General features: G+C 61.9%; 53 protein-coding genes and 1 pseudogene (1 of these 54 cut by a window edge). 37 read left to right on the forward strand and 17 right to left on the reverse strand.

The window, feature by feature from the left end:
- A protein-coding gene (locus ASILVAE211_RS19685; RefSeq protein ID WP_227323067.1) for a LysR substrate-binding domain-containing protein crosses the window boundary here: on the reverse strand, positions 1–481 show its start. 491 nt of this gene lie to the left of the window's left edge; the window shows 481 of its 972 coding nt (coding positions 1–481); it begins with the start codon at positions 479–481; its stop codon lies off the left edge, out of view.
- Positions 482–1,344: 863 nt separating this feature from the next.
- Between ASILVAE211_RS19685 and ASILVAE211_RS19690 the strand changes: the two genes are divergently transcribed.
- The 4 genes from ASILVAE211_RS19690 to ASILVAE211_RS19705 are packed head-to-tail and all read left to right on the forward strand — an operon-like array spanning position 1,345 to position 4,075.
- Positions 1,345–1,905 (forward strand): hypothetical protein, encoded by a 561-nt coding sequence (locus tag ASILVAE211_RS19690; RefSeq protein WP_227323068.1) that lies wholly within the window; start codon positions 1,345–1,347, stop codon positions 1,903–1,905.
- Positions 1,906–1,964: 59 nt separating this feature from the next.
- Positions 1,965–3,026 (forward strand): hypothetical protein, encoded by a 1,062-nt coding sequence (locus tag ASILVAE211_RS19695; protein WP_227323069.1) that lies wholly within the window; start codon positions 1,965–1,967, stop codon positions 3,024–3,026.
- 3 nt (positions 3,027–3,029) lie between these two features.
- On the forward strand, positions 3,030–3,623 hold the full coding sequence (locus tag ASILVAE211_RS19700; protein WP_227323070.1) for a hypothetical protein: 594 nt from the start codon (positions 3,030–3,032) through the stop codon (positions 3,621–3,623).
- Positions 3,620–4,075: a hypothetical protein gene (locus tag ASILVAE211_RS19705; RefSeq protein ID WP_227323071.1), complete on the forward strand. Its 456-nt coding sequence runs from the start codon at positions 3,620–3,622 to the stop codon at positions 4,073–4,075. The genes ASILVAE211_RS19700 and ASILVAE211_RS19705 overlap by 4 nt, the downstream gene beginning before the upstream one ends.
- Before the next feature lie 151 nt (positions 4,076–4,226).
- Here the strand turns inward: ASILVAE211_RS19705 and ASILVAE211_RS19710 are convergent, their stop codons facing one another.
- The 10 genes from ASILVAE211_RS19710 to ASILVAE211_RS19755 form a co-directional block, all read right to left on the reverse strand.
- A complete protein-coding gene (locus ASILVAE211_RS19710) occupies positions 4,227–4,532 on the reverse strand; it encodes a hypothetical protein (RefSeq protein WP_227323072.1) in 306 nt (101 codons plus the stop codon).
- Positions 4,533–4,560: 28 nt separating this feature from the next.
- On the reverse strand, positions 4,561–5,628 hold the full coding sequence (locus tag ASILVAE211_RS19715) for a M50 family metallopeptidase (RefSeq protein WP_227323073.1): 1,068 nt from the start codon (positions 5,626–5,628) through the stop codon (positions 4,561–4,563).
- 63 nt (positions 5,629–5,691) lie between these two features.
- Positions 5,692–6,000: a hypothetical protein gene (locus ASILVAE211_RS19720; RefSeq protein WP_227323074.1), complete on the reverse strand. Its 309-nt coding sequence runs from the start codon at positions 5,998–6,000 to the stop codon at positions 5,692–5,694.
- A gap of 73 nt (positions 6,001–6,073) precedes the next feature.
- Positions 6,074–6,451, reverse strand: coding sequence for a hypothetical protein (locus ASILVAE211_RS19725; RefSeq protein WP_227323075.1), 378 nt, complete (start codon positions 6,449–6,451; stop codon positions 6,074–6,076).
- Positions 6,441–8,858 carry a DotA/TraY family protein gene (locus ASILVAE211_RS19730; protein WP_227323076.1) on the reverse strand — a complete coding sequence of 806 codons (2,418 nt, stop codon included), beginning with the start codon at positions 8,856–8,858 and terminating at the stop codon, positions 6,441–6,443. The genes ASILVAE211_RS19725 and ASILVAE211_RS19730 overlap by 11 nt, the downstream gene beginning before the upstream one ends.
- A gap of 65 nt (positions 8,859–8,923) precedes the next feature.
- A complete protein-coding gene (locus tag ASILVAE211_RS19735; RefSeq protein WP_227323077.1) occupies positions 8,924–10,285 on the reverse strand; it encodes a hypothetical protein in 1,362 nt (453 codons plus the stop codon).
- Between the two features lie 17 nt (positions 10,286–10,302).
- Positions 10,303–11,508 (reverse strand): hypothetical protein, encoded by a 1,206-nt coding sequence (locus ASILVAE211_RS19740; RefSeq protein ID WP_227323078.1) that lies wholly within the window; start codon positions 11,506–11,508, stop codon positions 10,303–10,305.
- A gap of 9 nt (positions 11,509–11,517) precedes the next feature.
- Positions 11,518–12,069 carry a hypothetical protein gene (locus ASILVAE211_RS19745; protein ID WP_227323079.1) on the reverse strand — a complete coding sequence of 184 codons (552 nt, stop codon included), beginning with the start codon at positions 12,067–12,069 and terminating at the stop codon, positions 11,518–11,520.
- On the reverse strand, positions 12,062–12,535 hold the full coding sequence (locus tag ASILVAE211_RS19750) for a hypothetical protein (protein WP_227323080.1): 474 nt from the start codon (positions 12,533–12,535) through the stop codon (positions 12,062–12,064). The genes ASILVAE211_RS19745 and ASILVAE211_RS19750 overlap by 8 nt, the downstream gene beginning before the upstream one ends.
- Positions 12,536–12,591: 56 nt before the next feature.
- Complete coding sequence (locus tag ASILVAE211_RS19755; protein WP_227323081.1) at positions 12,592–13,020, reverse strand: hypothetical protein; 429 nt, start codon at positions 13,018–13,020, stop codon at positions 12,592–12,594.
- 180 nt (positions 13,021–13,200) lie between these two features.
- Here ASILVAE211_RS19755 and ASILVAE211_RS19760 point away from each other — a divergent pair, with 180 nt between their 5' ends.
- The 25 genes from ASILVAE211_RS19760 (at position 13,201) to mobF (ending at position 38,013) form a co-directional block, all read left to right on the forward strand.
- The gene (locus ASILVAE211_RS19760) at positions 13,201–13,632 is read left to right on the forward strand and encodes a helix-turn-helix domain-containing protein (RefSeq protein ID WP_227323082.1); all 432 of its coding nucleotides are present in this window, start codon (positions 13,201–13,203) and stop codon (positions 13,630–13,632) included.
- 154 nt (positions 13,633–13,786) lie between these two features.
- Positions 13,787–14,980: a hypothetical protein gene (locus ASILVAE211_RS19765; protein ID WP_227323083.1), complete on the forward strand. Its 1,194-nt coding sequence runs from the start codon at positions 13,787–13,789 to the stop codon at positions 14,978–14,980.
- 21 nt (positions 14,981–15,001) lie between these two features.
- Positions 15,002–15,631, forward strand: coding sequence for a DotI/IcmL/TraM family protein (locus tag ASILVAE211_RS19770; RefSeq protein ID WP_227309696.1), 630 nt, complete (start codon positions 15,002–15,004; stop codon positions 15,629–15,631).
- Positions 15,632–15,651: 20 nt separating this feature from the next.
- A complete protein-coding gene (locus ASILVAE211_RS19775) occupies positions 15,652–16,635 on the forward strand; it encodes a DotH/IcmK family type IV secretion protein (RefSeq protein ID WP_227323084.1) in 984 nt (327 codons plus the stop codon).
- Positions 16,635–17,915, forward strand: coding sequence for a DotG/IcmE/VirB10 family protein (locus ASILVAE211_RS19780; RefSeq protein WP_227323085.1), 1,281 nt, complete (start codon positions 16,635–16,637; stop codon positions 17,913–17,915). The genes ASILVAE211_RS19775 and ASILVAE211_RS19780 overlap by 1 nt, the downstream gene beginning before the upstream one ends.
- Before the next feature lie 87 nt (positions 17,916–18,002).
- Positions 18,003–19,457, forward strand: coding sequence for a hypothetical protein (locus ASILVAE211_RS19785; protein WP_227323086.1), 1,455 nt, complete (start codon positions 18,003–18,005; stop codon positions 19,455–19,457).
- Between the two features lie 20 nt (positions 19,458–19,477).
- Complete coding sequence (locus ASILVAE211_RS19790; RefSeq protein WP_227323087.1) at positions 19,478–20,029, forward strand: hypothetical protein; 552 nt, start codon at positions 19,478–19,480, stop codon at positions 20,027–20,029.
- Positions 20,030–20,121: 92 nt separating this feature from the next.
- Entirely contained in the window at positions 20,122–20,628 is a 507-nt protein-coding gene (locus tag ASILVAE211_RS19795) for a hypothetical protein (RefSeq protein ID WP_227323088.1), read from the forward strand.
- A gap of 70 nt (positions 20,629–20,698) precedes the next feature.
- The gene (locus tag ASILVAE211_RS19800) at positions 20,699–21,019 is read left to right on the forward strand and encodes a hypothetical protein (RefSeq protein ID WP_227323089.1); all 321 of its coding nucleotides are present in this window, start codon (positions 20,699–20,701) and stop codon (positions 21,017–21,019) included.
- Positions 21,016–21,609 carry a hypothetical protein gene (locus ASILVAE211_RS19805; protein ID WP_227323090.1) on the forward strand — a complete coding sequence of 198 codons (594 nt, stop codon included), beginning with the start codon at positions 21,016–21,018 and terminating at the stop codon, positions 21,607–21,609. The genes ASILVAE211_RS19800 and ASILVAE211_RS19805 overlap by 4 nt, the downstream gene beginning before the upstream one ends.
- A 17-nt stretch (positions 21,610–21,626) precedes the next feature.
- A complete protein-coding gene (locus tag ASILVAE211_RS19810; RefSeq protein ID WP_227323091.1) occupies positions 21,627–24,689 on the forward strand; it encodes an ATP-binding protein in 3,063 nt (1,020 codons plus the stop codon).
- Between the two features lie 3 nt (positions 24,690–24,692).
- A complete protein-coding gene (locus ASILVAE211_RS19815) occupies positions 24,693–25,184 on the forward strand; it encodes a helix-turn-helix domain-containing protein (RefSeq protein ID WP_227323092.1) in 492 nt (163 codons plus the stop codon).
- A 313-nt stretch (positions 25,185–25,497) separates the two neighbouring features.
- Positions 25,498–25,974, forward strand: coding sequence for a DotD/TraH family lipoprotein (locus ASILVAE211_RS19820; RefSeq protein WP_227323093.1), 477 nt, complete (start codon positions 25,498–25,500; stop codon positions 25,972–25,974).
- Positions 25,967–26,923, forward strand: coding sequence for a type IV secretory system conjugative DNA transfer family protein (locus ASILVAE211_RS19825; RefSeq protein ID WP_227323094.1), 957 nt, complete (start codon positions 25,967–25,969; stop codon positions 26,921–26,923). Before ASILVAE211_RS19820 ends, ASILVAE211_RS19825 begins: the two co-directional genes overlap by 8 nt.
- A 12-nt stretch (positions 26,924–26,935) precedes the next feature.
- A complete protein-coding gene (locus ASILVAE211_RS19830; protein WP_227323095.1) occupies positions 26,936–28,090 on the forward strand; it encodes a type IV pilus twitching motility protein PilT in 1,155 nt (384 codons plus the stop codon).
- A gap of 37 nt (positions 28,091–28,127) precedes the next feature.
- Positions 28,128–28,340: an IcmT/TraK family protein gene (icmT, locus tag ASILVAE211_RS19835; RefSeq protein ID WP_264478999.1), complete on the forward strand. Its 213-nt coding sequence runs from the start codon at positions 28,128–28,130 to the stop codon at positions 28,338–28,340.
- Positions 28,280–28,771: a hypothetical protein gene (locus ASILVAE211_RS19840; protein WP_227323121.1), complete on the forward strand. Its 492-nt coding sequence runs from the start codon at positions 28,280–28,282 to the stop codon at positions 28,769–28,771. Before icmT ends, ASILVAE211_RS19840 begins: the two co-directional genes overlap by 61 nt.
- Positions 28,768–29,325 carry a lytic transglycosylase domain-containing protein gene (locus ASILVAE211_RS19845; RefSeq protein WP_227323097.1) on the forward strand — a complete coding sequence of 186 codons (558 nt, stop codon included), beginning with the start codon at positions 28,768–28,770 and terminating at the stop codon, positions 29,323–29,325. Before ASILVAE211_RS19840 ends, ASILVAE211_RS19845 begins: the two co-directional genes overlap by 4 nt.
- Entirely contained in the window at positions 29,325–30,503 is a 1,179-nt protein-coding gene (locus tag ASILVAE211_RS19850) for a secretion/conjugation apparatus DotM-related subunit (protein ID WP_227323098.1), read from the forward strand. The genes ASILVAE211_RS19845 and ASILVAE211_RS19850 overlap by 1 nt, the downstream gene beginning before the upstream one ends.
- Before the next feature lie 60 nt (positions 30,504–30,563).
- A complete protein-coding gene (locus ASILVAE211_RS19855) occupies positions 30,564–31,103 on the forward strand; it encodes a hypothetical protein (RefSeq protein WP_227323099.1) in 540 nt (179 codons plus the stop codon).
- 3 nt (positions 31,104–31,106) lie between these two features.
- Complete coding sequence (locus ASILVAE211_RS19860; RefSeq protein WP_227323100.1) at positions 31,107–33,455, forward strand: type IV secretory system conjugative DNA transfer family protein; 2,349 nt, start codon at positions 31,107–31,109, stop codon at positions 33,453–33,455.
- 17 nt (positions 33,456–33,472) lie between these two features.
- A complete protein-coding gene (locus tag ASILVAE211_RS19865) occupies positions 33,473–33,838 on the forward strand; it encodes a hypothetical protein (protein WP_227323101.1) in 366 nt (121 codons plus the stop codon).
- 125 nt (positions 33,839–33,963) lie between these two features.
- Complete coding sequence (locus ASILVAE211_RS19870; protein WP_227323102.1) at positions 33,964–34,551, forward strand: hypothetical protein; 588 nt, start codon at positions 33,964–33,966, stop codon at positions 34,549–34,551.
- A complete protein-coding gene (locus ASILVAE211_RS19875; RefSeq protein ID WP_227323103.1) occupies positions 34,541–34,891 on the forward strand; it encodes a hypothetical protein in 351 nt (116 codons plus the stop codon). Before ASILVAE211_RS19870 ends, ASILVAE211_RS19875 begins: the two co-directional genes overlap by 11 nt.
- Positions 34,891–38,013, forward strand: coding sequence for a MobF family relaxase (mobF, locus tag ASILVAE211_RS19880; protein ID WP_227323120.1), 3,123 nt, complete (start codon positions 34,891–34,893; stop codon positions 38,011–38,013). The genes ASILVAE211_RS19875 and mobF overlap by 1 nt, the downstream gene beginning before the upstream one ends.
- An 86-nt stretch (positions 38,014–38,099) precedes the next feature.
- Here the strand turns inward: mobF and ASILVAE211_RS19885 are convergent, their stop codons facing one another.
- A complete protein-coding gene (locus tag ASILVAE211_RS19885; protein WP_227323104.1) occupies positions 38,100–38,723 on the reverse strand; it encodes an AAA family ATPase in 624 nt (207 codons plus the stop codon).
- A complete protein-coding gene (locus ASILVAE211_RS19890) occupies positions 38,720–38,971 on the reverse strand; it encodes a hypothetical protein (RefSeq protein ID WP_227323105.1) in 252 nt (83 codons plus the stop codon). The genes ASILVAE211_RS19885 and ASILVAE211_RS19890 overlap by 4 nt, the downstream gene beginning before the upstream one ends.
- Positions 38,972–39,378: 407 nt before the next feature.
- Here ASILVAE211_RS19890 and ASILVAE211_RS19895 point away from each other — a divergent pair.
- Positions 39,379–39,687 (forward strand): annotated as a pseudogene (locus tag ASILVAE211_RS19895) (YybH family protein); the annotation flags it as partial.
- A gap of 97 nt (positions 39,688–39,784) precedes the next feature.
- On the opposite strand, the gene ASILVAE211_RS19900 reads toward ASILVAE211_RS19895, so the two are convergent.
- Positions 39,785–40,324: a TetR/AcrR family transcriptional regulator gene (locus ASILVAE211_RS19900; RefSeq protein WP_227323107.1), complete on the reverse strand. Its 540-nt coding sequence runs from the start codon at positions 40,322–40,324 to the stop codon at positions 39,785–39,787.
- Between the two features lie 115 nt (positions 40,325–40,439).
- On the opposite strand from ASILVAE211_RS19900, the gene ASILVAE211_RS19905 reads away from it, so the two are divergent.
- Positions 40,440–40,841 (forward strand): nuclear transport factor 2 family protein, encoded by a 402-nt coding sequence (locus ASILVAE211_RS19905; RefSeq protein WP_227323108.1) that lies wholly within the window; start codon positions 40,440–40,442, stop codon positions 40,839–40,841.
- A gap of 52 nt (positions 40,842–40,893) precedes the next feature.
- Here ASILVAE211_RS19905 and ASILVAE211_RS19910 read toward each other — a convergent pair whose 3' ends face one another.
- The gene (locus ASILVAE211_RS19910; protein ID WP_227323109.1) at positions 40,894–41,628 is read right to left on the reverse strand and encodes an SIMPL domain-containing protein; all 735 of its coding nucleotides are present in this window, start codon (positions 41,626–41,628) and stop codon (positions 40,894–40,896) included.
- A gap of 44 nt (positions 41,629–41,672) precedes the next feature.
- Positions 41,673–42,464 (reverse strand): BRO-N domain-containing protein, encoded by a 792-nt coding sequence (locus ASILVAE211_RS19915; RefSeq protein WP_227323110.1) that lies wholly within the window; start codon positions 42,462–42,464, stop codon positions 41,673–41,675.
- Positions 42,465–42,743: 279 nt separating this feature from the next.
- Between ASILVAE211_RS19915 and ASILVAE211_RS19920 the strand changes: the two genes are divergently transcribed.
- The 6 genes from ASILVAE211_RS19920 (at position 42,744) to ASILVAE211_RS19945 (ending at position 46,357) form a co-directional block, all read left to right on the forward strand.
- Positions 42,744–43,379 (forward strand): hypothetical protein, encoded by a 636-nt coding sequence (locus tag ASILVAE211_RS19920; protein ID WP_227323111.1) that lies wholly within the window; start codon positions 42,744–42,746, stop codon positions 43,377–43,379.
- A 36-nt stretch (positions 43,380–43,415) separates the two neighbouring features.
- Positions 43,416–44,222 (forward strand): zeta toxin family protein, encoded by an 807-nt coding sequence (locus tag ASILVAE211_RS19925; protein ID WP_227323112.1) that lies wholly within the window; start codon positions 43,416–43,418, stop codon positions 44,220–44,222.
- Positions 44,222–44,833: a hypothetical protein gene (locus tag ASILVAE211_RS19930; RefSeq protein WP_227323113.1), complete on the forward strand. Its 612-nt coding sequence runs from the start codon at positions 44,222–44,224 to the stop codon at positions 44,831–44,833. The genes ASILVAE211_RS19925 and ASILVAE211_RS19930 overlap by 1 nt, the downstream gene beginning before the upstream one ends.
- Positions 44,834–44,895: 62 nt before the next feature.
- A complete protein-coding gene (locus tag ASILVAE211_RS19935; RefSeq protein ID WP_227323114.1) occupies positions 44,896–45,696 on the forward strand; it encodes a hypothetical protein in 801 nt (266 codons plus the stop codon).
- Positions 45,697–45,713: 17 nt separating this feature from the next.
- Entirely contained in the window at positions 45,714–46,103 is a 390-nt protein-coding gene (locus ASILVAE211_RS19940; protein ID WP_227323115.1) for an SH3 domain-containing protein, read from the forward strand.
- A 32-nt stretch (positions 46,104–46,135) separates the two neighbouring features.
- The gene (locus tag ASILVAE211_RS19945; protein WP_227323116.1) at positions 46,136–46,357 is read left to right on the forward strand and encodes a hypothetical protein; all 222 of its coding nucleotides are present in this window, start codon (positions 46,136–46,138) and stop codon (positions 46,355–46,357) included.
- Between the two features lie 165 nt (positions 46,358–46,522).
- Here the strand turns inward: ASILVAE211_RS19945 and ASILVAE211_RS19950 are convergent, their stop codons facing one another.
- Complete coding sequence (locus tag ASILVAE211_RS19950; RefSeq protein WP_173572157.1) at positions 46,523–46,699, reverse strand: hypothetical protein; 177 nt, start codon at positions 46,697–46,699, stop codon at positions 46,523–46,525.
- Positions 46,700–46,980 lie beyond the last annotated feature (281 nt).

The raw sequence follows: 46,980 nt of genomic DNA on the forward strand, positions 1-46,980 counted from the left end.
GCCTTTCCGGCAGTTTTGGATACCAGCCAAGCACAATGTCGACGTCGCCAATGTCTAAATGCTCTATAACATCGAGCCTGTTTACGGGAAAAATTGAGATCGTGCAGTTGGGCGCCAGGTCACGGACACGCGCGACCAAACGCGGTAAAACTGTTGATGTGAAGTAGTCTCCAGCAGCGATATGAAACGTGCGGGTTGATGTCTCGGGCTCAAATGTCACAGCATTAAGAAATGCCACAATCTGCTTAACCGGCTCCGATATACCTTTATGGAAGTCTTCTGCCACTTTTGTCGGGACCAACTTATGGTCCTCGCCTCCGTAAAACAGTTCGTCCTGGAGTGCTGCCCGAAGCCGGCTAAGTGCCTTGCTGGTGGTGCTGCGCCCTATGCCAAGCTGCTTAGCCGCCTGTGAAACTGTTTGTTGTTCCATTGTCGCGTCGAAGACGAGAAGCAAATTAAGATTAATGCCGGCGAGGTTCATGGTCCATCCTGTGTCATTTTTTCACGCGCCGCGTGTCAAATATTCACGGACTGGACGACCTGCAGTTGCATGTGTCAATGGAAAATATGACGGGCAATACTCTGTGGGTTGAAAATAGATGATGGGAAGGCGGCTCAAGCATCGTTGCTCTATCCTTCTAGCGGTTGGCGCGTTCCGTTGCTTACTGCCGACCGGCAGTCTGTGTGGCGACGTTCAGCGTCAGGTGGAATCTTATTATGGATTATGCGCAGCTCCGGGCGGCCGTCGGACGTTGAAAAACTTGATACGGAAACCAAACGTATGACACTTTCTGTAGTTAGCCTTGAGGGTTCGGGGTTGAGCGGCCATTCTCGTACTCACGATTATTTGAGTCGATGTTGTCCGGACATAGGGGGCTTCTCAAGGAGTAGTTTGTTCTCTCTGCATCAAAGACTTAGCGGCCAAAAACGCTTCTCGTGCCCAACACGCACGGGGTTCTTAGACCTCCTTTGGAAGATTGTTGCTGGAGAAGGGGTTTCTGGAGATGTGTGTGGGCGTAGCCGTAGGGCATTTGGTTGTTCAGCGCACAATTTATCACTTTCAAGAGCCGTAACTGGTGGTTACAACTATGTGAGGAAAGACTTTGATCAGGGGAAACCCTCGAGAGAGTTAGAAACCGAAAACCATGCAAGCATTAATGCGAAGATGGTTTGACTGACCAAATAAACGTTTTGAATAAAGGAAGTAAAGACGGTGTCGCGTACAGAAGGAACCTAGGCAATTGGGTGCGTTCGTACTGAGACCTGATTGACGTTAGGAGCAAGCTGTTTCGGGGTCCCTAAAATTTTTGGGGTTCCGGTCAGCACTAGCGGAAGGAGATGAAGATGGCGGATGTATGTAACTGTCAGCCGGAGGTGGAACCTCCAACGTTACAAGTGCTCAGTGTAAGACCGCCTCAGGTCGATGATCATGATTTGGAGCTGATGGCGGCCTTAGCGAAAGTTGCATCGAGTAACGCTCTTTGCGTGGCGCTAAATCGAGAGATGGAGGAGAAGGGCGCAGACCTACCGACGGGCCATCCTCAGTGTCGAACCCTGGAGAGGGCGGACGCTCAACGACGCAGTGCCTTGATTGAGCTTTCAAATACACAGGCGGTCAGCGCCGGAGGCTGTACCGCCAAGCTCAATGTCCTCATGGAGATGTTCGTGGCTTATGGACCGGAAGACCCGGAGATGGTCGCAAGACTGGTCGAATATGCCCACGAAGCCGCGGCACTCCTCAGGCGGTTTGAGACTGATCTCAGGCAGTTTGAGACTGCCAAGCCCGTCATGGGGAGCTGGCGGAAGACGCTGACCAACAGCCGGTCCATTCGTCGGATCATGGGTTTTGCGTTCGCGTTTTCCAGCGCAGTGGTCGGACGGTTGGATGCGGGAGGGCTCAACTAAACGAGCGCCGTTCGCAAAACGCCCGCCTAGCCTGGACTCCTCAAACAGGAGTTCACAGCATGCGTTGGACAGCGGGCCTTTTCATCCTCTTCGCAACCCCAGCACTTGCCGCATCACCACAATGCGCGATGCAAGGGCCGACGGTCATCAAGACATCGGCGCCCGTTGCCCAGCCGGCCGCGCCGCCCATCGACGCTGCGCAGCCCCAACGTGCGAAGGCGACAGCCCTGCCGGCAGGCCTCGCCAATATCGCATTTGCTCAGCATATTGCGGCGTCTGGGGCGCAGGTTTCTGATCTCGGGACGATCCATGGCCTTCAGGCGATCTCGGCTCGTAGCGGCAGCCAATTCATGATTTTCGAGCTATCGAAGGATGGTCAGACCGGTGTCTCCGGGGTGCCGATCGACCTTACCGTCGGCCAACTCCAGACCGTCGCATCCGGGAACATCACCGATGTCGGTGAGGCTCATGGTTTCCAGGGTTACTTCGTCCGCAGCGGCCAGCAGTTCCAGGTCTTCTATGCGACGCCCGATAAGCAAGGCTTGGTTCCCGGCGTCATGTGGGACGCCTCCGGCAAAGACCTGACACGTCAACAGGTGGCACAGATTCCGGGGGCGGTGCCCACGGTGGAGATCGGCGGTATCGGTCCTGGTGGTCAAGCGAAGCCAGGGCAGGAACTGTCGGTGCTGGCTAAGGCGACCTATGGCACGGAGGGCTCGGCGTCAGCGCCGCTGGTCTACATGCTGATGGATCCGCAGTGCATGTATTCGATCCGAGCCTTTCAGGCGCTCCAGCCCTACGTCCAGGCGGGGCAAATCCAACTCGCCATCATCCCGCTCTCGGTTCTCGACTACGAGGATAATGGCCAGAGCACACGGAGTGCGCTGGCGCTACTGAGTGACGCGCCGGATCAGATTGTCGGGGCCTGGCAGTCCGGTAGCGAGAACAACACACCAGATCCGTCTGCGCAGGCGCGTCTGGCCAACAACATGGCCGTCGCTCAGGCGGTGGGCTTGAAAGGCACGCCGATGTTCTGGTGGCAGGGTGCCAATGGCACGACGGGGCATTTCGACGGTGTGCCGCCAGATGTCTCCAGCTTCATCGCAGGTTTGAGGAGCTGAGGCATGCGCGAGCGGGAGATCAGAGAGCAAGTCCTTCCTCAGGTCGATCCGGGCGAGCAGGAAGGCGGACAGGGCAGTGCCGACAAGCGGGAACGGTTCAAGTTGCTGCGTCGGTCCGCTCGTGGTGTCGGTTGGCTGCTTGCCTCCCCGGCAGAATGGTTCGGGATAAAATCCATTCGGGCCGGCGCATCGTCGATCAGTCAAACCTACGGCGATATCCGCAAGCCCCGCTCTCGCGACCGGCGCTTCAAAACCCAAGACAATCGCGTATTCGATATGGTCGGGACCGCCTTTGCCTATGGGATCACGATTGAGGAATTGGAGCGCCGCTTCGCCGCGCGTCGGCGGCAGACGGCGCTTCTTGCCTATGGTCTGTTCGGGCTCGGCTGCGTCCTAGTTCTGGCTTGGGTATGTGTTGCAGTCAGGACGGTATCCGATGGCGGGCGTGTCGTGTTGCTGCTGCAATTTCTGCCCTTCTTGGCCTTGTTTTATTTGCTGTCGTTCTATCAAGCCTTGATTAATTTCCAGATCAGGATGGGCCGCGCTGCAAGCTGGCTCGAATACATATCCGCGGAGAAGGAATTCTTGCCCCGATGACACATCGTTTAACCGCGCGCTTGCTCTCGATTTCCATTCTTGCGGGCTTGGCTGGCTGCGTCATGCCCCCGCAGTCGAGCACGTTGACTGAAACCTCCATGGAGGTTTCAGGGAACATGCTTGGGTCACTGACGCCGGTTTATACGCCGCCGGCGGGGACACCTTTCCGCTGCACCTACATCGGCCCGAACGCGCCGATTTTCAGCGTGCCGGGCGATATCGGGCGTAACGGTTTGGGCTATGCCTGGTCGCCCGTGGCCACGATGGGCGCCCGGCGCGGCGACTGGCTTTTGGTGGTGACGCGCACGGGTGTCATCGGCTGGGTCTATCAGCCTCACGAAGTGCCGACCTCGGAAAGCCCTGGTCACTGGATCAGATACTGCAATGTCCATCAGGATGAGCAAGGACGGATTGTATTTCACTGGAAGGGCGTGCAGCCCGGCGAATTCTAGGGGCCTTGGCGCCCCTTCCAGGAAGCTTGGTTCACCAGGTCAGCCAATGCTGTTGCGCAAACATATGCCGCCCGACTAAGCCGGGCGGCATATGTTTGGCCTAACCGCCCCATCCAGTGTCACGCCGGCGAGCCGCTGAATTAGGCGCCGATCATTGCAGCTCGGTTTGCCGTGAACCCTTCTCAACCTCGGTCAGCACACTGCTCGCAACCTGTAACCGGGCCTTCATCTCATCCAGTTCGGCTGTCAGGTCACTGATTGTTCGCCACATCACCAAAAAATTCTCGTTGAGGGGGAGCGGTTGGAGGCTTTCAAGTGCCATGTTGAGGGCTTCATTGGCGGTCCTTGGTGGAAGGGGTTGGCTTGCCAACCAGGCCGTCAACTTCTGGGCTGCAACCCCAGTGAGCCGGACCGTTGCAGTCATTTGAGGCTGGGGCCGCCAGTTGCGGTGGCTCATTTTCGGCTCCTCTGGGTTCGATTGGTTGCTATTTTGGTAGCCACTGGAACAGGCCGAAACCGGCCAGATCATGGAAGGTGGACAGGGCAAAGAGCCCGGCGATCGCCGCCACCCCAGTGCGCGTTGCCAATTCCTGAACCCGAGCCGAGGCCGGGCGGCCGGCGATCCATTCAAAGAGGCAGAACAGGAACGCGCCGCCATCGAGAACGGGGATCGGCAGCAGATTCATCAGTGCCAGATTGACCGAGAGTAAGGCCGTCAGGGCCAGAAGCTGGATGGGACCGCTTGCGGCTGCTTCGCCCGCCAGGTGAGCAACACCGATCATGCCCGTGAACTGGCCGGCGCCTTGTCCCGTGGTGACGGCGCTGAAGATCCCGGTGACGGTCAGAGAAAGCACTGTCCAGGCCCGCGCCGGTGCCAGAAGAAGGATCTGGCCCAGCCCAAGCTGGCGATACCCCTGGGTATGGGCCTCGATTCCGAGATATCCGATGTCATGGTCATTGGAATGCCGCGCCTCGAGGCGGGGCTTTAGATCGAGCTGCGCGCCCTGCCGGTCAATGCGAAGATCGACGGTCTGGTCCGGCCGCGCCTTGAGAAAGGCCCCGAGATCCGCGAAAGTCACGATCGGGGCACCGTCGGCCGCGACGATCAGGTCGCCTTGTTTGAGCCCAGCCCGGGCGGCTGGGGAGCCAGCCGCGATCGTCGTGGCGATCGGGAGGAGTGTGGTTTCACCGCGGCCGGCAAGGATGCAGGCGTAAAGCCCGATGGCGACCAGCATGTTGGCGGCTGGCCCTGCGAGAATAATCATCATGCGGGCTGTTGGTCGAAGGGCTGCATAGCCGCCGGCACGGCTTCGATCGCGCTCGCCGGCGAAGGCGACAAATCCGCCGACCGGGAGGGTGGAAAGGCTCCACACGGTCCCTCGGTGATCTTTCAGCCGGAAGAGATTCGGGCCGACCCCAATGGTGAAGCGCTCAGCCACAAGCCCGTTAGCGCGCGCCGCCAGGTAGTGGCCAAGCTCGTGGCAGATGATCAAGACATTCCCGATCATCAGGATCGCGGCAACCGACATGACCGCTAGAAGGGTCTGGGGCATGGAGCCTCCTTTCCGGAAGCCCGCGGGCGTCCAGTGCTATCGTTGTGGGAGGAGCTTGGCGGCCTAGAAGGTGCCGGGGGGCGTGAACCGGCTGCCGCCGCTCGCGCCCGTCGCCCAAGGGGCGGTTTCGTAGGAGGGTCGGTCGTCCTGCGTCGAGGGCTCGGTCGGCTTTACGACCGTCCCGTCGCGGTCAGCGACCGGCGGGGTCCAGATGGCATTTGAAGAGCCATAACCCGCATAGGGGTCATAGACCGGGTTCTGCATCGGCGGCGGCGGCGGCGGATGGTAGTCCGACACCTTCTTGATATTGCCGCTCTCGCAGGCCACGAGGGAAAGCGTCAGGATGGGGAGGAGGAGAAGGGCTCGGCGCATGACTGTGCTCCATGGTGATGAAGCACAGTCTGGCCGGCTTATTTGCGAACGGAGCGGGTTATCCGGTCAGGCGCTATCGCGCTGGACGCTCAGCGCCGTGAAAGCGCAAATGGACCAACTGCATACCCCTGTCCTGAGCCGTATCTTCGGCCGCCTTCTTGCCCGCGGCGAGGTCGGCGTTTTGGCTCCGTAGCTCCTGGTTTTCCCGCTGAAGCTTGGCAAGCTGACGCTCGTATTTGGCTTGGTCGGCCTTCGCGATCCTCACCGCCTCCTGGGCGGCAGCGGCCAGCACCGCCTTTTGGCGCTCGTAAAGCTCCAGCCATGCGCGAAGGTGGGCAATCTCACCCTCGTAGTCCCGGCGCGCCCGAGCACTATTTACTAGGGCCGCGAACTGGTTAGCCGCCATAGCATCTGTGATAATATTGGCGGCAGTAATTGCATCACTCATCATCTTCGCTGCCTCCGCTACTATCGGTGGTTGCGCGCAATGTTGAGTCCATAGAACCTTCGGCTCCTTGGCTCGACGGTCCACCAATATACCCAGCCGGGCCGCGTGGCAAACTTTGTTGGGAACGAGACTGAGCACCCTGGATGGCCTGAAGACTTCCGTTGAGGGCGTTCTTGGTGCCCGACGCTATGCGCTCGCTCGCGCCCCATGCTGCCTGTTGATAGAAAGCTTCCCCATCGACCCGATTAGCTGGGGCGATCCCAATGAGACGGGGCAGATGATGGGGGATCAACGTCACCATCCGGAAGGACATGAGCGCGGCCGTCACATGGAGCATGACGAAGATGTTCACGAGGACGACGACGCCGATCATGTTCGTGACGAACCAGCCCCCGTCCAGCACGAAACCCGTGGCTATGCCGAAGGATTGGCGGATCAACAGCGACATGCAGTCATAGACGAAGTAGCTGAGGAATAAGCCGATCACCATGAGAACCGGCCGGAACATGACGTTGAACAAAAGGCCCCAGCCCTCAATGCCCCGACCGTGCAGCCCTTCGCCGCCGAAGGTCATGTGCGCCAGCATCCAGAGCGGCACCGCGACCATGGCCTCGCAAACCAAGATGATCCAGCCGCACACACCGGCCATCCAGAGGACATAAGGGATCATCGGCAAAACATAGGCGATGATGATGCCCGGCATGAGGATGGCAGTCAGCAACATGAAGATCGGTATGGCGAGAAAATTGACCAGGGCGTGGCCCGCCACGGTCGCGGCTGCGCCGCCCCATTGGAAGGTCAAGACCTGGTAGACCGTCATGCCGGCTGTCGCGGCCTTCGAGGCGAGGAGCCCCGCCGCCACGAAAGCGAGCAAGGCTGTGTTCATCAGCGTTTGACCGAGGCCCATCAACCCGCCGAAGGGATCGGTCCAGGTCTGATTGCTCGGCAGGAGGAAGCTGACGATGTGATTCAGCGTCCATTGCGAGATGTGCATCGAGTTGAAGATCTGTTCGAGCACCGAGCTGCCCTGCTGCTCGTTGGTGATGGAGGCGAGGGTCGTCGGGACGCCCGAGGGCGGCTCCGATTGATCGGTCGTCGTCGCGGTCGTGCGCAGGGTGGATATGTAGGCGCTGGCGGCGCTGACCATGGGCGCCAGATCGTAGGACATCGACTGGCCGATGCCCTCATATGTCGGCGAGGTCACGTCAGGGGTGGCATTGAGAAGCGACAACGTCGCCGCATTCAGCCGCGCGATCTCAAGGTAGTAAGCGCCGGCCGATGTCCAGCCCAGGGCCGATTGCTGGGTTTCACTCGTTTCCAAAGGGGACGTTCCGTCCGCCTCCGCCTGTTGTGCCGTCAGCAGATCGAGATTGCCCTGCCGAGCGGCCGTGGCATTGCCCTGAATTGCGCTATTGATCGCCGACTGCTCGCTCGTTGCCGTCGTCTGTAGATCCTTGGTGTAGTCGTTGACGGCGCTGGTGTAGACGGATTGCAGCGATGACAAGGCCGAGCTGTTTTTCGTCTGGTAGAGTTGGGTCGCCACGTTCTCGACCTGAGAGCGGATGTCGTCGTTCAGAATGTCCTGCAGGATCGCTTGCTGGACCCCTGCCATGTTGACGTTGACGCCTGCGACGGTCGTCTGATTTTTCGGAGGTTCATTGACCGTGATGGAGCCGCAAGCTGGATCGCCGGATTCATTGCCGGCCGAGAGGCTGTAACGCCAGCTCACATAGGAGCCGTCTGTCGTATCGGACCCGGACACCGGCTGCGGAATCGAGACGAGGTTGCTACCGCCCGGATTGGCGGAGCCGCCAGCGAGGTTCACCAGGTCCATGCACAGCTCGGAACTGATCAGCCCGGACACCACGTCGCCCGTCCCTGGTATGACGGGCTGGGCAATGATCATCGCATCCGGACCGACTGCCTGCACGGCATTGGTATAAAGGGCTTTGCCCATGCCGACCCCCCACAAGGCGGCCTGCTCGACGAGTTCCTGTCCTGCCGAAAATCCCGTGCCGAGCGGAAACATCATGATGGCGGCGAAGCCGACACGCACGACGAAGATCCAAGACTGATTGCTGCCCAGGATCTGCGAGCTTTCTGCCGCACGGTGGATCGTCATGATGGTGTTGTAACAGACGAAGGCGCAGGCGATGGCCGCGACGTAACCTGTGAATTGACCGATGATCTGACCGATGACGGTGGCTTCACTACCGGTCGAAGTCGCGGTCGTGGTTGTGCCAATCGAGGCGCCTGTCGGGAACAGGCTTTTGACGACCTGCGCCGCCCAGTCTTGGCCTGGATCGAGCGCAGACCAGCTTACATCGTAGGGATTTGTCGTCTGCGCAAACGCAGGCCCAGCGATAACCGTGATGGCGAGGACGAGGAACAGGAGAGTGCAAATTCGCATGGCTACCTCGGGGGATTTTCCCGAAAGCTGCCATGCGAGATTGCGAACGGCGCTCCGAAAAGACTCTAGCTCGGCGACGGGCTTGGCCGGCTGGTATTGTCCGGCCCAGACGGAGTGAAGAACGACTTTACGGCTTCGACGGCCTTCTGAATGATTTCGGCCGCCTGCTTGGAAATGTCTTCGAGGCTGGTCCTGCCTTCCCGGCGCGAGGGCGTGCTCTCAGCCTTATCGCCGATCTCAGCATCGAGCTGCTGGAACTTGGCGGTGAGGTTCGCGGCGTCCGGCCGGCGCGCGATGATCTGCTCCACCCCAGTCCTGGCCTCGCCGTATTTTGCCAGCGCTTCGGACGCCTTGTCATAGGCGTTGGCGAAGCCCTTTTCCTCGACCAGGGCGGTGTTGAACTGCTGCCGGAGGTCCTGGTAGCGGCCACCGTCGCGCATGCCCGCCAGGACACCGGACATGCCCTCCGGGTCGGAGCGCGCGGCAGAGGCGATGCGGTTCATGATCGTCGCCCCGTCACCCGCCCGGAAGCCCTCCATCGCGTCCAGCGCGGCGCGCCCGGCACGTTCAGCGTTCTGGAGACCGTTGCTATCGCGCCCTTCGCGGATCTGGGATTCGAATGCCGCCAGACGGCCCGCGAAGGGTTGAGGGGCGGAATCCCACGGTGCCGAGGCCGCGCCGCCAGTGACGTTCCGGACAACTCCATTGATGTGATCGAGAACTGTGGCTTGACGCACCTGCTGATTCGCCTGTTGTGCGGCGGCCTGAGCCCGTGCTTCCTCCTGCGTCCGAGTAGCCTCCTCTTGGCCTTTCTGCGAGGACCGGTCCTGCCTCGTTCCGGCCTGGCCTTCCGTGCTGGCATCAGCACCCTCTGGTCGATCTGTGCGGGCGCTGGTGGGAGCAGTCGTCGCCTCAGCTTTCGGGGCTTCCGGTGGAGGAGCGAGAGGCGGGGCACGATCGGCTTGCCTGACCGCATGTTCCAGATGGTCGAGACGATCACGGATATGGTCGGTATTCTGGTCAGACTGCCGGGCAACTTCTGCGCCAGTAGTCCGTATGTCGCGCATTAGCTCCGGGTTATTGATGGTCGGTGTCGATTGGAGAAGCGCGATCATGCGCTCATTTTCCAGGCCTGGAGCCGAACCAGCAAGGCGGGTCATGTCGGAGCGAGCTGCTTCGGAAAGGGGGAGCTGATGGCCCAGAACCTTCTCAACATCTTCAGTCATCCTCGCAATAGAACGTTGGAAGTCGGACTGATTCGCACGTAGCGGTTCCGTATTTTCGTTGCGGAGAATGGTAATCGCATCTGCCAGTTGAGGATTACGCTCGCGTATTTCATCCGCGTAGCGGCTTGTCGCGTCCAGCATTTCCTGTGTTGCTGGTGGACGCGGCGGTTGAGCGCTGCCGCTCGGATCGGTATCTGCCATCTTAGCGTTCTTTCCTGTTAGTTGCTGGTGCCCGTCACAGTCGGCGTGGGCAATGTCGAGGTCGGCACGTAGTCGTGCTGCGTGTCGACGGCGAGATGAGCGGCCTCGAGCGACCCGCGCTCCAGGCTCGTCTTGTAGATCTGGAACTGAAGATAGTTGTTGAGGGCCAGCTCAGTGGCGATCTCACGCTCGACCGATGGCGGCGGCATGCTCTGGAGGTTGGCCGCCCAGGTCTCGTCCGAGACGCGGCGTTCTGATTCGATTTGAAGCACTTGGAGCCAGGAACCTTGGGTTTGGGCTGTCAAGCCCATGTTCGTCAGATAGTTCTGCTGAACCGTGGTCAACGGAACCGTCTGCGATTGTTCGCCGACAATGTTGTCGAGGAAGGTTTGCGCCGCCGATATCCTGGCGTTGTAGGCCCGACGTGCAACTTGTGCGTCCTGGCCTGCCAGTGACGTGAGCTGACTGCCGCGCAGCGGCGCCGGCGCGACGGCCTCGATCAGATTTGTCGCGTAATCTTTCGCGGCCGTCAGAGCCTGTTGGGTCGCATAAGTCCCGCCGGCAAACAGGGTTGAGAAACTCTGATCCGTATCGGCAGTGGCTGTATTGGCCGCGCAGGGAAGCCCGGCCGCCTGATCGTTAGCGTCGCAATAGCCGTTGATATGCTCGGCGTTTGCCGCCGCCGCCCCCTGCGCCTGCCCGTAGTAGGACGGCATGGTGGGCCAACCCTGATCGCGCTCATCCTGGATTTTGGCGATCGTGTATGCAACCTGATAGGCCTGATGTGCCGCTGACTGCGTGCTGACGCCACCATCGAGGGCGGCGCATTGCGTCGGGCTTACTGTTTGCTGATCGCGGATCTGCGCATCACGAAGTTGCAACATATATTGCCCCATCGCCTCATTGGAGGCGTCGGCGATCTGTTCCTGCGCACCGATCTGGGCCTTGGAATAGTTCGCGTTTTGCGTGAACCCTTCCTGCAACAATGTATTCGTGCTGCCGAACGTGGTGCTGCCGATTGCGGAGGAGATACCTTGGTTTATGCTTTGCACGGCCTGCAGAACGCTGAGGATGCCGCTCTCTTTGGCAAGCGTCTGGATTTCCTCGGCGATTGACGCAGGGTCGATGACCGGCAGATCGGCGTAAGCCGGCGTGACGTGGAAAGCAATGGCGCCGATCACTATGCCGACGGCCGTCGCCCCGTAGAGGGATAACTTGCGCATGGCCGTCTCCTAGAAGGTGCCGTTGATGTTCTGCAGGGCGGTGTAGCCGGTCGGATACATGCCGTTGCCGGTGATATAGAGGCCGGTGCCTGAGCCGTTGGTGCCAACGCCGCCGCCGAGTGTGCCGATTGTCGGGCCGCCGCCGCCGAAGGTCAGCTTCGGACAAGACAAGCCGCCGCCAAGACCACCGAAGCCGAGATTGAACCCGGTAATGGTCAGCCCGCATTGGACATTGCCGAGCCAGGAATTCCAGGTTTGCTGAACGGCGCTGCAAAGCTGCCCTTCGACCGTCTGGAGCAGCGAGGTCGGGTTCAAGAGGTTGGTCACCAGATTGAGGCCGACGCCATTGAAGAAGTTATTGAGGCAGGAGAGGCTCGTCACGCTCTTGGGTTGCGTTATCGTGGTCTGATCGGCCGCCATCCGCGCCGTCATACCGTTGGCAGCGGCCTGGGCGAGAGCCGCGCAGCCGACGCTCCCAGTTGTGGTGGATTGTGCGAGTGCGGGGGAAGCGGACATCGCGGAGACCGCGAGGATCGCAGCCGCGGCGATGCTCTTAAACATTGGAGGACTCCTTGTTAGCGGTGTCGGTCGCCGACACCAGTTCATCCATGCGTTCGATGGAAATCAGTCTTTGAAGTGTCGCCTGGCGCGCGATCGTCGTGACGGTCGCGAACAAAGCCCGCCCTGCCGGCGTTTTGTGTTCCAGCAAGGCGTCCTCAATGGTCAGGTGGTCGGACAACCCTGTTGCCCTGAGCCAATGGAAGAAAGCCAGCGCCCGTGCTGTACCGACCTGGGCGAGGACAAGCTGGAGATCGCCCTGAAACTCCCGATCCATCGAAGCGGTGGAGAGAGCTTCAGGACTGCGGTGGGCGAGCTGGTCGAGGATCTGCCCGAACTCCACGAGCAGGCCGGTCGCCTGCACCGACGCCTCAACCGGGCGTAGGGCTGGGGGCCATGCATCGTCCAAACGGACGGGGCGCACCGCATCCAGCCAGTCGGTCACAACTTTTGTTCGCAGGTCAGGCATTGCACAGCTCCTGTTACGGATTGCGGGGAGCATCGCGCGCCGTTCTGCGAACGGCGCTATTTTCTGATTTCGACCGCCATGTGGGTCATCACGAGATGCAGGCCGAGCGGTTTGACCGCCTCGCGTAAGACCTCGTTCCATCCTTTGCCGCCCTGCCAGGAGACCATCGAGGAGGCGCTGGCACCGGGACCGTAGGTCACGCGCACGGTAGAGGGCACGATCTGGCGGCAGGCAAAGCCGAGCGGGACGTTATTCCCGAACCCCTTGGCCAGCTTCCAGTGCCAGGTCGGCTTGTGGGGTGTCTTCGCTGCAAGATCCTCGGGATCGACAATCGGCGCCATGCTGGTCGGCGCCGCTGCAACCCCCGCGGGTGAAGGTGCCGGTGACCCACTCTTCACGACAAAATCCGCCCACGCGGGCGGACTTTTTGCGAGTAGTGTCACCGCGAGGAATGCCAAAAGGATAGCATTGCGGTAAATGGTCATCACGCGCCTCCGACGAATGCATCAGGCGAATGGTTGAGCCAATTTTTTGCGAATGGGGATTGCGAAACTGGTTTATGACAGGGGATAAGCGCACACCGTTTTAGGCGTCGCGGCTCGAGGAGCGGCATGGCTGGAGCATTGCTGCGGTTGGTTTTTGCTTGAGGAGTTAGACTGCGACCTATGGCCAAAGAAGCAAAAGAGCCGGCTTCGCGCGATGAGGACATTGAAGATGTAGTCCGGACGGTGGCTGACCGTCTGGCCGCAGCGCGCAAGGCTCGCGGATGGACCCAGAAGCAGTTCGGCGAAATGGCGGACATGAGCCAGCAACGTATCTTCGAGCTGGAGCAAGGCGTCGGCAATATTACGATCCGAACTCTGAGTAAAATGGCCAAGATTTTGGATATCGATGTTCACACGCTATTTGTAGGCAGCGGCCCGAGTGTTGAGTATGGGCTCGCAAATTCTATGGCGAAGCTCATGAAAATGCTTGAGGACAGGGGAGCGCAAGATAGCGAAAGACGCGAACAAGAGGAGTTGTTTCGTTCAAGTTTTCTGTCGATCATACAGCGACTTGAGCAACTGACCGTTCGTAAACCAACGAAGGATAAATAAAGCCGCGCAGTGTCATCCATCATCCTGCCGAAGGTAGCCGCAAGACGCTGATAAACAAGCGGAGATCGGTTTTTTAGGAAAAACATCAAGGTTTTTCTTGATTAACACGCTTACGGTTGTTAGATAGATCTCCAGTCCCTGACTGGAGGTTAATGTGGCGTTTACGGGCGTCCAAAAAGTTGAGGAAAAAGGTGCGGCGCTTCCGGCGGCGCTTGGCCTGCCTCATCTTCCGCCCGCCGCTCCCCAGTTTCCCCTTTTCGATCGTCTCCTGACCTGCATGGTCAGTGCGGGACAGGGTATCCAAGCCCTCTGCCTACTGCTGAGCCTGAGCCGGGCCGTCCTTGACGAACACATCATCCGGCTTGGCATCGCTAACCCGCATGACCGTCCGATGCGCGGCGGCGGGGCAAAGGCGTGGTCCCTGAAAGATGCGATACGTCTGATCGTTTGGCGTCTCGCCGGCGTTCATCCGGAGGTAATCGGCCAGAGGCTGGATACACCGCGTTCAGCAAGCGCCGTGCGCGCGAAAGCCCGGCGGCTCGGCATTCCCTGTCCGGATCGAAAAGCGCTGCATAAGCCCCAGCCGGATAGCTTGCGTGATCCTGGCGCATCGGGCCTCATGGCCACGCTCATGCTGGCGGGCATTGAGCCTGGGCAGTCGGCCGATGAGGCGCTGAAGCGTCTGCGTGACAGCGTTGTGGTGAGCGCGGCCGAGGTGGTTTCACTCCCCACCAAAGAAGGGCGGCCGCGTCGGAAACGGAACAAAGCGGCGGGGCAGCGTGAGTTGCCGTTCTTCGGGATTGTTCCCGACCAGGGCGAGCAAAAGGTTCAAAAGCCCGAACCAGTCCAAATCCCAACCGCCGAAAATCAAGTCAATTTCGGCGAAGACTTGACCTGGTTTGCAGGCCTCAAGGGACGAACGAAAGCTCAATCAAATCGCGTTGCGGTTTGGATCGCATTCATGCTCATGGCGGGCGGGCTCCATTACAAAGAGGCTGCCAAGAAACTCGGCGTGACCCCGGACGCGTTCAGGACGTTCAAGACGAACGTCGCGATCCCGAGTGATTCCGACCGCCGTAAAATGGGCAACGTCTTTGACCTTGACGCGGCCGAAGCCACACTCAACCGCTCAGGTTATGAACTGAAACGTTGCCTCAACAGCGCCAATTGGTTCTGGGCAAAAAAATCCGAAAAGGGCGTGCGACTTTCGCCGCCACTTCGACGCGGCGAGAAAATAATCGGCGAGCATGGCAACAAGTTCACGATAATTACGCGTGCTATGCTCGATGCAGAAACTCGCGCAAGGCATGCGCCGTTCGCAAAAACCCATGCCAGACTGTTTGCATGATGCAAACATGTGGGCACTGTCATGAGAAATTCCTCTAGCACGATTTCGCGGCGGCTTTCTGATCCGGATTTTCAGGGGCTCCTCGTCAACCGCTGCCTCGGTCTGACGATCGCGATGGCCGCGCTGCTAGGGGTCTCGATCGCGCATGACGCCTGGCAGTGGACCCATCCGGTTCAACCACGTTATTTCTTTACGGATGGCAAGAACACGCCGCGCCCTGTCGTCGCACTCGACAGTCCCATCGTTGATGATACGCAGCTTTTGCAATGGACGGTGGGAGCGGTTCTCGCACCCTACAACATCGACTACTACAATTACCCGGCTGAGCTGAACACGGCGAGCCGCAAGTTCACGCTTCATGGCTGGAATACGTTCGCGCAGTCCTTCATCGGCGAGGGCAATTTCGACGAACTGAAGCGGGCAAGGCTGTTGTGTCACGCGCAGTCCGAAAGAGCCGCCTTGATCCATCAGACGAGCTACCAACAAGGTGCCCTCGCCTATGAGATCCAGGTTCCTGTCGTGCAGACCTGTGAAAACGTCAACCAGGCCAGTACGAACAGAATGATGATTACTGCGCTCGTCGTTCGCACAAATGCCGACGATCATCCAGACGGGCTGGCGATCGATCAACTCGTGGCAAGCCCGGAGTAGCCGTCATGGAGGGCAAACGGATGAGCCACGGGATTAAGAGACGCGCGCGGGACGGGGCGGTGAGCCTTTCGGTTCTGGCGCTGATGGCAGCAACGCCGGCATTCGCGCAATCGGATGGCACTGGCAATTCAGGGGTGCCATCGCCGAATTCTGCGAATGGCAATGCCGCCGAGCAGCAGGCCGTTCAAAATGCGATCCCCCTCTCCCCGGAGGCGATCCAGGAGCTGGCCAAGCGCTATAACGCGACCAAGCAAGCCGAGGAGCAGTCCGTCATCCCCATGGCGGCGCCCATGAGCCGGCAGGTCAATGTCAGCTTCGCGCCGGGTGCGGCGGTGAGCATCATTCAAACGGTCAAGGGCTACCCCACTGCCGTCTCCTTTTTCGATGCCACGGGCCAGCCTTGGCCGATCCAGTGGGACACGAATTCCGACCCGGCGGCCGTCTCTGGTGCGGCCAGTTGCAGCGCACCCAACAGCCATGGTGGCCCGTCGGTGGTGGCGATCGGCTTCTTCGTCTGCACGCCGACCAAAGGCAGCAATGTCCTGGAGATTACGCCGATATCCCTCGCCCCGCGTGGCGGTCTTGTGGTGTCCCTGCAGAACTCGCCCAAACCCCTCACCTTCCTGATGATGGCGGGGGGCGGTCGGTATGATGCGGACCTGTCAGTCCATGTCGGCGATCGAGGGCCCAACGCGCAGGTTTCGATCATGACCCAGCCGGACGCGCCGGATACGGGGGCGCCATACCTGACAGGGATGCTGGAAGGCGTGCCGCCGGCCGATGCAACGCCGCTCTCGGTCGAGGGCGTCTCGCCCGACGACCTGACGGCCTGGCGCCTGGGCGGCAATGTTTACATCCGCACCCCGGACACGCTGCTTTCGCCCGAGTGGACAGCATCTGAAGCCGAAGCCGGCACGACGGTCTACGCCGTCCCCAACACCCCGGTCGTGCTGCTCTCCGTCAACGGCCGGACGGTGTCGGCCCAACTCAAGGATTCCCAGTGATGTCCGACACTGCCCCCTGGTGGAAGCCGAACCTGAAGAGCGGAACCTTTCTGACGAGTGCTGGACAGGCAGGGCCACGCCGATTGCTGATCATCGGTGCCAGCGGCCTCGTGCTGGTAACGCTGGCTGTCATCGTCATCACCAGCGGCCATCATGTGCAGCCGTTTTCTCAGGACGCGCACATGAAGCCGGTCGATCCCCTGCCAGGGGGACTGCATACCACGCCCGAGCAGGATCAGTTGGCGCTCCAGGCGGAAACGGCGGGCGCGAACACGGCGTACGCCAAGGGCAATTCCTATACCCCGCCCATCGCCCCGAGCGCCTCGGTCATTGCGGCCCCGACCGTGCAAGCGACGCCGCCATCGGCCGCGGCACCGATGCCGGCGCCACACTTCGTGCCGCCCCCTCCACCCCAGATTATCCCGGTGGACGAGCCTGCCTTCCCGCCGCAGACGATCGCCGCCCCACAAGCAGCTCCAGAGCCGATCCAGGCGACACCCGTGGCAGTCACGAGCGCCAACCCTCAGGCCGTTGCAGCTTACAATCAGCAGATTTCCGATCTTTTTAACCAATGGGGTGGCCGCCCGCCAGAAACGGATGTGGTCATGCCGCCGAGCGCGACACAGACGGCGAGCGATCCGGTCGGGACAGGGCATGGTGGTGGACAGGCGGCAGATCCACCCGGCAAGGCAACCGGCAGCGCCTCGAGCAATGCTGGCACTGGGACAGTGCTCGTTCCGGCGGGCCGGGGCATCTATGCCCATCCCATCCTCGCGCTGAATTCCGATGAGACCAGCCCCGTGATCATGCAGGCCGATAGCGGGCCGATCGCCGGGGACCGTATGGTGGGCTCTTTCGAGCGCCAGGATGATCGCCTGATCATCCATATCAGCAGCATCGTCCATCAAGGCCAGGTGATTAGCTGCGATGGCGTGGTGATTGCCCCGGACACCATGGAAGCCTCGGTCGCCACGGGCGTGGATGAGCATTATCTCTCCCGCGTCATTCTGCCGGCGGCGGCGGCCTTCATCCAGGGGCTCGGCCAGGCAATCGCCACCACGTCGAATTCCGTGCAAGTGCTGAGTCCGTTGGGTGGTGCCACCACGGCGACAAACCTGAACTTTCGCCAGCAGCTCGGCGTCGGCGCTGGCACGGCCGGTGCTCAGGTCGGAACCTTTCTGAATCAAGCCGCGCCAAAAGGACCGACTGTCACGCTCGACGCCAATGTCGGCGTCGGTGTGATGTTCCTGACGGATGTGAAGACTCAGGCAAACCCGTAAAGCCCGTTTACCGGTCAGGAAACTCTCTCCGTTCGCAAATCAAAGGGCGATGCTTCGGCATCGCCCTTTTTTCAGGAGCAAACGGTCATGGATACACATGTCGCGGACCCGACCTTAGACGATGTCCAGAGCTATCAGGCGCGCCTGCCGGGCGAGCCCGAGCCCGAACGCCAGGAGAGCAGCGCGGAGCCGCTTCGCGCCGGTGCGCGAACCGCGACGGCCACCCCCACCCCCAAGAACCCACGCAAGAGGGGCCTGTTGTCCGGTGTGGCCATCATCGCTGTGGTTGTCGTTGCGAGCGGCGGTTTTCTGGTGTCGCCCTACAACACCTTCGTCCCCGTGCCGCCCGCCTTGAAACTCCAGGTCGCGCAGCTTCTGCGCAGCCATTTTGGGACGGGACAGCCGCGCGTCGCGACGGCAAACCCAGCAACCGCCGCGCACCCGCTCACCCATCTTGGGAGCGTGTCTGCCCATACGGCCCCGGCAGTGCCGCTCACCGGCCAGCAGGCGCTGGCGCCCGATGTCCTGGCACCGTCGGCCGCCTTGGCGGCCGTGAAGGCGCCGGGCGCCCCGCCGCCCGTAAAGCAGAGCCCCTACGTTCCGACCGCACCTCAGGATGAAGTCGCCGAACTTGAGGGCCTTGCAGCGCCCACCTCCGCAGCCAAGCCGGCAGCCACCACCCCGCCCAAGCCGGTAGTCACGGCCACGCAAACGCCGATTAAACCGGTCCAGGTCGCGACCCAGGCGGACGTTGTTCCGCCGGGCTATGTTCCCCATGAGCCCGGCACGGCGCCGCAAAATGCCATCGTCACCCCGCACCCCGCTGCGCCTCAGACGCCGACACCCGCTCCCACGTCACACCCGGCGGCGGTGGTTCCGGTGACAGCGAAGGCAGGCCCCTCGCCCGTCACACAGCCGCAGCCGGCCCCCGCGGTCGTGCAGCCGCCAAATGTTGCCACCCCAATGGGGGCGCTTGCGGCGGCAACTAAGATTGAGCCCGCCCCAATGTCGCCGCCCGATCAGGTGCAGGTGCTGGAACTGGTAACGCAACTCGCGACACTCATCCGCGACGAGCGCACGCAGATCTCCAACCTTCAGGCGGATGAGCAAAACGGGAACAAGGCGACGGCAGCGAAGCTGAGCGATTTCGAGCGGCGTCTCGCGTTGGTCGAAGCCAATGCCGCCATGGCGTCGGCTGCGGGCGTGCCCGCCTCTCCCCCCACCCCGACCATCTCCCCGACGGCTGTGGCGCTGACAAGTGCGCGCGCAGCCTTGAAGGAAGCCAGCCAACCGGCTCCGGTCCGCGCAACCGTCCCCGCGACAGCGCCCGCCCCGGCCCAACCGGCAACCCCCGAGATTTACCGCGTCCAGGCCGCTTCTCCGGGTCTCGCGATGCTGGCCGAGGTCGATCACAGCGGCGGCGACGGTGCGCAGATCGAAGTCCAGGTTGGCGACTCAATCCCTGGCTACGGGCACGTCATCTCGGTGACGCAGCAGGGCACGAATTGGGTCGTCAAAACCGATAACGGCCTCATTCAGTAGCTTCGGAAGGGAGGCCCGCCATGCAAGGCCTGATAAATTTTGCTACGGCGATCGCCGACAGCATCGCCGTAGCACTTCCCGCCTTTTGCTATCTCTCGGCGTGCGGCTGTTTCATGTTCTTCGCCTGGTCGCTTTGGCGTTGGTCGGAGCCGCATTCGCGCTACCAGCATCATCGGATCGACAAACCGTGGGTGCCCTTTATCTCGCTGATCCTGAGCGGGGTGTTTGCGAGCTTCCCGCATTTTCTGAGCATGGCCAATGTCAGCGCCGGCACGACCATGACGGTTGGACTGACGAGCTATGCGGCGACGACACCGCCGAATGGCTCGAACCTGATGGGCGCGACGCCGGACGCGACAGTCGTCAATGTCGTACAGATGTTCCAATACATCTTCGAAGCATTTGGCGCGTTTTGCGTCTATTGGTCGATCCTGCGTTGGCGCAGCATCGTCAACGGCGCTGCCAATGGCTCGCTCAGCGCGTGCGGGGTGCAATTCGTCTTCGGCGTGCTCTGCATCAACATCCTGACCGTCGCCACCGGCATCGAATCCTTCTTCAATACCGGCGGTTAAAAAATCCGAAAACTTTGCTGCCGTTCGCAGTCTCCTGGATCAGCCTGATGCGTGAGGGGCCTTTCCCTCATTAGTCAAACAGGAGCTTTTTCGTGAAACTCATCCACACACACGCACGGGAGGCCACGTTCAAGCGTGGTGGGGCCGTGCTGAATACCAAGCCGGCAAGCTTTTCCCTCAAGCTCGGTCTCGGCGAGCTGGGCCGGAAAGTCATGCCCGCGTTTCTTCTTGCCACCGGCAGTCTGCTCGCCTTCGCCGGTCACGCCATGGCGCAGGCGGTCTCGCCCACCGGCGGTCTCGGCGCGCAGGTCAACACGATGTCGAGCGAGGCGATCAACTCGGGCGGCGAAGCCTTCGGCATGGGCTGCTATCTGGCCGCCGCCCTCTGCTTCGGCTTCGGCGTCTGGGCGCTCTGGCAGAGCCGCCAGCCGCAGAACCGTGAGAGCGGCCATATCGGTCGCGGCATCGCGGGCCTGGTCCTCTGCGGTCTGTTCGCGACGGCCGGCGTCTGGATCGGCAAGGCCTCCATTTCGGCCTCGGGTGGCGCTGCCACCGTCAATACCACGCCGCAGATGGTCCAGTTCGGCCAGGGCGGCTGAAACGGCACCGGCCTGCTCGCGCGGACGCTCCGCGCCAGCAGGCCGGTTCTACTTCAAGGAGGTCGATACGATGGCAGCTTCTGGTCTTGAAGGCTCCCTGGCGACATCGAACAAAATGCTCAGCGGACGCCTCGCGGGCGTGCTCTTCATTCTGTCCGTTGCTTACATCTCCGTCGCCATGAGCCGGGCGCCGGAGATCAGCGCCATCGCGCGAGGCATGTTGTTTCCAATGAAATTGTTCCTGGTCGCCTCGGCGCCGACGGTCGGCGGCATCGCCTTCCTGTGGTCCGACCGCGCGATCAGCGATGTGCGGCGGCGTAGGCTGATGCGTATTCTCCTCGTCCTGCTCTGGGCCTTCGCAAGCGTGACCCTGGTCAGCCTGCTGTCATGATAACCCTGCGGCCCTTGTCTTTGTCGCCGGGCAAAACCGGCGTGCTATCGTGCGACGTACCAGCCTCCACAATGGAGGCGACGTGCTATTATTGCGGATGCGATGCTGGAAAAGAGCTGAACAGCTTTAGCGGCGTTGAAGGCACTGCCTGCGCTCTTTGCGCGCTGGTGCAAACCCTTGTGCGTCCGCGCATCGACGAAGAAGCCTGCATCGTGTGGGTTCCCGAATTGAGCCAGCCGGCGATGAACGTCATGATCCGACGTGTGCATCTGACGCTCCGCGCCCATAAAGAGCGCGTCGAGACCGATGCAAAGCCGACGAAGGCCGTGGGTTTAATCCCGAGCCTCTACCATACAGCGCAAGCGCTGCTGGATCGGCGTCGCGAGGCGACCGCGCGCCTCGGCACGTCATCGCCATCAGAATTGGCCGACGCCCTGCTGAGACTGCCTGCTGAATCCTACAGCGGGCGTGACAGGTTGCTGGGCGGCGCGCGCCTTCTGTCATTGGGCAAACTGTTCGACGGAACATCGGACATTTATCCGGAGATCGTGGATAGCTGGGCGGCCAACCGCCGCACTGCTCGAAATTAAATAGCGGGAGGCCGATGATGCTAAAAAGTCTTGGCGCCGGACTGGCGAATTTCTCGCTGATGTTCAGACAGCCCTTGGGGTCGTTCTGCGATATTGAAACCAGCCACAACGATGCGCTCATCGATAAGCGTGGCAATTACCTTACCTGGATTCCTATCTACGGTATGCAGCGTATGGTCGAGCGCCGCGACATCGCGGGCATCACGGAAGCCATGCGGCTCGAACTGTCCGGTGCGCTGGAATCAAAAGGCCACGCGATCGTCGGTTGGTATATCTCCGACCCCGACGCGGCGCTGATCGAAATCGAGCGCGTCAATCTGACATCTTGCCGCAATATCGCGAAGGCGCTCGGCCTCGACATGAACGGCATCCTGGACGAGCGCGCATTGCTGTGGCCAAAGATTATGCGCTGGGAGGCGGCCTACTTTATCCTTTGGACCCGCACGTCCGTTTTGACCAAAGAGGAACGTCGCCAGCTCAAACAAGAATATGCCGAAAACGCGAAGAACATCGGCCGCGTCGGCAATACCCAAAGGCTATATCTGCGCAGTGAGGTGATGGCGGCCCGGCACTCGGCCTTCGTGACGCGCGTCCTGTCGGCGCTCCGTGCCCATGACGTGAGCGCCAAACCGCTCGATCCGCACGATGCGCTGCGCATGGCGCGCGAGGCGATGTATCGGGAGATGGCGGCGTCGGAATGGCGGCCAAGCCTGCCGGGGGATGGTGTCATGGCACGCTGCCCCGAGGACGGCGACAAACGTCCGCCGGCCGAGCATGTCCTCTGGCCGCCAATCCGAGACCAGCTTTTCTACACCGACGCCATCACCAGAGGCGGCCAGCGTGTCGATTTCGGCGAGAACGCTTTTGGTCCGATCGATATGGAGATTGGACCCGAAGATCCTCGCCCCTTTGTCGAACTGGCGGCGACGCTCGGCCAGGATCGCATCCCCTGGCGTGCGTCCTTCTTGCTTGAGGGCAGCGGGCGTTCGGCGATGCAAATGAAGGACGTTGGTGCGTCCTTCCTGTCGATGTTTCCGGGGAATGCCGATCTTCGCCGTGCGCTCGCCTATGTCGATGAGCTGCGCCGTAAGGAAAACCATATCAGCGTGAAGATGCGCGCGAGTTTCGCCACATGGGCGCCGGCCGATCAGCCGGCTAAACTCCGCCGCCGGGTCTCTACGCTCTCACAGCGGATCGAGGGTTGGGGTAACACCAAGACGACGGCAGTCATTGGCGACCCCTTGGAAGGCGCGATGAGCAGCGTGCCCGGCCTGGCTCTGGGCTCGACCGCCAACCCGGCATTGGCACCGCTCGGGGATGCGCTCGGGATGCTGCCATGGACCCATACGGCATCCCCCTGGGAAAACGGCAGCGTCTTGTTCCGTCGGGGTGATGGCGGCATTTGGCCCTATGACCCGTCAGGCGGTCGCGTGCGTCCTCTGACCGTCGATATCTTCGTAGCACCACCTGGTTCCGGCAAGTCGGTCCTGGCCAACACGATCAATATCGGGCTGTGCCTGAGCCCCGCCGTCATGGGCACCAGCGGTGCCAAGCTGCCGTTGATCGGCAAGGCCGATATCGGCAAATCGGCCGAGGGGTTTGTCAGGCTCGTTCAGGAAGCACTGGGTCCGAACCGGCGGCATGAGGCGATCTTCTCGTCCCTGCTATTTGCCCCAGGCTACGAGTTCAATATTTTCGATCTGCAGGTCGGCTGCGAATATCCGCTGCCGCTGGAAAAGGCGTTCCTGCAAAACTTCCTTGCGCTGGCGACGACGCCGCCCGATCAAAACACGCCGTTCGAGGGCATGACCCAACTGATCTCGCTCGTGATCGACGAGGTGTATCGCAACTGCACCGAATTGGGGGGTGCCGCGAAGCACTATCATCGCGGCGTTGATAACGAGGTGGATGAGGCAATCGAGAGGCTCGGAATCGATCTGCACGATGAATCGCCCTATTGGCGCGATGTCGTGAATGCGCTCTGCGATCGAGGCGAATATCGGCTGGCGGAGCGCGCGCAGCGCCATGCTGTCCCGATCCTTGAGGATCTGATTGGCGCCGTCCGCTCGGACCAGGTCAAGGATATGTTCGATAGCCTGCGACTGGCTGAGACTTCGGAAAAAGCCTCGCAGATCTTCGAACGCTACATCTCCGACTTGATCCGCCGCTATGAGACCCTGAACGCGCCGACCCAGCTCGATTTCGGACCTGCCCGCATCATCGTGTTGGATTTGCAATACGTCGCGCCCGGCGGGAACTCGGCGGCGGCAAACCGTCAGACCGAGATGGTCTACCTTTTGGCCCGCCACATCCTCGGCCGCAATTTCTTCCTGCACCCGGAATACATCAAGTTCATTCCGGAACGCGTCCACGGTTATCATAAGCCTCGGATCACCGAGATCTATGAGACGGTGAAGCGGATCGACTATGACGAGTGGCATCGAACCCAGGGCAGTATGCTCGTGCGCGCCCAGGCCGAGTTGGATGTTCGGGAAGGTCGCAAGCACAACGTCCAGCTCGGCTTCGCGAGCCAGCGTCTCTCGGATATGGGCGACGGCATCATCGCGCAATCGACCGGCCGCTTTGTGCTGGGCGCCGATGACCAGGGCGAGCGCGACGCAATAACTGAGCGCTTCGGGCTGTCCGAGGCCAGCGCGAAGATTGTCCGGCATCGCCTGACAGGTCCCCGCAAGGACGGCGCACCCTTCCTCGCGATCCTGCGCGCCGAGTCCAAGCATTATGAGCAATTCCTGATCAATACGCTTGGTCCGGTCGAACTCTGGGCGCTCTCCACGACGCCGGCCGACACCAGCCTGCGCAATCGGCTCTATGAGCGGGTTGGGTTCACGGAAGGGTTGCGCCGTTTGTCAAAGGTCTTCCCCGGCGGTTCCGCCAGCGAGGAGATCGAGCGGCGCACCAAGGCTCTCATGCGTAATGGTGATGCGTCCGATAGCATCGAAGCGGGTGTCATCGAGACGCTGGCCGCCGAACTCATCGAGGGCCGCGGGCTTGGTCTCGTGCTTCGGGCGCAAATTGAGCCCACACCTGCCAACGACCGCATACCGGTGGCAGCGGAGTAGTGAATGGACGTCGTGAACAGGGCTAGGTGGCGTGCAGAGCCTCAGTCTGATCGCGCGCCCCCAAAGCCGGCAGAGGACAAGCCAACGAGACCGCAACCAATCCGGGATGCGATCCTGCGGTTCATGTCGGAGCCCCGATCGGCGGGTGAAATCGCGGAGCATATCGTGCGTCCGGTGCCGACCGCCACAGGTCATCTGCGCGCGATGATGCAACGCGGTCTTGTCCGCAGGATCGCCTTCGGCACCTACGCTCTGTCTGAGTATGCCGGGCCGGATGTCCGTATTCCGCAGCGCCGCTCCCAATCCACGAGGGAAATGCGTAGCACCATCCGAGCCCATCTGTGCGACCGGTGCAGCGTGCAAGGGCTGCATCTGCGTACCGGCATCTCGGAAAAGGCCGTGCGGGTCGCGCTTCGAGATCTATGGTTTTCGGGGTTGCTCGAAGGAGATGAAACGACAGGCTACCGCCTGGTCAAACACCTTCGACAATCCTGATGCCAAGCGCGAGTACAAACGTGCCGTTCGCAAAATCACCGCTTAGCCTTCTGAGCATGGAGGCAGCTATGGCGCATCTCACAATCAGTCTCGGGGCACCGTTGATCGTGCCCTTCAGCATCCCTCGGGGATGGAATGGTCATCGGCGTGAGCGGGCATGGCGTGTTCGCCTCCGGTGGCAGGCGTTGTGTGAAGCCCGAATGATCGCGCGTGAGCGGGAAGCTCAGGGAAAGCGTGTTCGCTACCCCAGTGCGCAGTCGTCCGCAAAGTCGCTGCAACAGAGCGCACTTGGCGCCGTTAGGGATATCTGGTCATGAAATACGGTCTACCCGGTCTTTTGCTTGGCACGGCCCTGCTCGCGGGTTGCGCGGCGCCCGTCCATCCGGTGCCGACGACGGTGGAGTTCGCCGGCATGCCCAATCCCGAACTCGCGCTGCAGAAAAGCATCACGGATGTCGATTCTGAAATGTCCGAGTTGGGAGAGATGAATCCAACAGTTGCAGCGGCTCCTGCGGTGGCGCAGCCCGTGCTTCCGGACCCGCTCCAGAAAACGGTCTCCTTCACCTGGAATGGTCCCCTCGATGGTGCGGTCTCCAAGCTCGCGCTGAGCGTCGGCTACACCTTCTACGTCACGGCCCCACAAAACGCGGAGCCGCTGAATATCTCGATCTCGGCCAACGCAGAGACCGCCTACCAGGTCTTCCAGCAACTCGGCGCCGATGCCGGCGCGAAGGCCACGGTCCAGGTCGATCCGCTCCACCATCAAGTCCAGGTGATCCACCATGCGTAAGCTGCGCGCGACCATCATGGTCGGAACCATGTTCATGTCGCTGGGTGCCGCCTCGGTTGCGCATTCCCAGACGAATTCTCTCACCTCGCCTGCTGTGCCGCCTTTTCCGACGCCGGCGCAAATGGAGCAAAATCTTCCCACGCTCGGCAATCCGATCAACCAGCCGATCACGGGTGCGTCCGAGCAGCCTCTGGTAGTTGGCGCCGAGGCGCCGCCCTCTTTGGAAGCCTTGCAGGATGCCCGTCCCGGCGATCAGCCAAATGACGGGCTCTCGGCCAGTCGCCAGGGAACTTTGCAGACAGCCGCCATGACCTATGGTGCGCAAGGTGGGCTCGCCGCTCGCAGTTTCGCGATCAATGAAATGCTGCGGCGCTACGAGGCGCAGCTCGATACGACCTACGATTTTGGGGCGTTGGTGCTGCCGGTGAACGGCGGGCAGACGCTGATGCGGCCACCAATCGTGAGTGCGGCGCAGATGGCTTTCGCACTTGGCGACAACGGGCAGGTCGCAAGGGAGACCTCGTGCATCTACGAGATCACCCGTGAGGCGCAGCTCGCATCCACGCCGCCGAATTGGCGAGCGTATTTAGTGCGAAGCTGGGCCAACCCACTACGTCCGACCGATGCATCTTTGCCGCGCACCAAGCAGGAAGTCGCCTACTGGGATAAGTGGATCGCCGAAGGCTGGGCCGATGGCGAAACCCAGGCCGATGAAATTTTCCTGTCGGACCTCGGCCGCCTGCAACGCGATATGGTTGGCATGGCCCGCTATCGCGTCCTTCTGCGGGCCAATCTCGTCGAGCAGCCCGTGCTCGCCTTCAAGACGCAAGCAGCGGACGGTGGTCGCGATAGTCTGCATATCAACGACCAGGTGATCCGCATCACCAACCAGCCGGGGCTCCAGGGCAATCCCGGTCATTGGACCCCAGGCGCAGGATGCCCGCAATGATAGAGAAGTGCGATGTTTGACGGGGCCGATCAGGGCATGGAATGGCCCGACCGGGACCGCAAAGGGCTGCGCTGGGTTGCGGAAGCGCGCAAGAGCGCGCCCGGTCTCGATTCTCTCCTGACCTGGGCCTACCAGCAGGGGGCGTCGCGTGTTCACTTTCAGACGGGCCATCCGGTTTGGGTTTCTGTCCACGGCCAGAACTACGCCGTCACCAAGATTCCCATCGATGAGATCGAGTTCAGCCACATCGTCAACCATCTTTATGGCGCTGACGCGATGGCGCGGCTTCAAGGGGGCACTGACTTCGATACCGCTTACGCGGTTCAGATTGATCGATCGACCCGTCTTCGCTTCCGCCTGAACGGCACGTCCACCCGGACCTTCCGACAGACCGGTGGCAATGTCGTGTTGCGGCCGATCTCTGATCTGCCCGCGAGCCTTGAGAAGCAGCTCGTCGAGCAGGGGATATTAGATTCATACAGAATTCGGCAGGGACTGATCATTGTCGGAGGTGCCACGGGTTCGGGAAAATCAACCCTGATCGCCGGAATGACTGTGGCAAAACTGCTGGAACCCAACGGACACTACAATATCGTGGAAGGGGCGGCGCCCGTCGAGTTCCTGCTTGAGCGTGTGCGCGGTCTCACTTCGACGATTAACCAAAGCGAGATCCCACGCGACCTTCCGAGCTTTGCGGCCTTCGTGCGCGGCGCGATGCGCCGCGAGCCGACCGACATCAATGTCGGTGAGTGCCGCGACAGCGAAACCATGGCGGCGTCCATCCAGGCCGCTATTTCCGGGCACGTCGTCACCACGACAATTCATGCCAACGATGTGGCGCTGACGATGCAGCGCATCACGAGCCTGTGCCCGAGCGATGAGCGCGACAACCTTGTGTCCGCCATCGCGCAGTCGCTGCGCCTGGTGATCAACCAGCGTTTGACCCGATCGGCCGACGGAAAGCGCACTGCCCTGCGTGAATTCCTCGCTTTCGATTCCGATCTCCGCCGGAAGTTCCTGCGCAGCGACCCTGCCGAGTGGCCCGAACTTACCCGGGTCGCGGTGGAAGAGCACGGCCAGTCCTACGCGAAATCGATCCGCAACGCCCTGGAAGCGGGACGGATAACGGAAGAAACCGCCGCCTTTGAACTGAGGGAGATCGGCTGAGATGTGGCGCAACACAGGTCAACCCGTCCGGGTTTTGATGCTTGATGCTCGGGCCTGCCTGCCGGTGGTGCTGGCGGCTGTCTACTGGTCCTGGCCGACGCTCTACATTGCCATCGCGGGCTTCCTCTTCTTTTCCCTCATCTCGTTTTTCGGCCTGACGCTCCCCGCTTTGGTTCGGACAGTCCGGCGGTGGATGGCGGGCAGGGTGAGGACGGCGGTGCCCGTCTGGCGGCGGAGGCGCTACTCATGAGTGCCGTCGATCTGGATCGTGTCGGGCGCACGATGCGCGTCTTGCTGGAGCGCTCTGGGCGCTCCGTCGTCTATGATGACCCGGCAAGCCAATCCCGCCTTGAGATCACTGCCGCCGCCGCCAGTTCTGCCAATGGTTTTCTGCCTGCGTTCCTGGTCGCGGGCGAGGCGATCTGGCGCGAGACGACTGGCAAGGGGTTCGCCCTGCAAATCGCGCGCGATGACCGGTCACTGCTGGGCTACCGGGCAGAGGGGATCGGGGCCGGGACCTATGCCACGGTGATGCTGTCCGCCATGGAGGCGATGCACCAGGTCTCCGGAGGCGGTCCCGTCGTCGTCAGCGACTTCAATAATCTTTGGCGCGCGGCTGTCGGCCGATTGGAACAGGCACCGGCTAATACACCTGCCGGGCGCGCGGGGATGGACCGGTGAGGAGGCGCGCTTACGCTATAGCGCTGGCGGCCCTGTTCGTGGGCGCAGTCGATAAGGCCGAAGCGGCGCAATCGGCAATCGTTTCTCCTGCCACGATCCAGTCCTGCATCCTGGCCGCGGCCAATCTTCACAGCGAGCCGCCGGCCCTTCTACTCATCCTGCTGAATGTCGAGGGTGGCACGCTCGGCGCCGTCAGCCAAAACACCAACGGCACGGTCGATATCGGCCCTATGCAGGTCAATCAGATTTGGGTGCCGATGGTCGCGGCCCATTGGCATGCGTCCAAGGACGCGACCTACGACGCGTTGCGCGATAATTTTTGCGCCAATGTCGAAGCGGGTTCCTGGATCTTGCGGCAGGGCCTCGATGAAGCGCACGGCGATCTCTGGGGCGGCGTCGCTTTCTACCATTCACATAACCCCGTCTATCAGCAGCGATACATGCTTTCCGTGCTGAAGCAGGCTCTGCGCCTCGAGGCGCTGCCGCAAAAGAAAACCAGCAACCGCCTATCGGCGCTCACCGCACCGGCCGGGACGCCAAAACAAAGAGGATGATGATGCAACCACAGCATGGTGGTGGTGGTGGCCGCAGCTCCTGGCCGTCCAGCGACGACACCGCAATTTTCAACCTGATCATCATTCTCGTCGGCATCGGTGTCGGTGGGTATCTGCTCTGGACGAATTATCACGCCACGATCAGCAGCGGCGTGATGGCGATGGTTCACACCGAAATCGGTTGGCTCGATCAGATCACCGGACGTTTTCGTGTCGCCGATCAGCAGATGATGAACAGCGATCCCTCGGGTGTCACGCTTGCCGACCTCTACGGCATCCTGCATGCGACGGGTGCTTTCGTGCGGATTCCCGCCGCCGCCTTCATGGGCATCCTGGCCTTCTTCTGCTTCATCCTTGCCGCCCCCTCCCGTTTCAAGCGCGCCTTCGATGTCGAAGGGCTGATCCGCGAACAGGCATTGCGGTTTCCGGGTGTGCGCGCCTTCGTGCGGCGCAAGCTCAGCCTGGTGCGGCTCGACGAAAAAGCGCCCCGTCCTGCCGATTATGCGCTGACCCCCGGAGAGTGGCTCGACCGGTTCGTGTGCAAAGCGGGTGTCCCCTTCGATGATCGACGCGCCTTCGATGCCCTGTCGGTGCAGCTCGGCCCGACCTGGAAGGGTGTGTCCAACGCGACGCCAATCGTGCGGATTCTGTTTGCGGCTTTTGCGTTGCATATGGCCGAACGTCGCGACGATGCCGTTTCCATGCTGGGTGAAATTTCAACCGCGCTGGATGCCAATCGCAAGGAAGGCGGATCGGGGCCGAGCGCATCTCTATCGGTTCCCGCCACCACGCTGCGCCGCGTCGATGAATTGCTCCGTGACACGCGCTGGTATGAGGAAGCGGTCAAAGTCGCGTCCCGTCATGCGTTCACCGCCCCCGCCTTGATGGCGGTTTTGAATCACGCGCGACTTCGGGCCGGAGTTTTGGCGCCCGCGCAGTTCGCCTGGACGAAACTGATCGACCGACCCCTTTGGTATGCTTTGCACTCCCTTGGTTTCGAGAGCGAGGGCCTCGGCCGCTACGCGCATCCGAATGCGCGTGTCGAGGCGGCCGGTGCGCGCGACCATTGGGCGACGGAACGCGCGGCCGGTCGTCCGATCCCTTGGCCATCGATTGCACGCGCCATTGACGCGCTTCGCCAGGCCCACGCGCAACGCGCCCAATCCACGGAGATTTAGACGCCCGTTCGCAGTTTCGCCTGCGAAGATCGCGGCATAGACGAGCAAAGGAGTTGAATAATGGCACTGATGACGTTCGACATTCCTGACGGCATGACAGCGCAGGTGATCGTCGGCACGGCCGACAGCTTCGCGCGTCGCGAACCGTTGCAGATTGTCTACGAGCCCGTGCAAACAGAGCCGCGACATAGACGCCGCTCCCGGTGGGTCATGCTGACAAGCGCGGGGATTGTTCTGTTGGTCGGCGGGATGTTCCTCGGTGGCAGCCTGAGGCCGCGTAACGCTGGCAACGCCGCGTTCGCGGCCATGCCGCCGCCGCTGGCACCGATCCAGATCCCGCCCGATGGTCCGCCGCCGGCGACAGCGGCGTTCCCGCAGCAAGCCCCGTCCGCACCGGCGGCGCCCCTGCCTCCTTCGCTCGCCGCCTCGGGCAGCAATCCGCCGCCCGCGCCTCCGTCTGCGGCGCCCGCCGGGCAACTGCCGCCCGACCTCGCGGCCGATCTGAAGGCCCAGCCGCAGGTCGAACCCGCACCGGGTCAGGCGCCCGGCCAGGGTGCAGCCCCGCCGCCGCCGCAAAACGCATTCGGCCTGGGGAACTGACGAATGGGCGTCCAACGCGAGATCGTTGGGCCGCAGGAGCAATTCGAGCGCAGCGGTGCGCAGAGCCTCCGCGATACGCGGCCTTTCACCACCCGTTTGTCCGAGGGGCTGCAGAGTTCCGCATCCGGTATCGTCCTGGCGGTCGCGGCCGGGGCAACCTGGTATGAGCCGGCGCTCGTCAATCTGACGGTGCCAGCCTCGGCTCTCTATGCGCTGTGGGTGCTGTCACGCCCGCCCCGCCTGCCGCTGCGCCTCCCCTGGTCGTCCAAGCGAAAGGATTACGGCAATCCCATTCCGGGCACACGCAAGCCCCGGACGGCGAATGGCAGTTTCTTTCTGGGTTGGAGCATTACGGGCCAGGAATTGTGGATCACGCCTGACGATCAGCGTCAGCACATGTCCATTCCCGGCACGACCGGCGCAGGCAAGACGACCGCGATTCTCAGCATGTTGACCAACGCGCTGGCCCAAGGCAGCGGCTTCGTCTTTGTCGATGGCAAGGCGGATCGCACGCTGTTTGGCAAAGTGCTGGCTCTCGCGCGGCGTTTCGGGCGCGAGGACGATGTGCGCGTTCTCAACTTCATGGTCGCATCGGGGATCAAGGACAGCCATACCTTCAATCCCTTCGCCATCGGGAATGCCGACGCGCTTCGTGAACTGCTCGCGAGCCAGCTTGGCGAGACGGCCTCGAATGACGCGAATGGTGTTTTCCGCGAGCGTGCCGTGGCGCTGATGGGCACGATTACCCCGGTTCTGGTCTGGCTGCGCGACACGCGCGGCATTCCGCTGAATATCGAGGTGATCCGGTTCTCGATCGAGCTGCGCTGGATCTGGAAACTCGCCATCGAAAAGGTGGCGCTCCTGCGCGACCGGGAGACCGGCAATATCCGCGAACTCGATGTCAGCGCCGACATTCCGGAAGAGATCGTCTGGCCGCTGAAGTCTTATCTCGGCGAACTGCCGGGCTACGACGCATCACTGCCATTGGACAAGCAGAAGGGTGATGAGCCGTCAAAGCAGCACGGCTACGCGCAATTCTACTTCACTGGCATTTTCGCGAAGCTCGCGGTCAGCCTTGGCCACATCTTCGGCGTGGAGTCTGGCGATATCGACATGCGCGATATCGTCCTCAATCGCCGCATCCTTGTCGTGAACCTGCCCGCTCTCGAGAACTCGGAAGCGACCCTCGCCGCCCTCGGCAAGTTGGTCGTGGCCTCGTTGCGCGGAATGATGGCGCAATTGCTCGGGCTGTCGCTTGAGGGTGGATACACGGACGACGACAAGCCCGGCATGGGGCCGTCGCCCTTCCCGGTGGTGCTGGACGAGCTGGCCTATTACGCGACGACGGGCCTCGATGCCATGCTGAGCCAGGGGCGCGGGCTCAACGTGTCGTTCATGCTGGGATTCCAGGAGGTCTCGGGCATCTGGGCGAGGCTAGGCGAGCGCACGGCGTCGATCCTCGGCAATGCCAACCTCACAATCGCCATGCGCCAGCAGGATTCCGGCCGCACGCGCGAGTGGATCGAGAAGACGGCCGGCCAGATCAATGTGACACAGGTGTCGTCATACCAGGGCGGTCAGGATGGCTCTTATCGCGAAGCACGCAGCGCCGAGGTTCGCTCGGTCTCGCGTGTTGATTGGCAGGATTTGACCTCTCTTATTGAGGGTGAGGCGATCGTGCTGTTGGGTGGTCGGCGCGTTTATGCGCGCGTGTTCCACGCCAAGTTTGATGAGACGGGGCCGAAGCGGCTTGGCCGCACCTTGATGATGCGCGAGCCCGACCCGACCGAAACGCGGCTTCGGCTGAAGAAGGCCGATGACCTGGCGAAGCTGATTGCAAGCGGCGGTCTCACCATGGACGGCGGCATGACGGAGCCCTCTCCGGTGATCGCCGCGATCGTCGCTGGCATGCGGAAAACGGCCCAGGCTGGCGGGTCGATTATAGACTGCGCCGATGCGGCCTTGACGGAAGTGTCTCAACTATCGCCGGGCAATCTGCCGCGTGCCGCTGAGCCCGTCGATGGTGCGCCCGCAACCGTGGTATCACCGATGCTCCAGGTGGCGAGTTCTCAGCCGATCCCTGGCACCTTCGATGGGGGACGCCCATCCGATCCGGTCAATGCCACCCTGATCCGTCGTCTGGCGACCGTCGAGGAACTGGGCGGAGCAACAGCGGCGGCTGCGCGAAACACCGCGATGCGGGTGCTGGCCGAACGGGATGAGGGGACCGCAAAGGTCATCCGGATCGACCCACCTCTGATGACCGAGGCAGAGTTCATCGCCCGGCTTCAGGCCATCGTCGAGCGGCTGCGCTCCCTACAGGGCGACGAGATGCGAGGGGAAGCCGCGTGACGAAAGGGGGTATCAGCATGCCTAAACGCAAGCCAGAAGCCGCGAGACCGCCTGCGCGGCGCGCGCAAGAAAACGAAGTCTATCGCGGACGGCAGGCGGCGGCCGGGATCGTCCGGATCACGGTCATGGTTCCGGCCGAGCGCATTCCCTACCTCAAGGCGCTCACGCTGGAATGGCGCCGTGAATCGAAGATGATGCTGGAACAGGACCAGCCGACAGCCGACCAAATCCTGCAAATCCATGCCGTTTGCCGCACGCTGGAGCTTCCGCTCCCTGAGCATGCCTTCGCCTCGCGCGGCGATGCGCAGGAGTGGTTGCTCGCGCAGGAACCGAGCCTTGGTCAGTTGATGCTGCACCGCCCGAAACGGCCGCACCGACCATGAGTTCGTGAAAGGAGATCGTTATGCGCGCAAGACATTTGATGTTGGCCGGTGCTTTGATTTGTGCCGCAGGCGGAGCCGCCCGTGCCCAGCCAATCAACTTGCTGGGACCAGTCCAGGCGACACCGTTGCCCCCGCCACGCCTTGGCACGTCGCTACCGATGATGCCGGCGATCTCGGCCTCCAATTACGCGACCGCGCTGCCACCCTTGGAAGCGGCTGAGACGGCTGTGGCCGGTCGCCGCTACAGGCAGGCGGCCGACGCTCTCGAAGCGGCGGAGACACGGCTGCTGAACGCGGGCGCACAGCCCATCGGTGGCACGGTCACCCCTGGCGGGCAGGCCCTGGCCCAGGTCCGGTTGGCGCGCGACGCCGTGAGGCGTCATGACCGCCAGACCGGGCTGACGGCGATCAGCATGGCGATCGGGGCGGCGCAGGAACCCATCCAGCAACCGGCGCTGCCTGTGGTGGCCGAGGCGCCTCCCGCCCCTTCAACGGTTGTCATAGCGACCGCAGCACCCCCGCCACCGCCTCCCGTGCCCGTGATCACCAAGGCGCTGCTACCCGGTCATTGGCAGGAGGGAAGCTGGCAATATCATTGGGTGCCACCCGAGACCGCCCTGCGGCCGGTCGAGACGCGCTCTGTCGAGCAAGGCCAGTTCGTCTTCAAGACGGGGATCGGCTGGGTTTGGGAGCCGAGCCATTATGTCAACTGAAGCGACCGGCAGCGAGGCCAGCAAGGCGAGAACAGAGGCATCCCCTTCGGGGCATTTTACCGAAGACCTCGCCGTGCTGCGGGAGGAGTCGCGCGAGCAGCTTGAACTGCTTCGCACCCTCGTTCGCCTGTTGCTGCCAAAGGGTGATGATGACGGGCCGAAACTGGAAGACCTGATTGCCGCCCTGGTGGCGCAACAGCGCGATATTATTCTCGCGATCCGTCAGGTGCAATCCGATGTCGAGGCCGTGATCGAACGCCTGGATGAGGATCGGCCCCATAATGGGGGGGCGACACACGCCAATGGCAATGGATCCGCCAACGGGGCCGCGCCGACATGATGAATTTCCGAAAGATCAGCGCTGCGTCGAAGGGTCTGCTGATCCTACGGTATTTCACGGAGAACAAGCCCGAGGCGACGGCTGAGACTGCGGCGACGGCTGGGGCGGGTGTCGATCCCGCCGGCCGCGATCTCGAAACGGGCGGGCGGATGACCGCCTACTACACCGGCCAGGACGGTCGAGCGATGTGGCGGCCGGACATGCCGCAAATGCTGGCGGATGTCATCGGCGTCGATGCGAAGCGACCGCCCCGTGACAAGGAATTGTCGCGGCTTTTCGAGGGGCGTCGCGGCGACAATGGCGAAGCCTGGTCGCAGCATAATCGCAAGCTATCGGGTTTCGATATCGTCTTCAGCCCGGATAAATCCGTGTCTCTCGCGGCAGCGTTTGCGCCCACCGATGCGGAGCGCGCGATGATCCGCAATGCAACAGACCGGGCGGCCGATCGAGCAATGCGCTTCCTCGCGTCGGAGATCGGCTGGGCACGTAAAGGCGATGGTGGGAAGGACGGTGCCGATCCGGGGGCCGTCGGTTGGATCAGCTTCCGCCATCACACTGCACGGCCCACCATGCAGGTCCAGGATGGACCCGGTGGCGAGACTTATCTGTTCGATGCGCCGGTCGCCGGCGACCCGCATGACCACATCCACAATTTCCTCATGAACGTCGTCGTGACGGCGGAAGGGCGCGTCGGTTCGCTCGACACCCGCGTCCTTACCGACGCCAAAATCAAAATGATCGGGGCCTATTTCCAGGTCTATCTCGCCGAGGAGTTGAAGCGGCTCGGCATCGAGATTGCGGTCGGCGCCGATCACCAGGCCGTCGCCATTACCGCGATCCCCGAAGCCGCCAAGGAAGCCTTCAGCAAACGCGACAATCAGATTCTCCGCAAGGCGAAGGCCTTTGCCAAAGAGCAGGGTCTCGATTGGGAAGAGATGTCGGCCGAGAAGAAGCTCGACATCATGGAGGAAGCCAGTGCCGAGGGCCGCCTGGGCAAGATGCAGGTCGATCAGGACCGCATCTGGCGCGATCAGGCCGAGAAGCTTGGCTGGAAGCACACATCCGTCCTCGACAAGGTGGAGCACGCCGAGCTGAGCCAGGAGGACCGTTTTGAGCGGGCCTTTAGGTTCGCGGCCAAGGAGATAGCCAAGGAATTCGATACCGCCGCCGTCATCGACCATGACAAGCTCGGCATGTATGCCGCCCGGGGCCTGATCGGATTGGGCGCGCAAGGTGGCCCGAGCGATATCGCGAGGATCGTCGATTTGATCGAGGAGCGCGGCATCCAGTTGAAGGGTGAGCATGTTGCCCTGATCGTCGGCCATAGCGGCGAGAAGGTGCGGGTGACGAACTCGGCCCAGGTCCGCATCGAGGAAAGGCTCGGCGAGCTTGCCAAACGAGCTGTCCACGACAAAACGGCGGCTCTATCCGTCGATGCGATTAGCACAGCGATTGCCCGGAGTGGCTTCACCTTCACGCATGAGCAAAGGGCGGCCATCCATGCCTTTGCAGAAGGTGGCGCACTGACGATGCTCACGGGTGTTGCGGGTGCGGGCAAGACGACGCTGCTGGAGCCGCTTGTCGATGCCTGGAAGGCCGACCGCCGGTTCAGTCAAGGCGGACGGGAGGTCATCGGGGCAGCGATGGCCTGGCGGCAGGCGGACGCCTTGCAGGACGCCGGCATCGACAAGACCTACGCCATCGCCACCCTGCTCACCGAGATTGAGAGTGGCAAATTTCAGCCATCGCGGAATACGGTCCTGGTGCTCGATGAGGTCAGTCAGATCGGCCCTCGCTCGATGCTGAAGCTGCTCGAACTGCAAGCCAAAACCGGCATGACGATCAAGATGCTGGGCGACCGGGATCAGGCGCAGGCGATCGAGGCGGGCGACAGTATTGAGTTGCTGCGGCGGGTGTTGCCGCCCGAAGCGCTGCCGGGCCTGATGACCACGATGCGGCAATCGACGCGGCGCGGCCGGGAGGTCGCGGGGCTCTTCCGTGAAGGCAACGCCCAGCTCGCGCTCGACATGAAGCGGGCCGATGGTCATGCAATGATGGTCGGCGGTGACCGGGACCAGGTGGTGGCGCGCATTGCGGATCTCTACATCGCGCGTCGCGATCACCTTCTGGCATCCGGGTCCAGACGGGGTGTCACGGTCAGCGCGCCCACCAATGACGACGTGGCCGAGATCAGTCAGGCGATCCGGGAGCGGCTGAAGAGACGCGGAGAGATCGGGGGACAGGAGAAGTCCTACCCGGCCATAGACCAGCGCGGCCAGCACTACGACCTGTCGATCGCGACCGGTGACCGGGTGCGCCTGTTCCGGCGCGTCTGGGGCCACGTCAACGGTCAGGGCCGGGATGTCGGCAACAATGGCGACGTGCTCGAGGTGCTGGCCCAGGACGCCACGCATCTCCGGGTGATGAACAAACGTGGCGAGATTGCCGATATCGAGTGGCGCCGGTTGCGGGATGAGAAGACCGGCCGTCTCTTGCTGGGTTTTGGGCACGCCCTGACGATCGACGCGGCGCAGGGCCTGACCTCGGACGAGCATATCAACGCCCTGCCCCGTGGCACCGCCGGCGTGACAGCCTTCACGACCTACGTGGCTGAAAGCCGGAGCCGAGGCGCGAGCTGGACCGTGATCTCGGAGGGCGCGCTGCTCGAAGCCGAACGGCACCGCCAGGCCATGGGCGACATCACGCCCATCACCAAGGAAAAACTCTGGAAACGGGCGGCCGAGGATATGTCCGAGAAGCCCTACAAGGCGCTTGGTATCGACCTCCTGGCCGAAGCGATACACGATCGGGAGTCGGCGATCGACGCCTTCATGAAGACCCACCAAACCATGGAAGCCGCCGTCCAGGCCGACCCTGCGATCGGCAAGAAAGCCTTTAGCCGCCTGCGGGCCGCCGCGGTCAATGACACCTTGGGCCGGCATCTCTCGGCGCTGGATTCGGCCATTGCCGCCAATGCAAACCTGTCTCGCGATACAGCGAAGGGCGCTGAGGCCGCCGCCCATCTGGCGAAACTTCGTGCCGACGCGCGAGCCGCGGCCGGGCGCATGGAGCAGATCGCACCGTCTGAGCGACCGCAATCATCGCCGAGCGTCTCGTTTTAGGCCGCCTGAAGATATCAAGACCGGTAAGGTTCGGCCGCGATCTATAAGGTCCGACCGGGCTCGGGATCGCTGGGCAGCGTGGGTTCCTAACGCCCGCGCGTCCCACCCGGCTTTTGCTGCATGTCGGATGGGATCGCACTGGCTGCCCATTCCGGGAGAAGCTGTGACAGATGCTTGGTACGTCCAGCTTCCCGAAAGAGGAGGAGTCGGCGTCGCGGGCCGCTGTTGTCGAACACAAACGCCCGATCGGCGATCATCAGTGCAATCGCTAGGTGGTCCATGCTGCGGCTATAGCGGCGCAGCACGTCCACCATCGGCACGTCGTGGCCGCCACGCTGCACGCGGGAATGGACACGGGCGGCCGAGAGATCGGCATCTTCCAACCCGACGAACACAACGTTGATGCGATAGCCGGCTGTCTGGGCGCGGCGCATAAGGTCCAGCTCACTTCGGCCGGTCAGCGTCGTCTCGATGCCGAAGGATTTGCCACTCTTCAGAAGTCCTTCGCGCATGACAACTGCTGCGCGGCCGGCTTTGATTAGACGGCCGATATCGGTCCTGGGGCTATTGAAAGGCGGGTCGATGCCGGTCAGGTCGCGCGCGATATCGTCCGGATTAACGATCGGAATCCTGCCCCGCACATGCTGAGCGACGAGCGTCGATTTCCCGGCGCCATTCGGGCCGGCGAACACCCAAAGCTGGGCGGTCACGCAGCGGCCTGCACAACCCTCTCGACGCCCTGGTGAAATGACACCATTTCGCGCCGCCCGTCCGGGTATTGCTTGACAATCAAGCCCTTCGGCGTATCGCCTTCGCGGAAGTAGATGGGGAAGCCCGCCGCCAGATGCTCTTTGGCGGCACGGCCGTCATCGCGCGCCATATCAGCGCCGAATTCGGTCCAGAAGGACCGCTCCTCCGCGTCATTCATCTCGTCTAAGTTCTCGATGCTGAACTGCATGGTTTCTCCAATATATGACAATTTTCGCTGGGATGCGAGAGGCTGAGCGGCGAGCGACAGACAGGGCCGTCGTATCCTGTAAGAGCACGTCGATACGCGCGGCCTGCTCGGGGCCGTTCAGAGCCACTCGTCTGACAGCTTCCCGGAACGATGTTCGAGGTTCACAATAGAGGGCTTTGTTGGACGAACGACGGTCGCTGTTCTGACACCCCGTCTTAGCAGGGTGCCTTAGGGTCTAAACTCAATCAGCCGAACCGCCGAGAATTGGTGGAAAGCGGGCCCTGAACAACCCTTCGCCAGGCCAGCGGGCTGGGTTACAACAAAATGGCGTGAGAAGAGGAACACAACATGATTGCGAGAAGTCCTGAACATGCGATCGAGCTTCTGGATGACGCGTTCGTGGCGATGTCGATGCAGTGCTTCGCTATTACGAAGAGGTCGCTGTGGTGATCCCCCAGCCCGGCACAGAGGCGCGTGGTGCTAACGAACTCAGGACACTCTACGGCTCCTTCATGAAGCCTGGAACAACGGCAAAGCAGATCAAGACTCATGTTACTGAGGCCGACGGCATCGCCTTGTTCACGTCACGATGGTCTCTCACCATCGGTGACGAGCCTCCGCAGGAGTTCATCGCGACGACCGTCTTTCGGCGGCAGTCGGACGGTGGCTGGAAAGCGTTGATAGACAACGCTCGCGGACCACTCGTACTCGACTAGATCAAGAGTCCGCTCAGGTCCGCAGTCGACCCGCCGATCAGTGCAGGTTTTGAAATCCGCAAAGCGACCATTTCGGTCGTTGCTTTGTGGTTTCAGCTCAACGCCGAACGCCGTCGATTACCGTTCTGACGCGCGCGCCTTGCTCCTTTCGGATTGCTGGAAGCGAGAGGCCGCTGGCGAGCATTTCCTCGATGAGATCAATATGCAGCGCTGCCAGTAAGGCATGGGCGGTATATAGGGCCTCGCTCGCCGTTGAACGGCCCATAGCGTCCTCTATTAGCGCCTGCGTCTGCCCATGCATCCATTTGTAGTGGGCTGATTGCAGTAGCCCTGACCTAGTTTCGCGGGCGCGGATGAGGTGGCGGTTCTCCAATTTGAATGTCAGGATCTCATCCAAGAACGCAACGAGTCGCTCTAGCGGAGGGGTCTCGGCCACGAACGGCGGCGCGCCGCTCTCCACCCCCTCGCGCAGGGCCGTGATCTTGGCCGCCCAGAGTGTGTCGAGAAGCCCGTCACGGCTGCCGAAGGCGCGGAAAAGCGTGCCCTTGCCGACACCGGCGGCGGCGGCGATGGCGTCCATCGTGACATCGCCCGGAACATCGCTGGTGGCAAACAGCGCGTCGGCGGCGGCGAGCATACGCGCAGGCGAGAGCGGGGGGCGCCCTCGACGGATATCTTGCGTTTCGGACCCCTGGTCCGATATAAGGCGAGGAATTGGACCCATGGTCCGCAATTCTTAGCAAGGAGCTTCCATGCCACCAACATCTGTTTTGCCTGACTGGTTTGAGCAAGCCATTGCGGCGCTCAGAGCCGGCGATGTCGAAGGCTGGATGGCAATCTATGCGCCGGATGCAGTTCATGAATTTCCGTTCGCACTCGAAGGGGCTCCTCGCGAGCTGGTTGGGCGCGATGCCATCAAGGCCTATATGAGCCAGCTGCCGTCGCGCATTCGCTTCGGCGCACTCAGCAATGTGCGGGTTCGCGAGGCGGGTGATGAGGTAATCATAGAAGCCACGGGGCATCACCGGCGCATCCCAGACGATGCTGCCAGAGAGCTAAGTTATGTCTGGTTCATCACGTTGCGTGACGGCAAGGTGGCACGCTTCCGGGATTATATGAATCCGCTACAACTGTCGCGCTCACCTACTGCGTAAGCAGACAGATCGCTTCCCACCCACCCCAGCCGCCTTTGATTGGGTTTTCATCCTAGTGCTTTGCCGCACCCGCAGGGCTTGCCGCCTGCAGGTTCACGTCGGCCGAGACCGTCGCCGACACGCTTTGGCCGTCGGGCGTGGAGATCGGCGCCGCCATGGCCGCCATCATCATCGGACGGGGCCGGGCGAAAAACGGCGTCGGGGGGCTGTTGCCGCCGGTAAGGTCGATGTCCTGATAGCCGGCGACCGTCAAGCCGAGTGCGCTGGCAGCCTCGGATGCTTCCTGCCTGAGTTTGGATAGCGCCTCGAAACGTGCCTTCCGGCCGGCGGCGTCCAGATCGTCTTGGGGAACCTGCCAGCCGAGATTGCCGATGGTAAGGCCGAGCCCCTGAAGCTGGCCGACGAGCGTGAGCAGGGCCTCTGAGTCGGTGCTGCGCACCTCCAGCGTCTGGTTGGCGAGCCAGTGGGCCGGCACTCCGTTGGCGCGATCGACAAAGCTGGTCGAATAGTCCTGGAACACGGCCTGGACGCCAGCGACCTTGCCTGCCAGCGCCGATGCCTGGGCCATCAGGCCGTTGACGCGGCGCTGTGCCGTGACGGCGATCGGCGTGTCGGCACTGGCCACAAGGTCTGCCACCAGCAGGCTAGGCGTGACCTTGATGGTGGCGGTTTCGGCGAGGTGAAGGATAGGCGCGGCGTTAGCCGTTACTGGCAGCGCACAAGTCTGAGCGAGCGCCGCCTGGGTAGCCGCAGTGGTCATCAGTAGGGCACAGATAGCGAGACGCATCAGGCTCCCTCCAAAGGGATGAAAGCCTCTTTTGCAGCCTATTTCTACGAATCGCGCGCTTGGGGGGTCAGCCCATTTCGCACCGGAGCGTGCAGGAAGTGGTCGGCCATTTCCGACCCTTCGCGGATCGCGGCGTCGAGCTTGTGGATCGCGAAGCCCTCATCCTGAAAAAAGCTGGGCGATTCCTTGATCTGGACCTTGTTCCACCAGACCTCGATCTGCTTGAGCGTGTAGCACATAGCCTGGCGATCCAAGCCCGTGAACTCAGTGACAATCTCGCCGATGCCGGTCCTGCGAATATGCGGCGTCCGTCTGGGCGCGGTGACCACGACGAACCGAGCCAACTCGGCCGGAATGGGCAGGACGACTGACCCGTCCTGGGAAGGCTGCCCGTCTACCGAGTAAGAACCGGACCTGCGGATTTGCGGGAGGACTTCATCCGTGACCCAGGTCTGGAAGGCCTCGGCCTGCGGCTTCCGCGATTTGAAAATGAGAACGTAAAGCGCGCTTTCGTTAATCAGGTTGACGGTCTGTGCGCCGCCAAGGGTGTCCAAGATGCTGACACCCTTCTGGGAGGCCCGCAAAGCTTTGACTGCCTGACGAGGATTTGCCAGATCCAGCACGGCGCAAACTTCTGCAGCGACAAACCAAGTGCGCCCGTTGGCATAGAAGGCTCTAATCAATTCTCCCTGGAAGCGATATTCACCGACCACGGCTTCCCGAAGGTCCACCTTCTCTTCCGGCCGGACACCGCTAACCCCCTGATCCGGTTGCCCTTCAACGGCGGCGCTTGGCGCCGATTTCGCGCCAATCTTCGACGCATGTTCACGTTTCATTCTGTTTTCCTCGCGATACCCCGGAAACCTTTTTCCGGTTTTCGGAAGTCATTTTCCGGCGAACAAATGCGAACGGCGACCTTTTAAGGGCGATCACAGAGCTGTGAACGAACGGACGGGTAACGCGATCACGCGCCCGTTACCTTCCGGAAGCCCGGACAAAAAGCATCGGGGATGCATTGGTCCATATATCCCAATTTCATGGAACTCTGATGGCACCTCAATGGCATCGCCACAGAACTCCGATGGAACCGGCGGAGCCATCTAAAGCGAGAAATCGTGTCGCCGTTCGCAAATGCACCCGCGATCATCGCGGGCATGAACAGCGTCAGCACTACGCCACCGTTCCGGAAGAAGCGCCTACAGGCCTATCGCGGCCGTGGGGACATCTATGCCTGGCTCCGGACGCATTGCCATACGGTTGCTGAGCGGCTCGCGGCTGATCAAACGTCGTGGTCCTACATCGCGGCTGAGATGGTTCGCCACGGCGTAGCCGGGCGGGCCGGTGAGGCACCCACAGCGAACGCTGTGCTGCGTGTCTGGCAGAGAGTGCTGCGAGACATGGAAACGAGCGGCGAGAAGCCGGGCCAAAAGACGACGCGGCCGAAGCCACCATCACGCTTCCCAAAGGACTGGTCGCCGACCGTCCTGCGGGAACAGGAGATCCCGGTCCCGGCCTATCTCAGGCCGGCCGGTGCCCAGGTGCCGGCATACCTGAGACCCCCGACGACACAACCAACTCTTCCGCCCCCTGCCCGCGCGCAGAGCGTGGAACGAGTGGTCGAGGTGGCGACACCGGTATCTCAGGCCGAGCCGGGATCGGACGAATACGTCCGGGAGCAGCTTGCCTCGATCAGAGAACGGCTTGGAGGCAACGACTGGTACTTGAACCCAGGCGTGAAGAAGCGGCCGTGACCCATGACCAAGCCTAACACCCAGAGGAGAAAGACGATGCCTGACGGACAGATTAAGCCGGTGGACCGGCTTCCCATACTGTGGATCGCCATGGGGAGGCAGCGGGTCGGCAAGACCGCGCTGCTGAACACGGCGGTCCAATATTTTCGTGCCACCGGGAGTCCGATCCGCGTCTGGAACGCGGATCAGCAGAACCGCAGCCATACGCTGTCGGTGTTCTTCCCCGATGCCGAGGAAGTGCCGAACAGCGGGATCGAGGACGGCAAGACATGGATCGAAGGCCGGATCGAGGATTTGATCAAGTATCGCTATGACGCGGTGTTGGACGTGGGTGGCGGTGCGACCGGCTTCGCCCGCCTGATCCAGGAGGTTCCGCTGCTGGAAGCGATCGAGGGCAGCGCGGTGCGGGTTGTCGGCCTTTTCTGTATCGGACCGGAGACGGCCGACCTGGACTATCTGGAGCAGTTCGCCGAGGTCGACATGTTCATGCCGGCGGCATCCGTGATCGTCCTAAATGCCGGTCTGGTGCTCTCAGGCAGGTCGGCGGTGGGCGCCTTCAATTCCATCCTCGAGCACCCGGCGATTACGAAAGCTCTCAAGAAGGGCGCGCAGGTGGCGATGATGCCGGCGTTGACCTGCATGTCGGAGGTGACGGATCGCGGCCTGACCTTCACGGCGGCGATGAATGCTGCGGTCAAGGAAGGCGGCCAGCCCCTGCCGCTGTTCCATCGGGCGCGGGTCAATCGCTGGTGGAGCCGGGATGTGCCAGCATTCTTCGATAGCTTGCCGCGCGAATGGCTGCCGCTTGCGCCGGCCGAAGCGCAGGGGACTGAGGCAAGCTGATGGACAGCACTGGGTCGATCCCGTCGCCTCCCTCCGAGGGCGAAGCCCCTTCGGATTGGGTGGCTGACTTCAAGCGCCAAGCGGACGAAGTCCGTGCGGCTGCCGGGGAGTGGGCGGTGCGCTGGAATGAACCGGAGGGCCGGTTCATCTCGGCGTTGATGGGCGCGATGGAGGTCGTTGGTAAGCTGTCGGTCTCGGCGCAGGCCGCGTTCGTCCAGACTTCGCGGGACGGACGCGCAGCAGCCGAGGCCGACCTTTTGAGGGCCAAGGAAATACACAAGGCGGCGCAGCTCGCCCTGACGCAAATCCGTAACGTCGAACTGGCGGCCAAGGCCGAGCACGAAGCCGTAACCTTGCAGATGATCGACCGGACCATGCCGTTGTTCACTGAGCGGCTGGAGAAGGTGTTAGTCATCCGCGAGCAACGCTGGAACAAGGATGTCGCGCGACGGCGGTATGCCACGGCGGGCGCGGTCGTGCTGGCAATCTTCCTCGGCGGCTACGGTCTATCCCGATGGCAAACCCATGACACGGTGTCGCGGATGGAGGCATGCCAGCTCCATCCGCTCCAATCTGACGGGCATTTATATTGTCAGATCGACGGGCAATGATTCGGCGCGCCGTTCGCAGTCATCCGCGCCAGGGTCGGTCGTCTCGAAAAGGAGGACGATCGATGCGAACAGGACAGAGGGGGTTACGGCGCGCGGGCATTGCCTTTGGCGCGCTGACAATGATGCTCGGAAGCGGGGTATCCGCGATGGCGCAAGTGCCGATACAGGTCACGCCATATGCGTCCGAGCCCGGCGTGCCAACGGTGACGATCACGAGTTCGACTAACCCGCTTGCCGGGGATGGTGACCCGACTTCGGGCGGCAGTACCGGGACCACTACAGGAACCAGCACAGGCAGCGGGGGCACAAGCAGTGATGCTTTGAATACGATGCTCAGTCAGACCTGGGGCGCTGCTGCGGTCTCGGAAGCCGCGGCAGTCGGCGTGAATCCATCGGCGCTGGCTGCGACCTGTGTGGCCGAGAGCGGATGCACGAATGCCGGGACGAATGGGACCGCAACCGGAGCGTTTCAGATGCAACCGGCGGCGTTCCAGGATGGCTTGGCAACAGCACTGGCCGCCGATCCGGCTTTGGCGTCACAAATTGTCCAGGGTTCGGCCGGTCAGAGCGACCCTGCAACTGAGGCCATCGCGGCGTCGGGATATCTGATGCAGGCAGCACAAACTCTCCAGGCAGACAACATCTCAAATCCCACGGTGCTCGATACTCGAAGTTATTATGAATTCGGGCCGACATATGGGGCGGCGGTAGCGACGGCGTCACCGACTGCCCTTATGTCGAGTGTCGTACCGTCACAATATTTATCAGGCAACGGGATTTCCAACACAGAGACCGTTGCGCAATATCAGGCAGCCGTCGCCAGTAAAATCGGGAATGCCGCCTATCAGAGTGTACTTTCATAACAGGAGATGATGACCTCATGAAAACCGGTTTGAAATTAATATGCGCGGGAATGGTCTTCTCGGCGATGAATTTCGGTATCCATTCCGCAAACGCCTCCGACCTTCAGGGTTACGAGTGCATGTCACTGAACCTCACTCAACAGCAGATGATGGATCCGTCCGTAAGGGTGCCCATCAAGAGCGGTCCAACCGCTGAAGCGGCCGTAACGGGTAATGCTATTGCTACGATTATTGCTTCGTCACCTCTGGTGGAGACGAATGGCTACGTCAAAGTCTTGGAGCTTAACGGTCATATCGGGTGGATCAAGTCTGGCTATCTTAAGCCTTGGATCAATCCCGGCGCCAATGGCCAACGGTGCTATCCCGCAATGTTGCAAAACGGGCGGATCGGCTTCGATTACCGCTAGAGGCGACCGAGATGTCTGGAGGATGACGTGCGATGGACGGCTTTAACGGTAGGGGGCAGGCGAACAAATCGATGCGGCCAAAGCGGCGGTTTCGCTTTTGGCCTCCCTCACCGTTCGTCTTCATGATCCTGAGCGCGGCGCTGTTTCTGATCGGTGCTGCAACATTTAACGGGCACGGATCGAGGGAGATGGCGGAGATTGGGGTGGGTGGTGCCGTTGTGGTTATCGCGGTGATTGCGGGGTTTTTTCTGTGATCTTAATCCATCACCCCGGAGAGGCCGCCGAAAAGCGCCGCTTGCGGCGCGCGGCCTCGTAGGCCCGGAGGGCGCGCGAAGCGCGGGTTGTTTCCACCAGCGCGACCTATTGGCACATGACGAAAAGGCCGACCCTGACCGGGCCGGCCTTTCGTTTGTGGGGGCTTAGTAGGGGAGGTCCGCCTCGGTCAGTGCTGGGGCCTCCCAGATGATGCAGGTGTGGTCGATGTCCCGGTGGTAGGTTTCGATGTGGCGGATCGAGTAGCCTTGATCGAGGAGGGCCGCGTTGTCGATGTCCGAGTCCAGGTCCGTAGCGATGGTGCCGTTGTCCAGTTTGGTCATGTCCCGTGTCTCCGATCTGTTCAGCGGAATTGCTGATAGGCAGTGCGATCGACGGGCTTCGGGACGGGTCAACCTCCGCGGAGGGAGGACCGGAGCCACGCGCAGCCACGCGCAGGCGCTACTTCAGCGCCGAGCATGGCGAGCATGGCGAGGACCGGACTGGAGCGGCCCCGAAGGGGTGCCCGTAGGGCAAGGTTGACGCGGCACGACCTTGCCCGGCGATAGACTGAACGATCAGCAGGCGAGCTTTTGTTGGTGGGGGTGGGGCGAGATGGTGCCGC

Origin of the sequence: Acidisoma silvae, assembly GCF_020618775.1 — a bacterium.
GTDB lineage: Bacteria > Pseudomonadota > Alphaproteobacteria > Acetobacterales > Acetobacteraceae > Acidisoma > Acidisoma silvae.

Bases quoted from the DNA above. Each gene is read 5' to 3' on its own strand.
- ASILVAE211_RS19705 (WP_227323071.1), top strand. From the start codon at position 3,620: ATGACACATCGTTTAACCGCGCGCTTGCTCTCGATTTCCATTCTTGCG.
- ASILVAE211_RS19945 (WP_227323116.1), top strand. From the start codon at position 46,136: ATGGACGGCTTTAACGGTAGGGGGCAGGCGAACAAATCGATGCGGCCA.
- ASILVAE211_RS19915 (WP_227323110.1), bottom strand. From the start codon at position 42,464: ATGAAACGTGAACATGCGTCGAAGATTGGCGCGAAATCGGCGCCAAGC.
- ASILVAE211_RS19690 (WP_227323068.1), top strand. From the start codon at position 1,345: ATGGCGGATGTATGTAACTGTCAGCCGGAGGTGGAACCTCCAACGTTA.
- ASILVAE211_RS19730 (WP_227323076.1), bottom strand. From the start codon at position 8,858: ATGCGAATTTGCACTCTCCTGTTCCTCGTCCTCGCCATCACGGTTATC.
- ASILVAE211_RS19810 (WP_227323091.1), top strand. From the start codon at position 21,627: ATGCTAAAAAGTCTTGGCGCCGGACTGGCGAATTTCTCGCTGATGTTC.
- ASILVAE211_RS19930 (WP_227323113.1), top strand. From the start codon at position 44,222: ATGGACAGCACTGGGTCGATCCCGTCGCCTCCCTCCGAGGGCGAAGCC.
- ASILVAE211_RS19785 (WP_227323086.1), top strand. From the start codon at position 18,003: ATGGATACACATGTCGCGGACCCGACCTTAGACGATGTCCAGAGCTAT.
- ASILVAE211_RS19720 (WP_227323074.1), bottom strand. From the start codon at position 6,000: ATGCGCCGAGCCCTTCTCCTCCTCCCCATCCTGACGCTTTCCCTCGTG.
- ASILVAE211_RS19890 (WP_227323105.1), bottom strand. From the start codon at position 38,971: ATGCAGTTCAGCATCGAGAACTTAGACGAGATGAATGACGCGGAGGAG.
- ASILVAE211_RS19900 (WP_227323107.1), bottom strand. From the start codon at position 40,324: ATGCTCGCCGCCGCCGACGCGCTGTTTGCCACCAGCGATGTTCCGGGC.
- ASILVAE211_RS19715 (WP_227323073.1), bottom strand. From the start codon at position 5,628: ATGCCCCAGACCCTTCTAGCGGTCATGTCGGTTGCCGCGATCCTGATG.
- ASILVAE211_RS19805 (WP_227323090.1), top strand. From the start codon at position 21,016: ATGATAACCCTGCGGCCCTTGTCTTTGTCGCCGGGCAAAACCGGCGTG.
- ASILVAE211_RS19830 (WP_227323095.1), top strand. From the start codon at position 26,936: ATGTTTGACGGGGCCGATCAGGGCATGGAATGGCCCGACCGGGACCGC.
- ASILVAE211_RS19940 (WP_227323115.1), top strand. From the start codon at position 45,714: ATGAAAACCGGTTTGAAATTAATATGCGCGGGAATGGTCTTCTCGGCG.
- icmT (WP_264478999.1), top strand. From the start codon at position 28,128: ATGCTTGATGCTCGGGCCTGCCTGCCGGTGGTGCTGGCGGCTGTCTAC.
- ASILVAE211_RS19735 (WP_227323077.1), bottom strand. From the start codon at position 10,285: ATGGCAGATACCGATCCGAGCGGCAGCGCTCAACCGCCGCGTCCACCA.
- ASILVAE211_RS19860 (WP_227323100.1), top strand. From the start codon at position 31,107: ATGGGCGTCCAACGCGAGATCGTTGGGCCGCAGGAGCAATTCGAGCGC.
- ASILVAE211_RS19700 (WP_227323070.1), top strand. From the start codon at position 3,030: ATGCGCGAGCGGGAGATCAGAGAGCAAGTCCTTCCTCAGGTCGATCCG.
- ASILVAE211_RS19935 (WP_227323114.1), top strand. From the start codon at position 44,896: ATGCGAACAGGACAGAGGGGGTTACGGCGCGCGGGCATTGCCTTTGGC.
- ASILVAE211_RS19740 (WP_227323078.1), bottom strand. From the start codon at position 11,508: ATGCGCAAGTTATCCCTCTACGGGGCGACGGCCGTCGGCATAGTGATC.
- ASILVAE211_RS19825 (WP_227323094.1), top strand. From the start codon at position 25,967: ATGCGTAAGCTGCGCGCGACCATCATGGTCGGAACCATGTTCATGTCG.
- ASILVAE211_RS19950 (WP_173572157.1), bottom strand. From the start codon at position 46,699: ATGACCAAACTGGACAACGGCACCATCGCTACGGACCTGGACTCGGAC.
- ASILVAE211_RS19910 (WP_227323109.1), bottom strand. From the start codon at position 41,628: ATGCGTCTCGCTATCTGTGCCCTACTGATGACCACTGCGGCTACCCAG.
- ASILVAE211_RS19780 (WP_227323085.1), top strand. From the start codon at position 16,635: ATGTCCGACACTGCCCCCTGGTGGAAGCCGAACCTGAAGAGCGGAACC.
- ASILVAE211_RS19850 (WP_227323098.1), top strand. From the start codon at position 29,325: ATGATGCAACCACAGCATGGTGGTGGTGGTGGCCGCAGCTCCTGGCCG.
- mobF (WP_227323120.1), top strand. From the start codon at position 34,891: ATGAATTTCCGAAAGATCAGCGCTGCGTCGAAGGGTCTGCTGATCCTA.
- ASILVAE211_RS19750 (WP_227323080.1), bottom strand. From the start codon at position 12,535: ATGCCTGACCTGCGAACAAAAGTTGTGACCGACTGGCTGGATGCGGTG.
- ASILVAE211_RS19800 (WP_227323089.1), top strand. From the start codon at position 20,699: ATGGCAGCTTCTGGTCTTGAAGGCTCCCTGGCGACATCGAACAAAATG.
- ASILVAE211_RS19820 (WP_227323093.1), top strand. From the start codon at position 25,498: ATGAAATACGGTCTACCCGGTCTTTTGCTTGGCACGGCCCTGCTCGCG.
- ASILVAE211_RS19855 (WP_227323099.1), top strand. From the start codon at position 30,564: ATGGCACTGATGACGTTCGACATTCCTGACGGCATGACAGCGCAGGTG.
- ASILVAE211_RS19770 (WP_227309696.1), top strand. From the start codon at position 15,002: ATGAGAAATTCCTCTAGCACGATTTCGCGGCGGCTTTCTGATCCGGAT.
- ASILVAE211_RS19760 (WP_227323082.1), top strand. From the start codon at position 13,201: ATGGCCAAAGAAGCAAAAGAGCCGGCTTCGCGCGATGAGGACATTGAA.
- ASILVAE211_RS19905 (WP_227323108.1), top strand. From the start codon at position 40,440: ATGCCACCAACATCTGTTTTGCCTGACTGGTTTGAGCAAGCCATTGCG.
- ASILVAE211_RS19865 (WP_227323101.1), top strand. From the start codon at position 33,473: ATGCCTAAACGCAAGCCAGAAGCCGCGAGACCGCCTGCGCGGCGCGCG.
- ASILVAE211_RS19790 (WP_227323087.1), top strand. From the start codon at position 19,478: ATGCAAGGCCTGATAAATTTTGCTACGGCGATCGCCGACAGCATCGCC.
- ASILVAE211_RS19755 (WP_227323081.1), bottom strand. From the start codon at position 13,020: ATGACCATTTACCGCAATGCTATCCTTTTGGCATTCCTCGCGGTGACA.
- ASILVAE211_RS19745 (WP_227323079.1), bottom strand. From the start codon at position 12,069: ATGTTTAAGAGCATCGCCGCGGCTGCGATCCTCGCGGTCTCCGCGATG.
- ASILVAE211_RS19775 (WP_227323084.1), top strand. From the start codon at position 15,652: ATGAGCCACGGGATTAAGAGACGCGCGCGGGACGGGGCGGTGAGCCTT.
- ASILVAE211_RS19925 (WP_227323112.1), top strand. From the start codon at position 43,416: ATGCCTGACGGACAGATTAAGCCGGTGGACCGGCTTCCCATACTGTGG.
- ASILVAE211_RS19815 (WP_227323092.1), top strand. From the start codon at position 24,693: ATGGACGTCGTGAACAGGGCTAGGTGGCGTGCAGAGCCTCAGTCTGAT.
- ASILVAE211_RS19875 (WP_227323103.1), top strand. From the start codon at position 34,541: ATGTCAACTGAAGCGACCGGCAGCGAGGCCAGCAAGGCGAGAACAGAG.
- ASILVAE211_RS19710 (WP_227323072.1), bottom strand. From the start codon at position 4,532: ATGAGCCACCGCAACTGGCGGCCCCAGCCTCAAATGACTGCAACGGTC.
- ASILVAE211_RS19695 (WP_227323069.1), top strand. From the start codon at position 1,965: ATGCGTTGGACAGCGGGCCTTTTCATCCTCTTCGCAACCCCAGCACTT.
- ASILVAE211_RS19725 (WP_227323075.1), bottom strand. From the start codon at position 6,451: ATGATGAGTGATGCAATTACTGCCGCCAATATTATCACAGATGCTATG.